Annotated in this window: 35 protein-coding genes and 1 pseudogene (1 of these 36 running past the window's edge); 20 read left to right on the top strand and 16 right to left on the bottom strand. The window is 60.2% G+C overall.

What is annotated here, in order from left to right:
- The 4 genes from FSO04_RS09710 to sctQ form a co-directional block, all read right to left on the bottom strand.
- A protein-coding gene (locus tag FSO04_RS09710) for an LWXIA domain-containing protein (protein ID WP_166618165.1) crosses the window boundary here: on the bottom strand, positions 1-10,453 show its 5' portion. 3,827 nt of this gene lie to the left of the window's left edge; 10,453 of the gene's 14,280 nt are visible here — the first part of the coding sequence; the start codon lies at positions 10,451-10,453; the stop codon falls past the left edge of the window.
- Positions 10,454-10,674: 221 nt separating this feature from the next.
- On the bottom strand, positions 10,675-11,481 hold the full coding sequence (locus FSO04_RS09705) for a lytic transglycosylase domain-containing protein (protein WP_154559482.1): 807 nt from the start codon (positions 11,479-11,481) through the stop codon (positions 10,675-10,677).
- Positions 11,478-12,146, bottom strand: coding sequence for a type III secretion system export apparatus subunit SctR (gene sctR, locus FSO04_RS09700; protein WP_154559481.1), 669 nt, complete (start codon positions 12,144-12,146; stop codon positions 11,478-11,480). Before sctR ends, FSO04_RS09705 begins: the two co-directional genes overlap by 4 nt.
- A 3-nt stretch (positions 12,147-12,149) precedes the next feature.
- Positions 12,150-13,340, bottom strand: a complete 1,191-nt coding sequence (gene sctQ / locus FSO04_RS09695; protein WP_233464795.1) for a type III secretion system cytoplasmic ring protein SctQ — start codon at positions 13,338-13,340, stop codon at positions 12,150-12,152.
- 514 nt (positions 13,341-13,854) lie between these two features.
- On the opposite strand from sctQ, the gene FSO04_RS09690 reads away from it, so the two are divergent.
- Positions 13,855-15,741 carry an alpha/beta hydrolase family protein gene (locus tag FSO04_RS09690; RefSeq protein WP_154559479.1) on the top strand — a complete coding sequence of 629 codons (1,887 nt, stop codon included), beginning with the start codon at positions 13,855-13,857 and terminating at the stop codon, positions 15,739-15,741.
- A 16-nt stretch (positions 15,742-15,757) separates the two neighbouring features.
- On the opposite strand, the gene FSO04_RS09685 is transcribed toward FSO04_RS09690, so the two are convergent.
- Positions 15,758-16,315 (bottom strand): phosphatase PAP2 family protein, encoded by a 558-nt coding sequence (locus FSO04_RS09685; protein ID WP_154559478.1) that lies wholly within the window; start codon positions 16,313-16,315, stop codon positions 15,758-15,760.
- 756 nt (positions 16,316-17,071) lie between these two features.
- Here FSO04_RS09685 and FSO04_RS09680 point away from each other — a divergent pair.
- The gene (locus tag FSO04_RS09680) at positions 17,072-18,517 is read left to right on the top strand and encodes a sigma-54 dependent transcriptional regulator (protein WP_154559530.1); all 1,446 of its coding nucleotides are present in this window, start codon (positions 17,072-17,074) and stop codon (positions 18,515-18,517) included.
- Positions 18,518-18,522: 5 nt separating this feature from the next.
- On the opposite strand, the gene FSO04_RS09675 is transcribed toward FSO04_RS09680, so the two are convergent.
- Positions 18,523-20,031, bottom strand: a complete 1,509-nt coding sequence (locus FSO04_RS09675) for a mannose-1-phosphate guanylyltransferase/mannose-6-phosphate isomerase (protein ID WP_325063517.1) — start codon at positions 20,029-20,031, stop codon at positions 18,523-18,525.
- A gap of 714 nt (positions 20,032-20,745) precedes the next feature.
- Here FSO04_RS09675 and FSO04_RS09670 point away from each other — a divergent pair.
- Positions 20,746-21,555: a Crp/Fnr family transcriptional regulator gene (locus FSO04_RS09670; RefSeq protein WP_154559477.1), complete on the top strand. Its 810-nt coding sequence runs from the start codon at positions 20,746-20,748 to the stop codon at positions 21,553-21,555.
- A gap of 35 nt (positions 21,556-21,590) precedes the next feature.
- Here FSO04_RS09670 and FSO04_RS09665 read toward each other — a convergent pair whose 3' ends face one another.
- Positions 21,591-21,848: a hypothetical protein gene (locus tag FSO04_RS09665; protein WP_154559475.1), complete on the bottom strand. Its 258-nt coding sequence runs from the start codon at positions 21,846-21,848 to the stop codon at positions 21,591-21,593.
- Between the two features lie 283 nt (positions 21,849-22,131).
- On the opposite strand from FSO04_RS09665, the gene FSO04_RS09660 reads away from it, so the two are divergent.
- The 3 genes from FSO04_RS09660 (at position 22,132) to wbaP (ending at position 26,551) form a co-directional block, all read left to right on the top strand.
- Positions 22,132-23,619, top strand: coding sequence for a lipopolysaccharide biosynthesis protein (locus tag FSO04_RS09660; RefSeq protein WP_154559474.1), 1,488 nt, complete (start codon positions 22,132-22,134; stop codon positions 23,617-23,619).
- A 184-nt stretch (positions 23,620-23,803) separates the two neighbouring features.
- Positions 23,804-25,024, top strand: coding sequence for a glycosyltransferase family 4 protein (locus FSO04_RS09655; protein ID WP_154559472.1), 1,221 nt, complete (start codon positions 23,804-23,806; stop codon positions 25,022-25,024).
- Between the two features lie 45 nt (positions 25,025-25,069).
- Positions 25,070-26,551, top strand: a complete 1,482-nt coding sequence (gene wbaP / locus FSO04_RS09650; protein WP_266239599.1) for an undecaprenyl-phosphate galactose phosphotransferase WbaP — start codon at positions 25,070-25,072, stop codon at positions 26,549-26,551.
- A gap of 52 nt (positions 26,552-26,603) precedes the next feature.
- On the opposite strand, the gene FSO04_RS09645 is transcribed toward wbaP, so the two are convergent.
- On the bottom strand, positions 26,604-28,265 hold the full coding sequence (locus FSO04_RS09645) for a glycoside hydrolase 5 family protein (RefSeq protein ID WP_154559471.1): 1,662 nt from the start codon (positions 28,263-28,265) through the stop codon (positions 26,604-26,606).
- A 480-nt stretch (positions 28,266-28,745) separates the two neighbouring features.
- Between FSO04_RS09645 and FSO04_RS09640 the strand changes: the two genes are divergently transcribed.
- The 4 genes from FSO04_RS09640 (at position 28,746) to FSO04_RS09625 (ending at position 33,844) form a co-directional block, all read left to right on the top strand.
- Entirely contained in the window at positions 28,746-29,903 is a 1,158-nt protein-coding gene (locus FSO04_RS09640; RefSeq protein WP_233464794.1) for a glycosyltransferase family 4 protein, read from the top strand.
- 136 nt (positions 29,904-30,039) lie between these two features.
- A complete protein-coding gene (locus FSO04_RS09635) occupies positions 30,040-31,212 on the top strand; it encodes a glycosyltransferase family 4 protein (RefSeq protein WP_154559469.1) in 1,173 nt (390 codons plus the stop codon).
- 214 nt (positions 31,213-31,426) lie between these two features.
- Positions 31,427-32,662: a flippase gene (locus tag FSO04_RS09630; protein WP_233464793.1), complete on the top strand. Its 1,236-nt coding sequence runs from the start codon at positions 31,427-31,429 to the stop codon at positions 32,660-32,662.
- A 36-nt stretch (positions 32,663-32,698) separates the two neighbouring features.
- A complete protein-coding gene (locus FSO04_RS09625; protein ID WP_154559466.1) occupies positions 32,699-33,844 on the top strand; it encodes a hypothetical protein in 1,146 nt (381 codons plus the stop codon).
- Positions 33,845-34,002: 158 nt separating this feature from the next.
- Here the strand turns inward: FSO04_RS09625 and FSO04_RS09620 are convergent, their stop codons facing one another.
- From FSO04_RS09620 to glf, 3 genes are all read right to left on the bottom strand, one after another.
- Positions 34,003-35,793 (bottom strand): PQQ-binding-like beta-propeller repeat protein, encoded by a 1,791-nt coding sequence (locus FSO04_RS09620; protein ID WP_154559465.1) that lies wholly within the window; start codon positions 35,791-35,793, stop codon positions 34,003-34,005.
- Between the two features lie 305 nt (positions 35,794-36,098).
- Entirely contained in the window at positions 36,099-37,070 is a 972-nt protein-coding gene (locus tag FSO04_RS09615) for a glycosyltransferase family 2 protein (protein ID WP_154559463.1), read from the bottom strand.
- Positions 37,067-38,158, bottom strand: coding sequence for a UDP-galactopyranose mutase (gene glf, locus FSO04_RS09610; RefSeq protein WP_154559527.1), 1,092 nt, complete (start codon positions 38,156-38,158; stop codon positions 37,067-37,069). Before glf ends, FSO04_RS09615 begins: the two co-directional genes overlap by 4 nt.
- A 1,171-nt stretch (positions 38,159-39,329) precedes the next feature.
- Here glf and FSO04_RS09605 point away from each other — a divergent pair.
- The 7 genes from FSO04_RS09605 (at position 39,330) to FSO04_RS09575 (ending at position 49,642) form a co-directional block, all read left to right on the top strand.
- Positions 39,330-40,547 (top strand): glycosyl hydrolase, encoded by a 1,218-nt coding sequence (locus FSO04_RS09605; protein WP_233464792.1) that lies wholly within the window; start codon positions 39,330-39,332, stop codon positions 40,545-40,547.
- A 307-nt stretch (positions 40,548-40,854) separates the two neighbouring features.
- Positions 40,855-43,200: a polysaccharide biosynthesis tyrosine autokinase gene (locus tag FSO04_RS09600; RefSeq protein ID WP_154559461.1), complete on the top strand. Its 2,346-nt coding sequence runs from the start codon at positions 40,855-40,857 to the stop codon at positions 43,198-43,200.
- A 114-nt stretch (positions 43,201-43,314) separates the two neighbouring features.
- The gene (locus tag FSO04_RS09595) at positions 43,315-44,478 is read left to right on the top strand and encodes a hypothetical protein (RefSeq protein WP_154559460.1); all 1,164 of its coding nucleotides are present in this window, start codon (positions 43,315-43,317) and stop codon (positions 44,476-44,478) included.
- A 238-nt stretch (positions 44,479-44,716) separates the two neighbouring features.
- Positions 44,717-45,907, top strand: a complete 1,191-nt coding sequence (locus tag FSO04_RS09590) for a carboxylate--amine ligase (protein ID WP_308112585.1) — start codon at positions 44,717-44,719, stop codon at positions 45,905-45,907.
- Positions 45,908-46,005: 98 nt separating this feature from the next.
- Positions 46,006-47,259: an NAD(P)-binding domain-containing protein gene (locus tag FSO04_RS09585; protein WP_154559458.1), complete on the top strand. Its 1,254-nt coding sequence runs from the start codon at positions 46,006-46,008 to the stop codon at positions 47,257-47,259.
- Positions 47,260-47,368: 109 nt separating this feature from the next.
- Positions 47,369-48,253: a polysaccharide deacetylase family protein gene (locus FSO04_RS09580; protein WP_154559457.1), complete on the top strand. Its 885-nt coding sequence runs from the start codon at positions 47,369-47,371 to the stop codon at positions 48,251-48,253.
- A 147-nt stretch (positions 48,254-48,400) separates the two neighbouring features.
- Positions 48,401-49,642 carry a glycosyltransferase gene (locus tag FSO04_RS09575; protein ID WP_154559456.1) on the top strand — a complete coding sequence of 414 codons (1,242 nt, stop codon included), beginning with the start codon at positions 48,401-48,403 and terminating at the stop codon, positions 49,640-49,642.
- 65 nt (positions 49,643-49,707) lie between these two features.
- Here the strand turns inward: FSO04_RS09575 and FSO04_RS09570 are convergent, their stop codons facing one another.
- On the bottom strand, positions 49,708-51,315 hold the full coding sequence (locus tag FSO04_RS09570; protein WP_154559454.1) for a methyl-accepting chemotaxis protein: 1,608 nt from the start codon (positions 51,313-51,315) through the stop codon (positions 49,708-49,710).
- A 215-nt stretch (positions 51,316-51,530) separates the two neighbouring features.
- Between FSO04_RS09570 and FSO04_RS09565 the strand changes: the two genes are divergently transcribed.
- Positions 51,531-51,806, top strand: coding sequence for a type 2 periplasmic-binding domain-containing protein (locus FSO04_RS09565; RefSeq protein WP_154559452.1), 276 nt, complete (start codon positions 51,531-51,533; stop codon positions 51,804-51,806).
- A 57-nt stretch (positions 51,807-51,863) separates the two neighbouring features.
- Here the strand turns inward: FSO04_RS09565 and FSO04_RS09560 are convergent, their stop codons facing one another.
- On the bottom strand, positions 51,864-52,268 hold the full coding sequence (locus FSO04_RS09560; protein WP_154559451.1) for a DUF2471 domain-containing protein: 405 nt from the start codon (positions 52,266-52,268) through the stop codon (positions 51,864-51,866).
- Between the two features lie 38 nt (positions 52,269-52,306).
- Positions 52,307-52,588: a CppA family protein gene (locus tag FSO04_RS09555; protein WP_154559450.1), complete on the bottom strand. Its 282-nt coding sequence runs from the start codon at positions 52,586-52,588 to the stop codon at positions 52,307-52,309.
- Between the two features lie 301 nt (positions 52,589-52,889).
- Between FSO04_RS09555 and FSO04_RS09550 the strand changes: the two are divergent.
- Positions 52,890-53,669, top strand: a pseudogene (locus FSO04_RS09550) (transposase); the annotation flags it as partial.
- 429 nt (positions 53,670-54,098) lie between these two features.
- Here the strand turns inward: FSO04_RS09550 and FSO04_RS09545 are convergent.
- Entirely contained in the window at positions 54,099-55,019 is a 921-nt protein-coding gene (locus FSO04_RS09545; RefSeq protein WP_154559449.1) for a LysR family transcriptional regulator, read from the bottom strand.
- Between the two features lie 267 nt (positions 55,020-55,286).
- Here FSO04_RS09545 and FSO04_RS09540 point away from each other — a divergent pair, with 267 nt between their 5' ends.
- On the top strand, positions 55,287-56,855 hold the full coding sequence (locus tag FSO04_RS09540; protein WP_154559448.1) for an ATP-binding protein: 1,569 nt from the start codon (positions 55,287-55,289) through the stop codon (positions 56,853-56,855).
- 442 nt (positions 56,856-57,297) lie between these two features.
- Here FSO04_RS09540 and FSO04_RS09535 read toward each other — a convergent pair.
- The coding region (locus FSO04_RS09535) for a transposase (protein WP_154559447.1) at positions 57,298-57,671 on the bottom strand (374 nt) is incomplete at its 5' end.

The raw sequence follows: 57,671 nt of genomic DNA, 5'->3' as shown, positions 1-57,671 counted from the left end.
GCGCGTGGCCTAACGGGACACCGGTCTTCGCGTCGACCGCATAGATCGTGTCGGTATCGTGGACGGCATGGTTTGCGGCCTGCCTGGCGCTGGCGAAATGCTGGACGCCAGCCAGCTTGCCGATGGTTTCCGCGACTTGCTGGCTGACGCCTGTCGCGGCGACCGGCAGCTTCTCCGTCTCCGGCACGCCCGTTTCGGCGATCTCGGCTGCGCCGCCGAACGCGTTCAGCGTCTCGAGCGGCACCGGTGAGAGATAGAAATCGAGCTTGCCGCGCGCCTTGACGCTCTTGTTCGACGTGTCCAGGTGGCTGAGGGCGCGCTTCACCACCGGCGGCAACTTGCCGCCGGGCGCTGTTGGGTGGATTTCGCCGGGTACGCCGTGTTCGTCGAGCTGCGTGTGCGCGATGAACGTCGGCTGCTCGCCGGCGCGGCGTGCGCTGCGCTCCGCGATCAGCACATGGGCGCCGGGGCCTGCTTCTACCGCGAGGTCCGCGAGGTTCGACACGCGTGCGCCTTCCACCCGCTGCAGCTTGCGCAACCCGCGTGCGTCGAGCCACCGCGCCGCGCGTTCCGCGGGCGCCGAGCCGCCCGGCACAGCCGGTGGATTCGGCGTGGTCGGAGCAGGCATCTCAATGCCGTCCGCGGTGTGCCAGCGCATCCGCTGCTTCGCCCATGCCGCTTCGTAGTGCTGCCGATACGTGCGGTTGCCTTTGAGCGAAGTCGGCGCATCGGCGAAGGCGGCAGCGAGCCGTTCGAGCGAGGCGGGGTCGTCGGCGCGGGCGCGGCCGGCTTCACGTTCGATTGCATCCGGCAGGCGGACGTGTTCGGCGATATCGATCTCTTTGGCCGCCTTGATTTCGTCGCGCACCCGGAAGGCGAGCGCCTGCGCGCGCGCCTCGGCCTCGAGCGCGCTCTCGACGAACGCCTCCTTGCCACTGCCGTCGAGTCCGAGTGTGCCGTTGATGGCATCGACCGCGTGACCGACCTCGTGCGCGAGCGAATAGACAATGCTGCCGGTGCGACGCAGGCCGCCGTCGATCACGATCTGCTTCCTGCGCTCGTTGATCTTGCTGCCGCCGCCTACGCGGCCCATCTTGACCTGCCAGCCATGATCGCTCAGCAGGCGCATGTGTTCGGAAAGCAGGCTCGAGTGCTGCGCGAGCGCGCTGACATCGCCTGAGACCGGCACGCCCCGAAAGCGCATCAGGATGCGCGTTATCAGCGAGGGGCGGGGGGCATAGTCGCCGCCCGCGAACGGCGACTCCGGTCGCGCGTGGGCGAGGCTGTAGGCGACGCGTTCATCGAAGCTCGACGGCAAGCGTTCCGAGCTATCGGCGGGCACGGGGGTCGTGCCGGCGTGGCGCACGCCGCCAGCGAGCCACGTGCGCACCGGCGTCGGGTTGGTGTCGGGGGCGCGCTCCAGACGTTTGTTCAGCTTGTCCTGATCGGGCTCGAAAGACGCGTCGACCTCGGTCGGGATGTTGCGCTCGCGCGCTTCGGCCAATTCGGCGACGGTCACGTCGCCGCCGCCGAAGGCGTAGTAGATGCCGTTGTCCTGCGCGATCGAAAGCATGTACGAGCGGCCGTCGGGCGCCATCACCTGCCAGTTTTCATGCGGGTCCGGCACGTAGATGACCTGGTCGCAATACGGCGAGGCGCCGAATTCGCGTGCCGCTTCCGAGACGATGCCGGCCGTCGCCAGGCCGTGGCTCTTCGCGACTTCGTACGCAACGCCTATGCCGTCACTCGTTGCGCCCGCAACCACCAGCAGGTTCTCCGCGCCGTGCGCGGCCACTTCAGCGTCCAGCGTCGACGCGATGTGCGCCTTGAGCGCATCGACGTCCCGGTAGCCGAGCCCGGAATAGCCACCGAATACGACCACGCGCTTGCCCTCGGCGAGGGCCTCTACCTTATCGAGGACAGTGTCAACCGGCCGCACGGACGGCGTCGCGGCGGGCGTGGGCTGCGGCTCGGGACTTTCGGCTGCGCCCATGATGCGCCGGATGATTGCCGGCTCACCCGTCTCGGGATCGTGCAGGAGTTCGAAGGGTTGCCGGCTGTCGGGCTGACCGGGCATGCGAATATCGGCGAGCCGCGTTGGCCGTGCGCCTCTCGCTCCGCCGTACACGCGCACATCGACTGCGTGGCCGTCCACCGTTGTCAGCCTGACCGTTCGCTCGTCCACGGCATGGGCGTCGACGGAAACGTAGTCGGCTGGCGCAAGATTGCGCGCGGGATTGCTCGGGTCCACGCCGAACTGCGCTAGCCGCTGCCCAGTACGTGCGCGCAGATAGGCGGCTGCGTCGAAATTCGGGCCCGCTTCGTTCTGCCGGGCGCGCGTATCGCGCAGCGCGAGCCAGATCGCTTCGGCTCGTTGCTCACCGAAACTGAAGTCGTCCTGTACCTCGGATACGTCGACGCCACGCACACTCGCGATGGCTTCGCGAGCCTTCGTTTTCATGTCTGCGCTGACTTCGGCGGCGGTCGAAACACCGCGCAGCGCGCCCTCCGTCATATGCGGCACGTCGCTGCGGAAGTGGTCCGGATGAGCTTGCTGATACGCTGCCAGTGCGTCGACGACCGGTTGACGGTCGTGCGCGTCCTTGGTGTAGACGACGATATTTTCCGAGCGTCCGGGCGCCGATTTCGGGCCCGCGATCTTCGCGCTATAGACGCCCGGAAAATCCTCCGGCCGGTCCATGATGTCCTTGACCAGGAATCGCATCACGTCGGGCGCATGTTCCGGCGTAGCGTTGATGTACACCCGCTCCTGAACATCGTCGTATTCCGGGCCGACGCCTTCAGGCGGCATGAAGTGGTAATAGCCCCCGCCGAAACCGGGATTTTTCGCGAGGAAATCCGCGATGGAGTCATGGACTCCCGCGCTGGTCTGCACGGCTTCTGCCGATCCGTCAGGTCGTTCCCCGGCCAGTTGCCGGAGCTGATCGAGATATCGGCCTTGCTGGTCGGCACTTAGCGAGAACCGGGCAGCCTCTTGCGCTGGGACTTTGTTGTAGAGCCCGTAAACATCGTCTGCCGACCCGACACCTTGCGCCAGCGCCTGTGCGAGCAGTTTGCGGAGACCGTCATGCGCATTCGCTGGTTCGGCGCGCACGTCACCGCTAAAGCGCAAATAGCCGGCCTCGGGATCGAGCGAACCTGGGTCGTTGGACAGGTTGCCCAGATCGACCGTCGAGCCATCGCCCGTGACGAACTCCGTGCGCACATTCACGAAGCCGGCTGCTTCGAGTTCACGCGCTGTCGCGTCGATCGCCGCGCGGGGATCCGGCTCCTCGAGCAAGCCGCTCGGGCGCTCGAGAGTCACTCTACCGCCAGGACGCATCACGCGTGCGACGTCACCCAGCACGCCGGGCCGGTTCGTCAACGCGTCGGCGAAGCCGGGTCTGAGCGTGACCGACTCGTAGGTGTTCTCCGGAGTCGATGAGAAATCGAACGCGGGATGGCCGACCGAAAGCTTGCGCACGCCATGCTCTGCAAGCGGCGGCGCGCTCGTGATCCTGTCTGCTGGATGGATGACCTTCGGTATCCCCGTCAGATCGTCGTGCGTCTCGCTGGCATAGAGGGGCGGCTGATCGAGGGCCGGGGAGGATCTGGGCACGCCGTCCGCGTCGCTAGCACCGGCAGCGGCGCCCTGTGTCTGGCCGTCAGGGTGGGGTATGCCATCCGGGCTCGTCATCGCGCTCGGCGTGTGGGTCTTCTGACGCGCCCATACTTCGTCGTAGAACGTCTGATAGGTCTTGCCGCCCTTGACGGAAACCGGCGCCTCGGCAAAGGCTTCGGACAGGCGCTGCGTGAGTTCGGCGCGATCGCCCGTCGCCCAGTTGCCGTATTCCCGTTCGATCGCCTCAGGCAGGCTCGTGCGCGCGGCGATATCGACGCCGCTCGCAAGCGAGATCTGGTAGCGTGCCTCGAAGGCATTCAATTGCGCGCGGGCTTCCGCCTGCAGCGCACTGCGCGTGAAGCGGCCCTGTCCGCCGTAGTCGAGGCCGAGCGTGCCGGTCGCCGCTTCTACCGCGTGCCGGGCTTCATGCGCGAGCACATAGGTCATGCTGCCGGCGTCGCGCAATCCGCCGTCGATCGTCACGGTTTTCGTCTTCGTACTGATCCGGCTACCGCTGCCCGGCTTGCCGCGGACAACCTTCCAGCCCTTGCTGTCGAGCATTCGCAACTGGTTCGACAGCGTGCTCGACTGGGACACGAGAGCGCTCACTTCGTCAGGCAGTGGCGCGCCGAAGAGACGCATCCGAATGCGGTCGATGAGCCCTGGCTTGCTGCTGTACGGGCCTTTTTCGGCCATCGCCGGATGCGGCATTTCGAGCGGTGCGCCGTCGACCAGAATCTTGCGTTCGGCAATGCCGCGTGCGATCGCGTTGATCTGCTCGTCGATCTTTTGCAGCACCGCGTCGTGATATTCGTCGGCCCCGTATTCGATCCGGTTCGGATCGCTCAAATAGAAATGGGCGTCGCGGTAGATACCCTGGAAGTCGAACGCGAGCTTCTCTTGCGTGACGATCCTGCGGATCGTATCGAACTGATCCAGCGTTGTGCGGCGGATGTTCGCAGGCAGCTTGCCGGCCGCGACTTCGCGACTGGTGAACTGGTTGCGCAGATGCGCGTAAGCGGCCTCCACCTCGTGGCTGTGCACTTCGCCGCGCGGCTGGTACAGCACCGCGACGCGGTTGGCCACGCTGAACACGCCGTCCATGGTCAGTGTCCTGAGCCCCAGGAAGCGGAGCCTCTCAAGGCTCTCGAATTCGGTCGTTGCCGCTTGCACATGATCCGCTGCGGTCGTCCCCCCTTGCGAATACACGCCGACCACCGCGTTCGCGCCCAGTTCGAAGCCGCCTTTCTGGACGCCGAAGCCGATCAGCGCGCCCAGGTGCTCGGCGAGGTCGACGGGGCTGTGGGCCTCGCCGTCGAAGAAGATGCCGTTGGTGTTGGCGGTCAGCGGGCCGAGGTCGCGCAACTGATACGGCGCGGGGTCGATGCGCAGGTAACCATTTGTTGCGCGCAATTGGCCGTCGCTGCCGATCGCGCCCTCAGGCGCGACGAAAATCGATTTTTGCCAGACGTTCGCGAGTTCCGGCGCGAATTTCAGTTCTGCGTTTGCCACCGACAGGATGACTGGCTCGCGCATCTCGTACGGCTCGGGAAACGTATAGCGTGAGCGCACCGTGAACTCATGGCCCGAGAGCAGCGGCCCATCGCCGATGTGAAGCTCGCCTTGGGCTGTGCCGGAGCCGCGCACCACGTAGAGATTCTGCCCTTCGTACTGATGCATCGTGACCGGGCCCATCTGCAACGAGTGGTCGGGGTGCTTGCCGGAGAGCAGCGAGCCCTCGAACGGCGAGTCCTCCTGCGCGTTCTCGCGCGACCAGTCGGTGCGCTCCCGGAACGTAGCCGGCAAGCGCGCTTCGGTGGCGTTGGGAGCGGGCATCGTGCGGGCGTTCTGGCTTGCCCAGACCTCATCGTAAAACGCTTGGTAGGTCTTGCCGTCCTGGATGGAAACCGGCGCCTCGGCAAACGCCGCGGACAGGCGCTGCGCGAGCCCGGCGCGATCGCCCGCCTGCCAGTTGCTGTATTCGCGTTCGATGGACTCGGGCAACCCCGCATGTTCGCCGATGTCGCCACCGCCCGAGAGCGAGATTTCGTAGCGTGACTCGAAGGCGTTCAACTGCGCGCGCGCTTCTGCTTCCAGCGCGCTGCGGGTGAATTGCCGCTTGCCGCTGTAGTCGAGACCGAGCGTGCCGGTTGCGGCTTCAACCGCGTGCTGGGTTTCGTGCGCGAGCACATAGGTCGCAGCGCCAGGATCGCGCACGCGGCCGTCGATCGTCACGCGGCGCCGTTTCATGTCGATCCGGCTGCCGTTGCCGGGCTTGCCGCGCCGCACTTTCCAGCCGTTCTCGTTGAGCAGGCGCAGTTGTTGTGAGAGCGTGCCCGATTGCTGGACAAGCGCGCTCACCTCGTTGGGCAGCGGCGCGCCGCCCATGCGCATCTGGATGCGTTCGATCAGTCTGGGCTTTGGCGCATCCGCGGCGCCGGCACCGTCAGCCATGGCGGGGTGCGGCATCTGAAGGCCGGCGCGCGACCCCGCGCCCGCGGCGACGAGCGTGCCGGCGTGGCGCTCGGGTTCGGATGTCGCGGCGTTCCCAGGCTCGCTCGACACGCTGGGCGCCGCGAGGTTCGTTTCGTTCGGCGTGACCTCGTCAGCGAGGCTTAAGCCCTGCGTTTCCAAAGCGGTTTCGCGGTTGACGCGTATTTCGTTGGGCACCGTCAGGCGCGCGACAATCCGGTTGGACGGGCTCAGCAAGCCGTTCGCCGTCCGCGTTTGCAATGACAGGAGGCGCCATTGCTCAAGGCTGTTGAATTCGGCCTGCGTCGCCGGTCCACGCTGCTGGACCTTAGGGGCGGACGCCTTGGAGACCATGAAGCTTGCGGTGGATGCCGGCTTGATGACGGCACCTTTCTGCACCGTGTAACCGGCCAGTTCGCCGACATGATCGGAGAGATCGATCGGTCCCGACGCGTTGGGCGCGCTGCCGGAGAGCGCTTTGCTGTTTGCAACCGGCGGCTCCGCTTCCGGGGAACTGGAGAGATTGCGCGGCGGCACGGCGGCAGTGCGAGGCGCGCTTTCCGGCATGCCCGCCGCACGAACGACATAGATACTGTGACTGCTGTCGAAGGGCAGAGCGGTCGGATCTGCTTGCGGCGGCTCACCCGTGGGTATGCTGTCAATCAGGCTGCGCTGAACGGGCATGGGTTCGTCCGCGTTCAGCACGGACGCTACGATGCGCGCCTTGAAGCTGACCGGTGACGCTTCGCTGGGTGCACCGGCTCCGGCGCTGCTGCTCGGGTCGACGATGCGGCGAAACTGCACCTGCTGTTGATCGCTGCGACGCTGGTCGGCACGGGTGTCGTCGTTACGGCTGATCGCGCTTTCCTGTTGCTGCTCGAGAATCTGCGCTGAGCCCTGATTCACGCGGCTCTCTACGGTCTGCGCAGTGGTCGCGGTTTCGGCTGCGGTGGTGGCGGAAGCCTCGATCGCCTGCGTGTCGGATGTGCTGTTGCCGCCGTTCTGGGTTGGGTTCGAACTCTGACTAGCGTTCTGATTCTGGTTTTGCCTGGATGCGGGCGGCTTGGGAGCGGGCGCGCTCGGCAGCAGGGTATTTTTCGTGCTGGCGAGCGAGAGGTTGTCGGAGAGGGTAAGCGAGCCGTCGGTGCCGAACGTGATCTTCTCCCCCGTCGCCTCGGTCTTCGATGGGCCGAAGCGGTTGTAGGTGTATTTCGATATGTTGCCGTCCTGGTCGACAAATAAAGTGTCCTGCTTGACCTGGTCCGGATTGCCTGGGCTGCGCACACGCACCGGCATCCCGTCATAGGAGATCGCCTTGTGGCCGACCATCAACGTGCCGTCTCGGGCAACGCCGACGGTCCGTCCGTCAAGGGTCGCAGCCGTGCGATCGAGCGTCAGGTAGTTGTGCGCCGCAATGGCCTTGGGACCTGCATACACACCAAGTTTCTGTCCGTCCACCCTGACGGCGCCCCCATCGCCTTTCAGCCCGTACGGCACGTTGCGGCGGATGAGGCCTTGCGACCATCCCTCCAGCTTTTCATGGCCCTTGAGCAAGACGACGTTTTCCAGGACCGACCCGACATCACCGGCGACGCGGTCAGTGTGACCGGTCACCGCATCGGTGATGGTCTGGCGGCCGGCGTCGATTGCGCCTCCCCATGCGGACACCTTGGCAGCCCCTTCGGCGAGCTTCGCGATCCTGCTCCCTTCCGCGAGAACCTTGATCCCCTTCGCCGCGCCCGCCGCGCCGAGCGGCAGCAGGTTGATGTAGTCCGAGCGCGCGCCTGGATCGGTGATGCTCATGCTCTGGTCGTGCTGGGCGCGTTGGTAGAGGTCATTTCCCGCGTTCAAGGCGGAGGCGCCCACTGATCCCCAGATCATGCCTGTCCCGACGACATCGAGCGTGACGCCCAGCGGCGCGAGCACGACGGACGCGTCCAGCAGCCCGCCGACGAGGTCGAGCGCCATCCCTCCGGCGAGTGTCAGGAGGTTCAGATTGCTGGCGCCGAGCTTCTCCAGCCAACCCTCGTGATGGGCCTCGCTTTGTTTTATCTGCAGCACGCCGTTCGCGTCGTAACCGGTCGCGATATCGAGCGTGCCGCTTGCCGACAGATGGTTGTTGTCGACGTAGTCGTTGGTGCTCGTGTACTTCGCGCCTTCCTGGTCTATGTAATACGTGGAGCCACTCGGGTTGGTCACCTTGAAGAGCGAGGTCGTTGCCATCCCGCTGTCTTGCGACGCATAGACAACTGGCATCACGCTAACCTGGGCATTCGCGCCGCCGACCTTCATGATTTCATCGCGCACCTTGTTGATCGCCGAAAGTGCGTCGCCACTGTAGTGGAGCGTCTTGTCGATCGGTGCCGGGCTGTTGGGGTCACTGGACTGCGCGCTGTTGTCCACAGGTGGCCCGTCCGGCTGCAGGCCGAGCGCGGTGCCGATCAGGTTGCGCTCCTGGTCTGCGGTGAGCGGGTTCGCACCTGTGTCGCCGAAGCTGGCGGATTGTCCTTTCAGCGTGCTCTGACTGACCGAGTCGAGCAGCGATTGGGACATGTCGCTGCGATGCTGCTCGTAGAAGTCGTGGATTCTCTTCTGATAATCGGCCTGGTCGCTTTCCGACTTGGGGTTCAGCAGATTGTCCGGCAGGCTGGCCCGGAACTGATCCATCAACACTTGTTGATGCATCAGTTCCGAGGTGATCTTCGCTTGCCCGAGCACGGTATCCGCTTGGGTGGAGGCGTTTTGAGCATCCGCAAGCGCCTGCCCATAGGGATTGACGGGAGTTCCCGGGCGGGGCGGCCGGTCGGTGTTGTCGGACTGCGTCGTGCGGCCGTGCTGCTGGTTCCAGTCGTCGTACTGGCCCTGGACCAGCGAGAGCGAGAACTTCTTGCTGTCAGAGTCCGATTGCGCGGCGCTGACCGCGTTCTGTGCGGACCGCTCGTTGACGGAATCGGCCAGCCGGCCGTCCGCCGCGCGCAACGCCGACACGACGGACTGCATCGTTTTCGGATCAACGTTGAGCGGGTTGTTTGCCGTCTTGTCGGTGATGGCCTGGGTGGTGTCGGCATACTGAAGCGCGAGCGAACCGCCGAACGTCGCGACGAAGTTGTCGTGTGCGAGTTGCGCCTGTTGTTGCGCCGTGCTGAGATCGGCGCCTGCCTCCGACTTGAGGTACCTGCCTTGCACATTGCTGACAGCGGCGCGCGCGGTGTCGACATTGCCGTCGGCGACCAGCATCTGCAGGTAACTGCCGCTTGTCGCCGCGGCGGCCTGCGCGTGAGTCAGCGCGCTCTGATCATATTCGAATATGTGTTCGCTCGCGATGACCGGGCCGCCGAATTTTCCGGTGTCGCCATCGCTCGCCGCTTGTGCGTTCGCGAGCGTGAGCGCGTCGGCCGCTGCGTTGGTCCATGCGTTCGCGAGATTGGCGACCTTCGCGACGTCGTTCACGTTCGCGCTGGCCTGCTGCTGATCGTCGAGCGCTGCCGGCGCATTCAGTTGCAGGCCGAGTGGCGCGAGTGCGTCGTTCAACCGGCCGACGCCGGCAACCATGGCGTCCTTGTAATCCGGGTTCGATGCATACGACTGGAGCTGCGCATAGGCGAGATTTGAATTCGCTATGTCCGCGCTGCTTGCGCTCAGGGCGGCGGTCTCCTTGGCGTCGGCGATCTGCCATGCGTCGTAGGCAGCCTGGGCGGCGGGCTTGTCGGCTGCGGTCTTGATGTCTTGCGGGTTGGGAACGTAGTTATCGTTGGTGCTCGCTCCGGGAATGAGTGCCTTCAGCGCTTTCAGCTTGTCGGCGACATCGCCTTTCGCTGCGTCGGCCGTCGCCTGATCGGCGTCGGCCTGCTTTCCGTACGCAAGCATGTAGCCCGCATCGGCTGTCACGTTCAGCTCGCGCTGAGCCTTTTGCGTCGCGTCGCGGGCGCTCGTGTAGTCGGCTTCCGCCTGTTTCAGGTCGGCGGACGTCGTCTCCGGGTCGTGATGCATCATCATCAGCACGCCTTGCTTCGCTTTCTCGTTCGCGAACGCATTGTCGTACTGGGTCTGCGCGCCCTGTATGGCCTGCTGGGCGGCCTTGGTCTGATCGTCGTCGACGGTGATGTCGGGCGGCTTTGGGCGGTACTGGTCAGCGAGGCTCTGGATCAGATTGCTGGCGGCGCTGATTTCCTCGTTAGTCGGCTGGTTCGGGTCGACGTTCGGGCCGGCCGGTACCGGGATCGGCGCTACGACCGGGTTTTGCGAGCCGCTGCTGTTGTTCGCGGGGGGCACCGGTTGCGGCTTGTCGAGCGTGTCGAGCGCGTTGGCCAGGAAGTTCTGCCAGTTCGCGCCCATACCGATGCCGTCTATGTACAACATAAAAGCCTCCGATCGACCATGTGCCACCGCGCGTCGCATACAGGCGTGCGCGTCCAGGCGCCGCGCGTGCAGTGCTCATTCGAGTGTAAGGAGGCGCCGCGCGGCCGGCCGTATCGTGTTTCGTAGCGTGATGCGGGGTGCGGGCGGCGCAGTGAGCTTGATTTACGAAATGTGCCGAATTGCCGGCAAGATAGCCGCCGGCGTGTGGGAGGCCGGGGCTGTCAGCGTGCGTCGAGGCAGCGCACGCACATCGCCCGCGCTTGCACGACGGACAGGCCGCGGCAAGTCATCACGACCGGTGCGCGGGAACGGCAGGTGGAGGTGCTGTTGCGGTTCGTGCGCAAGCCGGTTTCGCCGGCGGGACGCTGCGCTGCGTTTTGCATTGCAAGCGGCGCGCTTCGCAGGCCCGGGCTACGCGGCGCAGCGGGAGCGTCCCGCACCACGGGTATCGGTTGAACGGCGCCGCCCTCCGATTGGACCCGTGCGTTCGAGACGACGCGGCTCACGTAACCCGTTTCGAACCCGGTCGTGAAATTGCCGCTGTAGTAACACGACAGCGCCGCGCGCAGCGCCTGCTGCGGGTCCGGCGTCGTTCCACGCGAGCGGGCAAAGCATTCGGTGAGGACGGCGGCGCCGGCGTGCAGGTTGCGGCACGGCTCGAAGATCGACTCGACGGTCTCGCCCGCGCGCGCGAAATTGCGGTTGTTCACTTGCGTGAGACCGACGCTGTAGCTAAAGCCTTGCGCATCGAGTTCGCGTGCGGTGGCGAGCGCCACGGCGAGCGTCGCCGGCCGGCGCTGCAGATGCCCGCCCACGACGCCGATCGCATACGGATTGAAGCCCGATTCGGTGCGCACGAGCGCGGCAAGCGTTTCACGATCGACGTTCGGCGCACATTCGCGGGCGAGGGTCGAGAATGTGTCGCCAGCGTTGGTCACGCTCTGCGCGGGTGCGGAACCCGAAGCGGCCAGCGCGCACAGGAGGGCGAGCAGCGCGTGCCATAGCCATGCGCCGGGCGCCGTTTTCATCCCGCCACCCGATACGACAACACCAGGCCGTGCACCAGCAGCGACCAGCCGTCGAGCGCGACGAACAGCAGCAGCTTGAACGGCACGGAGATCGTGGTCGGCGAGATCATCTGCATGCCGAGCGCGAGCAGGATGTTGGCGACCAGCAGATCGACGACGATAAATACGATGTAGATCACGAAGCCAATCTGGAATGCCTTCGTCAGTTCGGCGAGCGTGAAGCTCGGCACGAGCACCAGCAGATCGTCGTCTTTCAGGCCGTCGGCGCGGTTTTTCGGCCAGACGCTCGTCGCCGTCTTGACGAAGAACTCGCGGTCGCGCAGCCGCGTGTGCGAGACGAGGAAGTCCTTGATCGGCGGCAGCGCGGAATCGGCCAGCGTCGTCACGTCGGCGACCGACAGTTGCCCCGACGCATCGAAATGCTGCTGTTGCAGACCGTCGCGGATCGTCATGCCGACGGGCGCCATGATGAAGAGCGAGAGGATCAACGCGATGCCGTTGAGCACCATGTTCGGCGGCACCTGCTGGATGCCGAGCGCGGAGCGCAACAGTCCGAGCACGACGACGAGCTTGGTGTAGCTCGTCACCATCAGCGCCGCGAACGGCGCAATGCCGAGCGCGGCGATGACCGCGACCAGCGCGACGGGATTTGGCAGATTGCCCATCGCCTAGCGCTCGCGTGCGTTGTGCGGCGCCGGCGGATTGATCGCGGTGACCCGCACGCCGAGCTTCTGCCCGACCGCGATCAGGGTGCCCGTGCCGATCAGCATGCCGTTCGCGACAAGATGGATGACGCTCTGGTTGATGCCCTGTTCCATCTCGATCACGGCGCCGGGCTGCAGCGCGCCGAGTTCCGCGAGCGGCATCGAGCGGGACGGCAGCTCGAAGCCCAGGTCGATGGCGAGCGTGTCGAGCTGGCGCGCGCCGGCTTGCTGCGGCGCGTCGTCGGCCGCACCGGCCGCCGACGTGGCCGGCGCGGGCGAGTTGTCAGGCGATTGTGACTGTTCCAACGGCATCTCCTTGATTCGTTCGACGACGATTCGGTTGCCTGTCGGGCGCCCCTCGATTTCCCATCCGGGTGTACCAGGTACGCGCGCCGAGCAGAGCAGGTTCTGACCTTTCGCGCGCCATCGCTCGATCGCGATGATGTCGCCGCGCACGACGTCCGAGAGTTCCGCCACCGTCAGTTCGGTGCGGCCGATTTCAAACTTGAGCGGCACCGGCAGTTGCGCGAAGGTCGTACTCGCGCCGGCAGCCGGCGCCGGTGCGCCGCCGAAAAACACGCCGAGCGCATCCGGCGTGTCGAACGTGAGGGCGCCGTGACAGCGCCAGCCGTCTTGCGCGCGGCTCAACTCGAAGCAAAGCGCGGCCGGGTCCGTCCGCCAGCCGCGCGCGGCAAACGGTTCGGACTCGTGGCCGGCGGCCGCAGCGGGCGCGTTAAAGGGCTGGCCGACGGGCGGTGGCAGTAGTTCGACGTGCTGCCGCGTGAGTGCCTGCAAGCCTGCGATCATGCCGGCGCACAGGTCCGCCAGCAGCGCGCAGCGCAGCACGGGGGGCACGGCTTCGTGCGCGGCGTCGCCAAGCCATGTGTGTTCCGCGAGCGTGTCGATCCATAGCGTGCCGTGCGCCGGCCCGACAGCAAAACGATACGCGCGCGCGTCGTCAGCGGGCGCGGCATGTGCGCGCCATGCGAGCTGATACGGCGTCGTGCCGATCGTCACAGCAAGCGGCGCTTGCGCGGTGTAAGCGCGCGTGAGCCCACGTGCCGCCGCCGCGGCGAGGCGCGGCAGGAGAGGCGAAGCGTCGAGCGCGGAGGGTGTCGCGAGTCCGGCGGGCGGCATGACCGCGTCGCGTCGCATCAGCGAACCCATTCACCAGGGGTGGTCGGCTCACCGGAAAGACCGCGTGCGCGCGGCAGGATCGAGTTGTTCATCGCGGAAGCCGGCGGAAGGAGAACGGATCGTCAGTAGCGGATCAGCAGGTTCGACAGTCGATTGTATTGACGGTGCATGGCGTCTGCGGCGCGGCAATTCGTAGTTTCAGGACGCTGCGGTGCGCGGGTGTGGATTGTGTCTACGAAGTTGTGTCTCCGAATATAAAAACAGCACTGTGCATTTATACAGTATTTGATCGGGATGCAAGTCAATCGTCGGATGTCGTCTCGGGCGCGGGCGCCGCGGAGCCGGCGGCGGAGCAGCCGATGCCGGGACAGGAGGCAATCGCTCGGGCGCCGGATCGTGTGTGTGAGAGCGCACTTAACTTTGGCGGGGAACGGCGCTTACTGGGCGCGTTAGTACTGTCTGAGAAAACGAGCATGCCATTCGGTAATCCAACCCTGACGCGAGACGTTAACCGCTATCAGCGCTTAGAACAATGAAACCTGTCATTTTCAATGGGCATTTTGGCTGGCTGCATCCGGCCGACGGTAACAAGGGTGTGGTGCTTTGTAACCCCTTCGGGCACGAGGCAATGTGGCTGCATCAAGCGCTGCGCGAACTCGCGCAGCGTCTGGCCGCACGCGGCGTTCCGGTTTTGCGTTTCGATTATCGGGGGACAGGCGATTCCATTGATGGCGAAGGTCTGGTGTGTCCCTCCGATTGGGCGGACGAAGTTATCGAGGCAATCGACTATTTGAGGAGCATCACCGGCATAGAGCGGGTTTCCCTCGCGGGGTTTCGCTTGGGCGCAACGGTCGCTGCATGGGCGGCGCGCAAGCGCGAAATCGAATCGATCGCCATGCTCGCACCGGTTCGGTCGACGCGTCTTTTTTGGCGCGAAATGAACATCCTGAATCAGACCTGGAAACAGACCGCAGGTGTTGGCGCAGACCATGAGCAGACGCAGCCTGGGGCGCGGGACATCCTGGGCCATAGGGTCAGTGTGCAGGCGCTTGAAACAATCGGCGACCTCGACCTGTGCAACGAGGCACAGGTACCCGCGCAGCGGATCCTGATCGCTCACAGCGGCCAGCGCGACGGCAGTCACCAGCTCGTTGCCCACTATGAACGCAATGGCGCCTGCGTGGAGTCTGTAGCCTTCGAGAACTACACACAGGTACTCCAGACCGCATGGCTGACCGAGCTCCCGGAATTACTGCTGAACAGGGTGGCGGACTGGTTGTCGGAGGGGGTTGAGCGGTGCATCCGGGCGCCGGCAGTGTCGGTTGATGCGAGCCCGGTTCTCGTCAGCACGTCCGCCATGGAATACCCGGTGCACGTGGCGGGCGGGCGTGTTTTCTGCATCCTGTGTGAACCTGCCATGCGGCGCACAGCGCGTGAGCACACGCCCGTGCTTCTAATCGCCAATACGGCCGCCACGCATCACGTCGGCGACGGACGTTTTGGTGTGGAGCTCGGACGGGAACTCGCGAAGCGCGGTTTCGCGTCGCTGCGAATCGACGCCGAAGGGCTTGGCGACAGTTGTTCTGCGGCACGCACCGGCGGTCCTGGCCAAACGGTCCTCGATGCGATGGGGGGGGATCTGTCCCGCGCGGCGGATTGGCTTGCCGGACGCGGTTACCGAGACGTCGTAGTGTTCGGCATCTGCGCGGGGGCATACGCGGCGTTGCAGGCGACGAGACTGAACCGCGCGGTGCGTGGACTCATTATGGTCAATCCGGTCGCCTTTGTCCTGCCGGACGGATGCACGATGCAAGGCGCGGCCGAGCGTAGGCCGGGGTCGCCGCGAGTCTATCTGCGCTCCATGATGCGCGCCGGGAAGTGGCTCGAGGTGATCCGCGGCCACGCGCGGCTTGGACCCGCCCTGCGCACGATGTGGCGACACGCAATTGCGTATGTACAGGACATGGTGGCGGCCTGGAGTGGCGAAGTGCTGTGCCCGGCGACGGAAAGCCACGAGGTCCGCAAACTGTTTCAGCGACTGGACGCGGACGGTGTTCACGTTCGCCTGCTCTTTAGCCCGCGGGACCATAGCCTCGGCGAACTTCATATGCACTTTGGTGTGAATGGTCGCCGTTTGAAAAAGCTCTCGCGTGCGCATGCACTCATTGTTCGCACCATGGATCATGAGGTGCTGAGTCGAATTGCACGGGAAGATGTGATAGCCGTATGTGAGGAGCTGCTACGCGCAGTATTCCATAGCGCCGCCACAGACGACAAAGTCTCCCCTGCAACGAAAGCGGTCGGCGCCGCAGTTGCATCGCGCCCAGCTCATGCCGGCATCGGCGCTGGAAAAAATAGAAGCGCGAGTCGCGAATCGGACGTCCCAGCAAGTTCTCCCCGGGCCAAAAACTCGGCATGACGCGACACAGTTCTGTCTAGCGCGGTTCAACCGCTTGCGCTTTGCTCCATTGCGTCACTTCGGACGCGTTGCTGTCGAGCCAGCTGGAAACGGGCACGACCTTGCCGTGACAAATCACGATGAGCGCCATAGCGACCGCGGCGAACGGCGTGGAGTCGTGCATCGAGAATTTCCCGACTGAAAAGGTGCGGACACGTGACTGAGCCATCAGGCTGCACGTCATGCCGGCGATAAGCGTGCCGAGCAGCCATCCGGTCACGACTTCGGCGGTTGAATGCAAGCCCATGAGGACCCGCGATACGCCGATCGCTAATGCGCAAGCGAGGCCGAAAAGATAAGCCAGCGCAATAGTGCGTGGTTTCGCCTGAGTCGCGCAGAGGCCAAAAGTCGTTGGATAGACCGCGCTGGCCAGCATGGAATGACCGCTGATGACCGCAAAGTTCAGCGCGGGTATTTCGACCCCCCAGGCTGCGTGGGCAATCCGGCTTGCTGCGACGGCCAATACTCCCAAACTAAAACAGCACGTCCAGGCAAGCAATGGTCGCCACGCCCGCGTCGCTGCAAGCCACAGCATGACGACACCCGCGAGGAGCGACGTCAGGTAAGGATCGCCGAAGTTGGTGACATAAGATAGCAGCCGCACAGTAACTCCTTATGTCAGACAGATCATTTGTCTAGTTAGAAACTAATTGCGCGATTTGGTGCGACCTGGCGCAATGGCATTCCGCGCAATCCGGCGCTACGCAAGCGGGTAAATGCTGCGCTCAGCGGCCACACTACCCAGAGCGTTCGCGCCTGTCACACGCCGTTCAATTTTTTTCCATATAACATGGCTGCGTGACTCGCAACGCGCGGCACGCAACCCACAGGGACCGACCCGCTATGTCGACTCGCTCGGTGCGCCTGGTCATCATCGCAGCGCTGCCAACTGCATATCGCGATCTCCAGTGCGACCCCGGCGTTTCCTGTTGATTGATTAGGAATGCGGTGATTCGCGCCCAGTTGGTCAGGCGCACGGCGCCAATAAGAGCGATAGTTTGGCGGATGTTGATGCGCATAATGGACAACCCTAAGTGGCGTGAAAAAGGTGTAATTCGTCTTATTTTATTAAAGCTTCCTACGGAGTCTGGAAGCTGCGTGTTTTGTCTGATAGTTAGCACCTGAGTTGGTGACGTACAACCTACCCGACCAGTCGACAAGAATTGCTGTTGCGTGGAAGTCGATTTTATTTACGGATCCGCATACGACAATTTCAACAATCCGCATACCAAATGGGGTGATAGTCCTGGCAGTCCTGGGTAAAGGATCATCAACAGGAAAAGGTTCCGATTTGGACAACCAATCTTATCGATCGTTAGTTTATGTGTCCCGTTCACCCGAGCGGAGTCTGTGCGACAAACTCGGACAACGTGGCTGGGAGGTTGCGCCGCTGAGATCCGGTCGGGCGGCCAGGGCTTATCTCGCCGCGCACCATCCAACCGTAGGCGTGTTCGACTTCGCGAGCGGCTTCTCGTCACGCGAACTTGCCAGTTTCCAATCCTGCTTCGCCACGGGGGGGATAGGCTGGGTCGGCATCCTCGCCGTGCCTCAGCTAACGAACGAACTTCAGCGCAGTGTGATCCGACGGTATTTCTCACGGTTTGTCACCGTTCCTTATGAGCTCGACAGCCTTGTCGATACCATTGGGCATGAGCATGGCATGATGGTACTCAGCACGGAACCAGATCCGCTCACGGTTGACAATGAAATGGTCGGTACCTGTCGTACGATGAAAGAGCTGTTTCGCGCCATAACCAAAGTTGCGAACAGCGACGCACCCGTGCTGATTTCCGGCGAGTCGGGCACGGGTAAAGAATTGACGGCCGTGGCTATCCACAAGCGTTCGGTGCGGCGCAATGGCCCCTTGGTAGCAATCAATTGCGGGGCGCTTCCCTATCATCTCGTGCAATCCGAGTTGTTCGGGTATGAACGTGGAGCCTTCACGGGTGCGTTCCAACGCAAAATTGGCCGCATCGAGGCCGCGCACGGCGGGACGCTGTTCCTCGACGAGATCAGTGATTTGCCGTTCGAAAGTCAGTCTATCGTGCTGCGTTTTCTGCAGGACAGGAAGATTCAGCGGCTCGGTAGTACGGAGTCCATCGATGTGGACGTGCGGATCATTTCCGCAACTAATGTCGCGCTCGAAAAGGCCGTCGCCGAGCAAACGTTTCGCGAAGATCTCTATCACCGGCTGTGTGTGCTGCGCATAGCGGAGCCACCGCTCAGGGAGCGTGGCGAGGACATCGAGGTACTCGCATATCACATACTGGAAAAATACCGCGCCGACGCCGCTCATCGGATCCGCGGATTCTCCGGTGAAGCGATTAAGGCGATGTACGCGCATAGCTGGCCCGGTAATGTTCGCGAACTCGTGAACCGCGTCCGTCGTGCGATCGTGATGTCGGATAGGCGCGTGCTTGGCCCGGCCGAGCTGGAACTGGACTATCTGTTGAGCGAAGGCGACAACACGCTGACCCAGGTGCGCGAAGCCGCGGAACGAAATGCCATTGCAGCGGCCCTGCGTCGTCATCGCGGCCGGTCACTTCACGCAGCACGCGAGCTCGACATCTCGCGTGCGACACTCTACCGGCTAATGGCGAACCACGACGGCCGTGCGCATCGGGACGGCATTGCCGCTTCCACGCGATGCCCGGATGTCCCCGCCGCATGCGACGCGGAACAGGAAGCGTGGGAGGATCGCTACGCCAAAGTGGGCAACACCCGGCGCAAAGATTGAGCGCGTCAGGAATGCATGCGTCCATAGTTGTCCTCGAACCTGACAATGTCATCTTCGCCCAGATACGTACCGGACTGCACCTCGATCATCTCAAGCGCTGTCTTGCCCGGGTTGCTCAGGCGATGCACCGTGCCGAGCGGAATATAGGTGGACTGATTTTCACTGAGCAGGAAGGTCTTTTCGCCGCACGTCACCTGCGCTGTCCCGCGAACGACAACCCAATGCTCTGCCCGGTGGTGATGCATCTGCAGAGACAGGCTGCCGCCCGGCTTGACGACGATACGCTTCACCTGAAAGCGATCGCCCGAGTCCAGCGAATCGTAAAAACCCCACGGCCTATGCACCATGCGATGGTGATCCGCTTCTGAACCGTGCTCAGCACGAATACGTGACACGACGGACTTGATCTGCTGGGCGCTCTGCTTGTCCGCGACGAGGATCGCATCCGCTGTTTCGACGACTACTACGCCGTTCAAACCAACGCACGCAATGAGACGACCTTGGGAGTGCACAAAGGTGTTGACGGTGTCTTCGAAGATGACCCGGCCGCGCGCCACGTTTCCACTCGAATCCTTCGGCATCATCTGCCAGACGGCATCCCATGAGCCGACATCGGACCACGACGAATCCATCGGCACAACAACGCCGCAGGTGCCCTTACATTCGCCGAGTCGTTCCATGACACCGTAATCGATCGATTCGTCAGGACAACCGTCGAAGTCTCTCGCAGCGAGATGCACGAACTTGCCGACCAGTGAACGGTTGCGGTGTGCGGCCTCGCAGGCGGCGTAAATCGCCGGGTGCAGCTCATGGATAACCGATAGCCAGACCGAAGCCCGGACAACGAAGATGCCGCTGTTCCACCAATATTCGCCGGACCGAACGTACTGCTCCGCAAGCTCACGGTGTGGTTTTTCGACGAACCGGTCGATGACGAAGCCGTCATCGCTTCCCAACGGCACGCCTACCCGAATGTATCCGTAGCCCGGCTCGGCGTGGCGGGGCACGATGCCGATGGCGACGACGGCGCCGTCGGCGGCATAGTGCGCGGCGCGCGACACGGCGCCCTGGAATGCGGGTGCGTCGGGGACAACGTGATCTGCAGGCATCACAACGAGCACGGCATCCTTGTCCCCGGCGACCGCCTCCAGCGCCGCCGCAGTAAGCGCAGGCGCTGTGTTGTGTGCTGAAGGTTCAAGGAGAATGCGAGACGGTTTGCCGCACTCGCCTAGCTGTTCCGCACTGATGTGGCAATGATTCTCGCCACACACTAAAAGCAGGGTGCTGGAAATCGGCCACAACGTTTCAAGGCCATCAAGGCGTCGTGCGGTCGTGGCCAGCAGGGACTCCTCACCAATCAGCTCGATGAGTTCTTTCGGATATTGCTCGCGGGAGAGGGGCCACAGTCGCGTGCCGGCCCCGCCCGCCAGAATCACCGGCTGGATCGATAGTCGCTCGTCAGTCATGGACGTGAACTGCAGCAGTTTCGATTGAGGCGCAAATGCGATAGTCATCCGGCGGCTCCGTTTTAGGTGGGCAAGCCTTCGTCATTGCGAAGGGTCTCGCCCTGATTCAGACAACGAAGTGGTAACGGGGACACCATATGTCGGTAACAGGAGCCTCTCTGTGCGGATTCGAACTTAACGGTTTGCGACGTGGTTATGTAATACGCGAAGCATGGTTAGCCACGCTAATCCGCGCGTCGTTTAAAGTGATGATTCGTATGATTAGAAAGAGGAACGCAGGATAGCGAATTAATCATCAAGACGTGATGTCTGGAGTTTAAGCATGGTTCAGAACTGAGACACTTTTGGTTCGAACTCGGCAGTTCGGCGCTGCCCTCTCTCGCGCTCGCGGGGCGTATTGCGAACCCTATCTTCCGCCATAGCCCGCAGGGCGTACGTCTATCTCGAAACGCACCGCGTCGCAGCAATTATTGCGCCGCGCCACAGAAATTCGCTGAGCCCGCAAAGTTGTTCAGATATGAGACGGTTCGCGGACCGAATCCGGCGCCCGATCGACATCTATTAATAAAGTCCTTTAAAAACAGTCGTTTGAAACGTATGGCACGCCTCTGGCTAAAGAAGGAATGCCCATGGGGTAATGCCTTCGGGCATTTCTACCGGGCACTTCAGTGGACTATCGCAGTGCAGTAATTTTTAGGCGGTAAACCGTTGCCCTCACACTCTGCATGCCTTTTGGTGTGCTAAGACCGGCAGGAAACGACCATGCTCGACTTTACGAACTATCCATTCGCGAATCACCTGCTAGCCGTCGTACCGGAGCCCGAGATGGCATTGATGGCTCCTCACCTCAAGCTTCAGCGACTACGCGCTGGTGAATTACTCTCGGACTCAGGCGAAACCGTCAAACACGTGTATTTCCCGACTACGGCGATTGTGTCGATGCTCTTTCTGATGGCGGACGGCGCGACTGCGGAGGTGGCCGCTGTCGGTAACGAAGGCGTGATCGGCGTTCCGGTGTTGATGGGCGGCGCGACCATGCCCAACCGTATCGAAGTGCGCAGCGGCGGCTATGCCTACTCCATGAGCGCCCAGATATTCAAGCGCGAGTTCGAGCAGCATGGCCCCGTGCATAAGCTGATGCTGCTTTACATCCAGGCGTTACTCACCCAGATCGCTCAGAATGCGCTTTGCAACAGGCACCATCACATCGTCAAGCAGGTGAGCTCCTGGCTCCTGCTCACCCATGATCGGCTGAAGTCGGACGAACTGGTCGTCACCCAGCAACTGATCGCGACCATGCTCGGCGTCCGTCGCGAGGGCGTGACGGAAGCGGCGGGCAAGCTCCAGGACGCCGGACTCATCAGCATGCGTCGTGGTCACATTACCGTACTCGACCGCGAAGGTCTGGAAGAGCATGCCTGCGAGTGCTATGGGATCGTCAAACGGGAATTCCGCCGGCTGCTGCTCGCTAGTGCGGCAGAGAAAGAAGGGGCCACACCGATTGCCTCGCCACCGCCCGTGTACCGCAGAGACAGGGAGCGCGAACGCCAGGTGGTCTGTAGCGGACGTTGACGTCTGAAAGTCACGTGGCGGCGCAGCACCCAGAGTCAGTTGCCGCTTTTGTCATGATCGCGCGTTCGCAGCACGGCCGCCAGCCAGCGCCACGTCATGCGCTTGCGGAACGGGGCCCGCCGCACGTGCCGACGCACGTCGGCAACCTGCCGTCGGGCCTCGACTTCGTCGTGCGATAGCGCGCGTTCCGTTCGTTCATCGGTGCGCCGCGCCGCCACGCATAACGATACGGCAAAAATTACCGCAACGATTTCGAGTATGGCAAGGATGGTCAAAAGGCGCATGGCGTCCACGAAAAGTCGCGCTGTGTCGCGCGGAATAATGGGTTGACAGTCATAGTGTGACATACGGCTCGGGCCGGGCATTTTTGAAAGAACTGCCAATATTCGCCGCTATTCGACGAATAGCCCGTGGTCTGCGATCGGGCGGTGGCCGGTTACGATTCGGCATCCGAACCACTTTGTAGTGATCCTGATGCGGAGTCGCCGGAAGGGGCTGTGTTCGCATTCGCACATTGCTCATGATTTGGGGCGGCTACAGTCACTGCGCAATGTATTCCCTCCTCCTCTTACGACGATGCTTAGACGCAGCCTGCTCGCCAACTATGCTGGCCAGATTGCTACCGTTGCGCTCGGCATCGTCATGGTGCCGGCGTACGTTCGATATCTTGGCGTCGAAGCGTATGGTCTGATCGCGCTCAATGCCGCGTTGCAAGCGTGGGTGCAGATATTGGATCTTGGACTTTCGCCCACATTGTGTCGCGAACTTGCGCGCGCGCAGGATGAAGCATCAAGGAAGGAGGCGAGTGTCCTCCTGCAGTCACTCGAAAAATTCGTGGCGGCCATGTGCACGCTGCTCTTCGTGCTTTCTTTGCTGGTGGCACCGTTCTTTGCGAAAGACTGGTTGCACGCGGCGGGGTTGCCTGCGCACGAAATCGAAAGCGCGTTTGTCTTGATGGTTTTAACCGCTTCGTCGCGTTGGCTTTCTTCGGTCTATCGAGCAGGCATGGTGGGCATAGACAGGCAAGCCACGCTCAACGGAGTGGTTGTGGGCTTTGCCGTCATCCGGGCTGCGCTCGTTGTTCCCGTCATCGCGAGGTGGCCGCAAATCGACGTTTTTTTCCTGTGGCAACTGGGCGCAATTGCCGGCGAAAGTCTGGTCATGCGATTGCTGCTTGCCCGCGTGATAAAAGCGCCGCTACTCACGCGAACGTTTTCGCGCGCCGCATTATCGGCGCGCGCAAGATTGTCACTGTCCATCGCGTTCTCCGCGCTCGTGTGGGCGACCACCACGCAGATCGACAAGGTCATTCTGTCGAAGGTTCTGTCTCTGCAAGCATTCGGCGTATTTAGCATGGCCACGCTTCTCGCCAGCGGTATCCTGCTGCTGGCCAATCCGGTCCAGCAGGCGTTTATTCCGCGCTTTGCCGCCAACGGCGTGGGCGATAGCCGGAACATCATACCGAGCTATCTGCTCGCGAGCGAGATCACGATGATCGTGGTCATTCCTGCTGCAATGATCTTTGCGATAGCGCCTGACCTCGTTCTCAGGCTGTGGTCAGCGAGCGCGCCCTCGACGCCGGAAGCCTGGCGTGTCCTGCAGTGCTATGCGATCGGTAACGCATGTTCCGCTATTGCGGAGTTGGCTTTCCTCGTGCAATGCGCGCAAGGAAATCTGTCCCTGCAGATCAAGGGTAACGTCGCATTCCTGGTGATTCTCGTACCGGCCGTTTTCCTGGGTTCGCTCAACAATGGGGCAGTCGGCGTGGCTTACGCGTGGCTTGCGTTAGGTCTGTTCCGGGTGCTCGTCTGGGTCAGTATCGTGCACCGCAAATTCCTGCCAGGTATCAACGTGAGGTGGTACAGGGATATGGTCGCGCGCACTGTGGCGACGGGATTAGTAGGCTTCGCATTTCACTACACAACCCTGCTTCGCGCATCTAGAACTCAGATTTTCGTTTTCCTTCTCCTCATGTGGCTGTCAATGATGGTGGCCGCCGTGGCTGTCTCACCGATCTCGCAACGCAAAGCGCGCAGTCTCGCCGGGCGTCTCGTCTTCAACTGAACGCGTTGCATGTTCTCTTCGACGCGATCGTCGGTGACGTCGCAAATTCATCGTTCAGCCGGAAGGCCTTCTGTGCGAATCCGAACCGAAGGGTAGCAAGGTGCCGCCTAGGATCGGCAGTAATGGCGCACTGCGGCATGACCGTGCCACGGTTGCTGAACCGTTCAATCATGGAGGTATCGCGATGCGGGTTGCAATTGTTCATGAATGGTTAGTGACATTTGGCGGGTCCGAACGCGTGGTTGAACAGATGCTCGAATGCTTTCCTGAAGCCGATGTCTTTAGCTTGATCGACTTCATGGATGATCGTGCTTTTTTGAAAGGGAAGAGGGCGACGACCTCGTTCGTGCAAAAGCTGCCGTTCGCCAAACGCAAGTACCGTAATTATTTGCCGCTCTTTCCGCTAGCGATCGAGCAGTTTGACCTGTCTGCTTACGATCTCGTTCTTTCAAGTTCGCATGCCGTTGCGAAGGGCGTGTTGGTAGGACCCGATCAACTTCATATCAGCTATGTTCATTCGCCCATCCGCTATGCGTGGGATCTGCAGCATCAGTACCTGACGGAAGCGAATCTGCTGAAGGGCTTTCGTTCGTTGTTCGCGCGCGTCGCGCTGCACTACATACGCACGTGGGACGTGCGTACGGCGAACGGAGTCGATACGTTCGTTGCCAATTCGGACTTTATTGCGCGCCGTGTCAATCGTGTTTACCGCCGCGATGCGACAGTCGTTTACCCCCCGGTAGACACCGAAGCGTTCGAGTTAGGCACGCACAAGGAGTCGTTTTACGTCACGGTCTCCAGAATGGTGCCGTACAAAAAGGTGGATCTGGTAGTGGAGGCCTTTTCGGCCATGCCTGAACGTTCGCTGGTGGTGATCGGGGACGGTCCCGATATGGAAAAGATCCGTTCCAAGGCGGGACCCAACGTCGTAATCCTGGGGCATCAGCCCTTCCCCGTCCTCAGGGACTACCTGCAGCGTGCGCGGGCATTTGTATTCGCTGCAGAGGAAGACTTCGGCATCTCGATTGTGGAGGCACAGGCATGCGGCACCCCTGTGATTGCGTTCGGTAAGGGCGGGGCGTGTGAAACGGTGATCGACGACACACAGCCGCAGCCGACGGGTGTGTTCTTCGACGAGCAGACAGTCGAATCAGTGCAAGCTGCGGTACGCAGATTTGAAGCGAGCGCCGATCAATTTTTGCCCGACAGTTGTCGCGCCAATGCGGAGCGGTTTTCCGAGGCGGCTTTTCGTCGGGGGTTCCTCGCAGTCGTCCTGAAGGCCATGGAATCGCACCGGAATTCTCGCGTCTGGCGCAAGCTCCGTGCGTCAATTCGACCGCCGGTGTGCGCCATGGCAGTCGAAGAAGAACCGGCGGAGTTTGGCGTGACTTCGCTTCCATCCTAATCGGTCTGGAAGGTCTGCCGGCTGCTCAACACGAGGAAATGCCAAGTGAACTCAACCATCAGAATCGAATACGCATCACTGCCTGAACTGGGCGTCACTCCATTTCCTGCCCTGACGAATAAAGTCGCACTGGCGGCCGCGGACATTGTTGGCTTTACTGTGGCACTCCTGGTGACGAATCGCGTGCTGGGCAGCTTTGTCGCCGAGTCGCAGAAGAGCGTGTGGTCGATCTTTTCACATCAGCCCATGCTGATCTACCTGGCGCTAGCCTGTATTGGAACCGTGTGGTTCTGGGCGAGGTTGCGGCACTACTCCTGTCGCAGGCCCATGTGGCGTGAGCTCCAGGAGATTTTCCGGATGTTGATCGTGCTCGCGGTCATTCATCTGGCGCTTACCGCGCTGGCCAAAGGTACGTTTTCGCGCGGATGGTGGGCCTTGACCTGGAGCGGCGCCCTGATCTGCGTGCCCGTGTTCCGATCGGTGACAAAGCGCGCACTCGACTGGGCAAACCTGTGGAAAAGGCCGACGCTCATTGTCGGGTGTGGGGAAAGCGCGTTGGAAGCCAGGCGGGCACTGTCGAACCAGTCGTTTCTGGGTGTGGACGTGATCGCCTATGTCGCGCCGGACGCCCAGGCTGCTGTGGACAAAGAGGCGATCTTTGTCTCGGACGCCCCCATTCTGCAGGGCATTACCCCCGCGACGTTCAGATCGTTGCCTGGCATACAGGTTGTGATAGCGCTGGAGCACGATCACCGCGCTTTGCGCGATATGTGGGTTCGTGGACTCACGAAGTACGGCATTCGCGACGTCACTGTGATGGCGTCAATGCGTGGCGTGCCGTTATGCGGTACCGACATATCGTACTTCTTCGGCCATGAAGTGATGATGTTGCGCGTGCAAAACAACCTCGCGCGTTTTTCGGCCAGAGTTCTCAAGCGGAGCTTCGACGTCGTGGTGGGAGGATTTCTGTTACTCATGCTGCTGCCCATCTTCGCGATCATTGCGGCCCTGGTGGCCAAGGATGGTAGTTCTGCGTTTTTTGGGCACACGCGTATCGGACAAAACGGCAAAAAATTCAACTGCTACAAATTCCGTTCGATGGTGCCTGACGCCGAGAAGGTGCTGAAGGAATTGCTCGAACGCGATCCAGTCGCAAGGGCCGAATGGGAGAAGGATTTCAAACTGAAGGACGATGTCCGGATCACGTCAATTGGTGCGCTACTGCGCAAAACAAGCCTCGACGAATTGCCGCAGTTGTGGAACGTGCTGCGCGGGGATATGAGCCTTGTGGGACCGCGCCCGGTAATCGAAAAGGAGATCGTCCGGTACGGTGAGGAATCCGCTTACTATTTTTTGGCAAAGCCGGGCATGACGGGTCTCTGGCAGGTGAGCGGTCGCAATGATACGGATTACGCGCGGCGCGTTTTCCTGGATGCGTGGTATGTGAAAAACTGGTCGCTTTGGTACGACATCATGATCATGTTGAAGACGGTCGCCGTGGTGATCCGGCGCGACGGCGCATACTGATCTACGGGGTGCGGATACCGGCGCCGGCTACTCGGACCGACGACATCGTAGGTTACTGTCGATCCGCAATGAGGTAACGGGGCATCGGGCCCACTCGCCAGTCGAAGCTTTGTGCGGTGATCGTTACAGGCGTATCGACACCTTGCCAGTCGCGCTGAACATATCTTCCGGCCGGCAGGTGTAAGGAGGCCGTACTTTCCTTGCCATCGGTGGTCCAGCCGACGACGACTGGATCATCGGTTCCGTACTGATACGCCTTGACGCTCTCCGCGTCGACTAGCGCCTTTGCCCAGTTACGCTCGCCGACCGTGCTGCTCAATACGGAAGCAGCGACGAACGCCGGTTTGGGCGTCAAATCGTGGTGCAGCAAGCCAAAGTTGTGCTCGATGTTGTTGACGTCGGTGCCATCGTCGACAAAGTCGTACCAAAACACCACCTTGACCGTGCCATAGCGCCGCGACAGCAAATAGGTGCGCACGAGATTGGACGCCTGCGTTGCTTCATCTTGCCCCGGGTCTTTAGGATTCACAGGCCAGCCTAACTCCGTCACCCAAATCTGTAGTGGTCGCCCATCTGCTTTCACATTGTCTGCAGTCAGTCGTTTCAGGTAGGGCCACACCGTTGGAATGCTCACGAAATCGATCGGCGCGCCCGTGGCTCGATAGCCTCTCTCTGGCGTATTGGGCGGCATATAGGGATGTACGCTAAAGCCGTCCTGGTCGTTCAGCCCTCCGCCCTTCATCAATCCAACAATGCAATCACCCCCCGGGCCGCCGCCCGAGCCGCCGCCGCCGCAGGAAATCACGGATGCGTCCGGACTGCGTTGCTTGATGGCGCCGAACGTGTCCTTCAAAAGGGCAAGGTAGGTGGGGTAGTTGATCTTGCCGAAATCCGGCTCGTTCCAAACCTCCCAATGCTTAACCGTCCTACCGTACCGGGCGACCACAGCATCAACGTATCGGGCAAACCGCGCCCGGGCCTCGGGTGACTGCGGAAAGTTCGATTGCGAAAAGAGCGCCGGGTATGCAACCGGGTTACCGTAGTCGAGAACGACTAAAGGCGAAATACCGAACTGGGCACATGCGGCAAGGTACGTATCGAAACGCGCGGGAAAGTTAAAGCGTCCTGGCGTTCGTTCGATTGCCTCCCAATAGAGTTCGTCTCGAATCCACGAGAACCCGGCCTGCTTGACGAGCGGCAACAGTACCGAAGGCGGCGGTGTGCCGCCCTGAGCAAAATGGGTGACGACACCGAAGTCGGAAGGCCCCACGTCGTCGCGTTTCGTGACGACGGCCAGCGTGGTCGCTGTCTTGTCGAGCGTTTCTCCATCCGGCGATTTGAAGGTCGCGTCGACGCGGAACAAACCAGAGCGCGGTACGGCTATGCCGACGTCGATCGCCTTGCCTCCCGGTATGTCGCTGATGGCTTTCTGGTACGTGGTGAGCGCAGCCGGCATCAATTTGCCGTTGCTGTCATAGGGGAACACGCTGACCGTTAACTTTGCCTGGCGCATATCGTCCGGCGTCGCGACGACGAACCGGACGATCTTCTTTCCGTTTATCGGCATGACTAGTGAGCCCGGCGGACTAGCGAGGCGTATCTGAAACTGAGCATATGAGGCGCTCGAGAAAGCCAGAAAAAAGAATGCGGACAGCGTAGTGCGCCGGAGTAGGGATGGTTTTAAAAGGCTTCGATGGAGGTGAATCGTCAGCATGGGATCATCCTCGTTGGATCGCTCGTGGAAATAGCCCGTTCGGTTCGACGAGCAAAGATGCAGGTGCTGAGAGGCCACGCGGGACGCCGCTTTTTCTGGGCGACAGGCCAGACCAAAATAGGGTGCGCGGCTCCACTCATCAGTACGGAATCGAACTTTCAAAGCGGTCGGCTGCGCGCTTACGTTTGCCGCCGGGCCTTGTGTGTGAAACCGTACTGAGGGAGCTTCCCGCAAGATTGCTTAATGCAGCCTTGGGATGGCTGGCGACCGGCTTCGGCACCCGCACCGTCTGGCACGCCGGAATGGTGCGACAAATCGGCAGGCGACGTAATTCGAACGTCGCGGGCGAAACCTGGGCGCACGGCGCTGCGGTCTCAGGATCATCTGGGGAGATATCTGATGGACGAGTTTGCGGAGCGATCCAACACTCATCGGAAAGTTGTTTCCGTTCAGACGGCGACGCCAACCGACGCTGGCGCGATGCAAAGTCGCAACTGGCCGGTACCCTTTGCGGGGTTTGCAATTAACGGCAAATTCGCATCGCAGCGGATCACTGGCGTGCAACGCGTTGGCTATGAACTGGCGATGGCGTTTCAGCGACTGTTTCCCGAGGACACCGACCTCCCGTTGCTACTTCCCGTTGACGCGCGCACGGACGTCGCGCTGCCGAAAGCAAAAACGGTCGGGCGCTGGTTGAAGGGTTCTTCGTGGGAGCAACTTGCGCTGCCGTTCGCGACCGGCGGGCGAACACTGCTTAGCCTCTGCAACATGGGGCCGTTGTTCGCACGTCGTCAGGTGGTCATGATGCATGACGTGGCGGTCTACGATTTGCCGGAAAACTATTCCTGGAAGTTCAGACTCTGGTATCGCTTCGCGTTTTCAATCTTGAAGCACAGCGCCAGTCACATCGTGACGGTGTCGGAATTCTCGAAGAAAAGAATCATGGCGCGTCTCGGGATAGACGCGTCGCGTATTTCGGTCGTCTGGAATGGCGTGGACCATTTCGACAGAATCGCGGCGGACAAGTTGATTTTGTCACGGCTGAATCTACAGCACGACGGTTATGTCCTCGTGGTCGGCAATCTGTCAGTAGGAAAAAACCTTGCCCGTGTGCTTGCCGCAATCGAGCACCTGAGTGAGCGTCACGACTGGAAGTTTGTGGTTGTCGGCGGGTGCGATTTGCGGATCTTCAATCCTAAAGCCAAGGTGGGCTACGACCTCTCGGAGAACATCGTCGCCGCCGGCTTCGTATCGGACGGTGAGTTGCGTGCGCTGTATGAAAATGCGGCCTGTTTTGTGTTTCCCTCGCTTTATGAAGGCTTCGGCTTGCCGCCGCTCGAGGCGATGTTGTGCGGTTGTCCGGTGGTTGTATCGCGAGAAGCCTCGCTGCCGGAAATATGCGGCGATGCCGCGGTCTATTGCGACGCGCGCTCTGTCGAAGACATCGCCGACAAAGTGGCGCAGTTGATGGGCGACGCAGCGCTGCGCGACGTCTGGCGCGCACGCGGCAGAGAGCATGCGCGCCAGTTCCGGTGGGAGCGCTCCGCACGTCAGTTGCTGGATGTTCTCGAGCAACAGCTCGGGGCGGGCGGGGCCGCTCGCCCGGTTTGCGCACCTCCCGTCGCATCAAGGTTTTGACTTGTTACGCTTGCCTGGTAGCCAGGGATCAGGACCGCAACCTGAGCCTCGGTGCGATTCCGAACATAGCGTTTCATATGCCACCAAGTACTCTTGCTTGGTGGAGCGCACCGCGCTTGCTTGACAAGAGGCAGGCATGCAGCAATACAGAGTCTTGGTTATCAACGATTTCGAGCAAAAGGGCGGGGCGGAGGTCGTCTATCGGCAGTCCGCTGACCTTCTACGCGCAATGTCCGGCGTGGAAGTGGAATGCTTTGACGTCAGTCGATTCCAGGGGAGTTTGTCGTTGCTATCCAGATCGTGGAACCTGGCGGCCGCGCGCGCGCTCAAGCAAACCCTTGGCACCTTCCGGCCGGATAGGATTCTTGTCCACAACTACCACAATGCTTTATCAGCATCGGTACTCGGCGTGATCGCTCGATACAAGCGAGAGTTAGGTTACGCTGCGTATATGACATGTCACGATTTTCATCTTATCTATTACAACCCGACGCTGCACTACATGGTGAACGGCAATATCGAGCATTTGACGCTCGACGCGTTGCAAACGGGGCATGTCTTGATGTTGCGCGTCAGCGCAAAAGGCGCAATCCATGACATCTTTTCGAAAGCCTACTGGCATACAGTGCGCGCGGTGTACAAGCCAGAGCGCATCTTCGATCGGATAATTTGTCCAAGTGATTTCATGCAGGAGGCTTTGCATCGCAGAGGGATCGACAACACGGTGGTCCTTTACAACCCCTCGGTCGTCGGTGTGACGAACAAGCCGGTGAGCGTGCGCGATCGGGAGCGCTTCAGCCTTGCATTTGTCGGACGCGTTGTACGCGAGAAGGGTCTCGCGGAATTTATCGCGCTCGCGAGCTCGATCGATTTTGCGCGTATCGAGCGCATAGGTGTTTTCGGCGACGGTGCCGACCGCGAAGAGATCGAGCGACGATATGCGCCGCTGGTCGAGTCGGGAAAGCTTGTTTTCTTCGGCAGCCTGCCGCAGGACCGGTTGTTCTCGGAACTGCGACGTTTTGCCGATGCGATCGTCCTGCCGTCAATGGGGATGGAAGTCGCACCGCTTGTCATTGTCGAGGCGGCAATGCTGGGGTTGCCCACGCTGATCCGGGAGGGTGCTCATCGGTTGGATTTTGGCAATGCCGTCGGCAGCAAGATAACGTATCGCGATGACCCTGAAAGTCTTCGAGCGGCGCTTGATGGGCTTGCCGCGCATCTCGCTACGCCGGAGCGGCGTTACGACGTTAGCCCATTTTTGCCTCAGTGCTATGCGGAGCGGCTGGCACATATCATGCGGATGACATAGACCCAGACACGGACCGCCGGCAGCACGCATGGCAGGCAGTTCCATAGGTGACGGTGGTCGAAAACTATTTAGCATATCCAAGCGTAGAAAAGTCGATCGGGCAACTGCTCTGTGGTGGATGCGCGCGTAACTCGCACACCATCTCCTCCTGCATTCAGAGAATCGGTGAATAACCACGGACTGACCCACTATGGCGCACGGAATATTGCGGAACATGCTGGCACTGTCGGTCTTGCAAGTGGCGAATATGGTGCTGCCGCTCGCGACGTTACCGTATCTGTTCCGCGTGCTGGGTCCCAACCATTTTGGCGCCTACGTTTTTGCTCAGGCGGTGGTGACCTATCTGGTCCTGCTCGCCGACTACGGCTTTAACTGGTCAGCTACGGGTGAGATTGCAAGGGTGCAGAACGACCGCGACGCTGTTTCGAGAATTTTCTGGAAAACGCAGGTGGCCAAAACGCTGGTAGCGTGCGTTGGCCTTGCGCTTCTGGTACTTGGCGTTTTGCTGGTGCCGAAGTTCATTGAGATTCGGCCCATCATATTTGCGACCTTTCCGTTGGTGATCGGCACCGTGTTATTTCCGCAATGGCTCTTCCAGGGTTTGGAGCGGATGTCCTTTGTCACCATATCAACGTTGAGCGCACGCTTGCTTGTCATACCCGCTACCTACCTCCTCGTCCACTCGCCCGACGACACGTGGCGAGCGGCGCTCATCGCATCAATGAGCACCGTCGTCGCCGGGCTGATCTCACTGACGCTGATCGCGCGCATGAGATTGATCTCGTTCTGGCTGCCGGGCGTAAGCGATGTTATCGGAGCCTTCAGGGACGGATGGCACGTGTTCATGGCGACCGCTGCAATCAGTCTTTATACGACGACGAACAGCGTGTTGCTCGGATTTCTGGCGGGCAACGTAACGCTAGGTTACTTTGGTGCCGCCGACAAGATTCGCAACGTGGCGCAGTCCCTGATCGCGCCGCTCAGCAACGCCATGTATCCGCGCGTCAATGCACTGTTTGCCGAGGACACCGTGAAGGCCTATGCGCTCGTGCGCAAGGCACTTTACGCGATGAGCACAATCATGTTCGCCGTATCGGTGATGCTCTGGGCGCTTGCTCCATGGATCGTTCGCATCGGTATGGGACCTCAATATGCGCCGGTGGTCGACGTTTTACGGTGGATGGCGTTTGTGCCGTGGATGGTGGCGCTAAACAATGTGCTTGGGCTCCAGATGATGCTACCGCTCGGCATGAAGAAAAAATTCAGCGAGATCCTGCTGGGATCCGGTGTGTTCAACGTCGCGCTGTTGGTGCCGCTTTCGATTCGTTTTGGGGCGCAAGGCGCAGCGATGTCGATACTTGCGACAGAAGCGCTTGTCACCGGCTGCATGGCGCTTTACCTGGTTAAGAAAAGAGTTCCGATTTTCCTGGCAAGGGCATCGACTGACTAATGCCAAATGCACGAGTTTGTTAAAAGGAGTTGACGCATGAACACATCGCATCCAGACGTTGAGGCAAGGAGAATGGCTGTAGTGATACTTGCGTGTCGTGACTATGCGGCGCTCGAGTTGGCGCTCGCGAGTCAAATGGCCTACCGACCGCCGGGTGTGCCGTTCTACGTGCTGCAGAATTGCCGCGGCGGGTACGACGCCGAGCGCACCCTCGGTGTGGCCCGGCGCTACGAAAGGCTGTTTCCCGGTGTCGTCAACGTCGTCGACGACATCGTGCCAGGGGACCCCTATCGGTCGATCAGGAAGTTACTGTCCAAACCGGAGTTCGAAAACATCGACCTGGTTTGCAAGGTCGACGACGATGCATTCCCGATTGCGCATCAATGGCTCGACCAAATGGTCGAGGCCTATGACAGCGCTGAGCGAGGAAATGGCCGGAAGCTGGCGTACGTCACGCCGCTCATCAATAACAACGCATGGGGTTTTCCTCAGCTGCTGAAGGCGATGAATCTGGAGCAGGAGTACTTTGCCACGCAGGCGCATCCGCATTTCGTCGGGTCGGGCAGTAGCGGGCGTTTTCCGCTGCGGATCATTCCGGCGGAGCAGATCGAGACCGGTACGAACGGCACCATATGGGGCTATCCGCACATCGCGCGCTGGCTGCACGAGCGCACCACCCTTCAGCCTGACGCATTCATCGCTGCGACGCAATCGCTGGAGCAGTGCGATGTGCCATCGCAATCTCGCTATTCGATCGGCTGCATCCTGTTTCGCAAGTCGCTGTGGAATGCGATCGACGACGGGGGCCGCGATGACGAGCATATGATGCACATGCATTGCGAACGCAACGATCTCCGTATCGTCTGCGTGCGCCGCGTACCGTTTGTTCATCTTGCGTACTTCACGCAGCGCGAGGAGAACCGCGACATCGTGGACACGGCGCTCGCGCTCTATGGCCCGCGGCTTGCGCACCCGTTTCCTCTAGTGCTCTACGCTGATCGTGAGCGGGAAAATGAGGCGCGATTGCGCTGGCTTGAAGATCGATTGAATGCACCGGCCGCGCCGAGGCCGGAGTGGCTTGGGAAGCTTACGCCGAAACGGATAAAAGGTGCCGTGCGGCGGCGCCTGGTTTGGCTTTGGCCGGCGCGCAGCGCGCGTGGCGTGCCAGGGGAGCTGAGATAATCGGGCGCGAAGGCATTTTTGAAATTGGGAGGCCGAGTAGATCCGGCTTTAGCGATAGCGGGAGAGACGCAAGGGAAAGAAGACGGGTGGATGACGAGGGCTGCCCGAGACGCGCGCGTGAGTTGACGTGCACGGCTTGCCCCGGGCAGCTTGATCAGTTAAAGGCCATAGGCATGAACCACATGGTCGCTGCCCGCGACGAAGACCTGCCCATTCACGACCGACGGCGACGAGAAGTTACCCTCGCCGGATTGAACTGGCGTGTAGTGGTCGTGGAAAAGTATGGCTCCGGTTGTCGCGTCGAACGCATACACATCGTTGCCCATCCCGTCGGCGTAGTAGACCACACCGTTTGCGGCGACCGGCGGAATAGCCGGATTGAAGTTGGGGCTGTTGATGCCGACTTGCGTCTGCCACACAGGTTTGGGGTTGACGGAACAGGTGCTACCGATGGACAGTGCAATGAGCCCGTGCTTATATAAAGTCCCCGAATCGGAGGGAGACACGACGTAAAGCTGATTGAGCACCGGGTCGAACGCAGGCATGCCTATGTTGCTGCCGTCGTTCGAACTCTGAGCAATCGTCATCGTTTGAATGGGACCCGCCTGCTGAATGGTGGCCCGGTTATAAATGAACAGAGGGCCTGACTTGTTGTAGGCAGCGAGCATCGTCGGGCAGTTGGGACGCTGGAACAGCAATGCCGTAGCGCCGAAGTCGATGTCTGCGTTGGGCGAGGGAGTAAGTGGTGAGTTCGACGCGGCCACCGCCAGGGTTGGGGTGAGCTTCACGACGTGTTCGGCGAACCCTGCGTTTTCGGGGGTGGCGAATGCGTTGCCCGTCAGTGCATAGACGACTGTACCGTCAGGTGGAATCGATACGCCCCCAAAGCCCCATATGCCGCCCCCGTTCGGTCCGGTTGCCCCGGTGGGGAACCAGCGTTGCAGAATGGCGGCTGGGTTGGTGGTCGAGGCGCGGATAACCTGTCCGTGGTACGGCTGCGTATCGCAGGGGTCACCGGCCGTCGCAACGTATATTGAGGAACCGTCGGGACTGAGCGTCAAACCGCCGTACACCATCGTTAGCGGAGAAGCATTCGCCGCGTCGAGGAGAGGCAAGTTGAAGCCCGGGAGATCGACGCCGGTCGCCATATCGTACGCATGCAAGTAACCTTTCCCGCTCGCGACGAACAGGCGGTTGTTGGCATGGTCGATTACGGGCGTCCCCTGCACACCAATCTTGCCTTTGAATAGCCCGCTACAGCCCTGCGACAGAGTTGCCTGAGGGATGGGGGCACTCTTCCAAATGGTGGCCCCCGTCGTGGCATTCAGCGCCCATGTTGTGTTTCCCTCCGTCGCAACATAGACGATATCGGTCGGAACGTTGTTGATCAACACGCCGGTAGCCAAAACCGGCTGAGTCAGGATGGCGCCGTCAAGAACAGGGGACGCCCAGTGTTGTTTCAGCGTGCTCACGTTGGTCGCGTTCAGCACCGTCTCGACAGGGTTATACCCGGTCCGCTGCCTGTTCATGCCATACGTCGGCCAGTCGGTTGCTGTAAAGGTCGCGGCGGTGGAGGCTCCCGGTATCCGGGCCAACGTAGCAGCGGTTGCTAGTTCGGGAGCCTGGAATGGCGTATCGGCGGCCGGCCCGCTATCGTCGCGGAATCGATTCGGATTGACCGTGTTTCCGCCGTTCTGTTTGTCTATCTGCGATCCGTCGAGCGCGCTGGCGGGCGCGACGTGCGGTCCGTTGCCGAACGGGTGGAGGCCATGAGGGAACGGGAACGGTACCTTTGCTGCCGCCGCTGCGGCTGCCCCAAGATCCGGCGCGAGCGTCGCTGCTGGTGCTGCGTTCGAGCTTTGCGCCTGTACGCCTGAACCGGCCATGCCGGTGAGCATCAAAGCGGCAACAAATCGAGCAGCGTTGATTCTGCTTAGTGCGTTAGCCATAAATCCACCTCCTGAACATCAAGTTATTGCAATGTTGAGAAGTCCGCAAACAGGCGACTTCTAACCACGATTTACGACAAGGACGCGCGTTGCAATCGTGAAATCAATCCTAGGAGGCGATCAGAACCGAAGCGCGAGAAAAGGCGTTATTTGACTAAGCTTTGTCGAAACGACAGTTCTCCTTACGAATGATAAATATTAATAGCGCGCTCCATGCGAGGAGGAAATGACGCTTCAACTGTAATGTGCGGGTATGCGGCGGTGGGCCTATCAAGGGAGGTCGCTTGCTGCGGGCCCCGTCGGGCTCAGGAATCGCCAAGAGATCTCTTCCAGTCGGTCGGTCTGACTGTATCGAACTGCCTTCGACCCACTGCCTGTTCAAAGTAGCGGACATAGAGCACGATGACGCTAAAACGGCGATCACCGAAGACGAGAATACGAACAAGCCTTCTTGCAAAAATCGATGCGGCCCAAAACGGCGCGGGACCGCGATGCCTGAACACCATATCGACATAGTTGCGCAGCCCGCACGCGTACTTCCACTGCGTCGCTGCGGGCATGCGCCTGGTCTCGATCCACGCGCGCAAAGAGCGCGGACGCTGGATCATATCGCGGTTTTCTCCGTCCTTGTGTGTCATCTGGGAGGCGGTTACGCAACGCAGTTCACCAATGCGGCTCAGGCGCGCGGTATATTCGACGTCGTCGTTCCACACAAAGTACTCGTGGGCGGGGAACCCTACGCGTTGAATCGCATCGTGCCGAATGCACGCTCCAACGAACGACATATAGTCGGTCTTGAAGGAAGCGGCCGCGTGGTGCTCGGGCATTGACACAATGAGTCGCATCCGTTCGTCGAACGTTCCCTGATGCCAGAACTGCACACGCCGATCGATGCCAAATACCGTGCCGCACAGTGCAACAACGTCAGTGCGTGCGGCGTCCTTGGACACCAGCAGCTTTTCGAGCGCATCGGGCATAGGCTCTGCGTCGTCGTCCATGAGCCAGTACCAATCGAAGCCTTTGGCAAAGGCAGTGCTGATGCCCCTTGCGAAACCGCCGGCCCCGCCGGTGTTGCTCTCCGACAGAACGACGAAAACCCTGTCGTGCTTTGCCTCAACGGCAGCCAGATACTCGCGCGAACCGTCGTTGCTGCCGTTGTCGACTACGTAAATCGCATCGACGGGCCACGTTTGAGCAAGCAGCGCTTCGACGCATTCTTCCAGCAAGGCTCGCCGGTTGTACGAAACAACGATTGCGGCAGCGCTTACGGGGTTCATTCGATCAGCTCCTCGGCGGCTTTCAGCGCAGCGCCCACAACCTGGTCCATGTTGTAATAACGATATTGCGCGAGCCTTCCGACAAACGTGACGTCGGGCGTGGCCTCCGCGAGTTCGTGGTAGCGCTTGAAAAGCGCCTCGTTCTCGGGACGAGGAATGGGATAGTACGGATCACCTTCGGCTCGCGGATACTCCCTCACAATCGACGTGCCGCTATGCTGCTGGCCGGTCAGATGCTTGAATTCCGTTATCCGCGTGTATTCCTGGTCGTTAGGGTAGTTGATCGTCCCGGTCTGCTGGAAGCGTTCTACTTCGCCCAGATGTTCATGCTGAAAGAACAGGCTGCGGTAGGGGAGCTTGCCGAAGCGAAAGTCGAAATAGGCATCAATGGGCCCCGTATAGATTGTGTGCTCGCGTTCCACGATCGACCTGATGGCGCGAAAATCCTCTGACAGGCGCACCTCGATGTTCGGATGTTCGAGCATCTTCTCGAACATCGATGTGTAACCCTGGGCGGGCATGAACTGGAACGCATCGGTAAAGTAGCGGTCGTCGTCGTTTGCGCGGGTCGGTATGCGTGCAGCGACCCCCGCTGACAGTTCAGAGAGGTCGAGTCCCCACTGCTTTTGCGTATAGCCGCGGAAGAATTTCTCGCAGAGATCATGGCCGACGCTGCTTAACACCACGTCTTCGCTCGTCGCGACAGAGTCCCGGGGCTCGCGAACGGATTCGAGGTACGCCGTCACGCCCTGCTCGTCCAGATCAAGGTCGTATAGCCTGTTGATCGTCGTCCGGTTGATAGGGATGGGATAAAGCTCTCCGTCCACATGAGCTAGTACACGGTGCTCGTAGGGCCGCCAGTCGGTGAAATTCGACAGATACTCGAAAATTCGCTTGCCGGATGTGTGAAAAATGTGCGGACCGTATGGATGGATCAGCACGCCGTTCTCATCATGACAATCGAACGCGTTTCCGCCGATGTGACTCCGCTTATCGATGATCAGCACTCGCTTGCCGGCAGCGGCAAGGCGCTCAGCACACACTGCGCCCGCAAAGCCGGCCCCCACGATCAAGGCATCATATTTCATCTCTCGAAGTCCTTTAGAGAAACGCGCAACGGTGGCGGCCATTCAAGTCATCAGCAGCACATGAACGGCCGTGGAGAGCTCGGGCACCCAACGGCATCGCGGTGGAACGGGCACGCGCCGGATCCGGCACTGGTCACCTTCGAAAAACGCGGCCGCGCTGCAAATCAAAAGCAGGCATGAGCAGGACGGGGCCGGGAATGCGGTGTCTTGCACGCGACCGTGCAGACAACGTCACCGAGGAGAAGGGTGCCCACTTGATATTTCGCCTTCGGTACGTTTGCGCACACAGCGCAAATCCCGTCGTGTACCGCGCGTTCGGGTGTCGCGAGCTAATTTCTTGCGGTTGACTACTTCGGCGGTGGTCGATGTTTTTGTATGGAGAGCGAATCACATGGACCGCCTCACCTTCAGTCTGCCGAACGGATATTTATAGTCGGTTTGATTGGGGTCGCATGGGATTTTGATGAGTCCACTGCACCTTTGATTATTTAATGTGAAGAAAGCGTAAATTTGATTCGCTGAATGAGGGAAATTACCTACTTAATCAATTTGTCTGAATGCCGGATTTATTAATCATACAAATTGGAGGGGGCGATCTGCTTGCATATTCGTATGAATAAATCCATTGCCGAGTGGTTTTTTATAAGGGGCGGATAGCGTGGTAAACCGGGGAATCGCCCGGCGGCAAGCCGCGAGCACAAAATTAAACTTCTGTGAATAGATAATTAACGGAACTAATTCTTTTTTTTCACCGCGTGAATGCAACAAAGATATGTGCGCGCGCACACACTCGTTCTCATTTTGCGTATCAGTAATGCAGATATTTACCTTTTGTATTAGGTATGGAGAATGATCGCCTTTTCGTCGGATTTTTACATCCAGTTACAACATCGGAAAAAGTGTGACGCATATACTGCGATCCCCAAACAGAAATGCGTAAGTTGTACTCATGACCTTATCTAAACGATCAAGGAATCAGACACATCTTCTGGATTCCGTCCCCGCTTTAATTCCCACTGCATCTGTCCCTCGAAGGAAATTTCTCGCCGGCCTGGTTGCGGGCGCAGGGTCCTTCGCCCTTTCGGCATGCGGTGGCGGTGGCGCAGACTCGCCCGGCGCGGTAGCCAATAGCGCGAAGGTGGCTAACACGGCAACCCCAAGCAGTTTTACGGTGACCGCCCCGACAGCCAACGCGACTGTATCCGGTTCTGTCATGGTGACAGGCACCGCGGGCAGCAATTGGGTCAACGTATGCGTATTCGACCACGCGAGCGGCGCCAAGATTGGCGCCGACACGAAACCGAGCAACGGTACGTTCGCTATCAAGGTTGACACGACCAAACTGTCCACAGGCTCGCATCAGTTCGACGTGATGGGATTTACCGTCGCGGCCGGACAGCCGGGCGGCACCAAGACCACGACGTCTGTTTCAGTCACCGTCGCCGCACCGAGTTCCGGCGCGCTGTTCTACGGCATGAACGGCCATCTTGCCTACCCCAGCGGCATCTACCACACCATGTCGGCGGCCGCGCAACTGGCATTGCTCAAGGATCTCGGCGTCACGAATTATCGCGTTGACGTCGCCGATGGCGGAATGGCTCAAACGGTCGCCAACGCACTGACCGGTGCGTTTGCCGGCAGCGGCGTCGCCATCATGCCGGTGCTCAATCCTATTTCGGCTGGCTGGAATAAGTACGGCTCCGAATCGGCGGCGTACACCTTGGGCTACAACCTGGCGGTCGCATGCACCAAGCCGCTCAAGGGGCTCGTCAAGTACATCGAGTGTGGTAACGAACTCGACGCGACTGGCCTGATCACCACGGGCAACGGCAGCCTGACGAGCAACTACAGCCCCGCCATCTGGCCGGCGTTCCGCGGCGTTATCCGTGGCATGATCGACGGAGTCAAGGCGATCGACTCGTCGATTCAGTGTGGCGTGAATGTCGGTATCCCGCTTGCATACCGCGGCTTGCAGATGCTGTGGTCCGGCATCCAGCCTGATGGCAGTGCCAACGGCGTTTCGGGTCAGCAGCAAGTCCGCTGGGACTACACGACGTACCACTGGTACCAAAGCTCAGGCGATATCACCTGTGGATGGCAAAACAACGCGTGCCTGAACGTACTGCAGGTTCTGAAGGACTCCTTTAACGTGCCGATCTGGTTGACGGAATGGGGTTGGTCGGGCAGCCAGGACAGCGCAGCGCAAGCGGCCAGCTACACGACCGCGGCGCTGAAGGAGTATCGTGCGCTCAAGGATCAATACAACATCCAGTCGATCATGATGTATTGCCTGATCGATCCGGCTTATGGCCTCGTGCAAGAAGATGGTGTCACGAAGAACCCGGCTTACACGAGCTTCAAACAATTCGTTGCCGCGAATCCCGTCTGATCCGCCATTTCGCTAGCCTGCTAGCGTAACAAGCCTCTACCCGTGCAGCCTACGTGCTTTCTGCAAGCCGTAGGCTGTTCTTTTTTCGGAAACACCATGGGTGGCGCGATTTTGGAGTCGTGTGCGGTAAAGCACAGACCGCGTTGCTGCGACGCCACAATCTGCGAAGCGAGACACCACCCGCATGCGAGCTCGCCGGACCCATAGATCCAGTCTTTTGCGCACTACAGTCGGCGCAGCGCTTTCGAGGAAAGCGGTTCGCGAGCCAGCGATTCGTTCCGGTCCCAACACACAAGGAGTCCGACGTATGAATACGAGTGTTTCCGGTAATCCGCCGGTTGTGCTGCGGAATAACGTGGACGCGTTCTCCGGCGGCGAACTATGGCGGCTGATAGTCGACAATCTTGGGCTGGTCATCTGCATTGTTCTCCTGGTGACGGGCGCGTCTGCGCTGTACGCTTTTATCGCGACGCCTATGTATTCCGCGGATGCATTGGTCAAGGTCGATTTCCCTCAGCCCAACGCGCTCGGTGAGGCTTCGAAGGCGCTGGACCACGTCGTCCCGTCCACGCTGCCTACCGAGGCGGAGATTCAGATCATCCAAAGCCGGAGCGTGCTTGTGCCGGTGATCAGTAAATTCAAGCGGGACACCTCAATTACGGCGAACGACATCCCGGTTATCAGCGCGATCACCCGCCAATTCGCCACGCCGGGCACGCCTATGCCGGCACTCGGCGGTTTGAGAAGCTATGCATGGGGCGGAGAGGACGCGTCCGTCGGTTCACTGACCGTTCCCGCCATGCTTGAAGACAAACCGCTAACGTTGACCGTCCTTAACGGCGGCCGCTACCGGCTCGCCGTTGCCGGACGCACGCTCCTCGAGGGCGCCCCCGGCATACCGGCTGAGGCCAACGGCGTGGCACTCACCATGGAGCGGCTCGTAGCGCGCCCTGGAACCCAATTCACGCTCGTGCGCTTTAGCGACGTCAAGGCAATCGAACGTCTCTTGCACCAGTTGAAGGTCAGCGAGTCGGGCAAGGAGACGGGCGTCGTACAGATCGTTTATGAAAACCCCGATCCAGAACTGGCCCAGGCCATTGCCAACGGCATCGCCCAAGGCTACATCGCTTCCCACATCGCACAGCATCGCGCAGAGGCGCTCCAGACCCGCGAGTTCATCGTCGGAGAATTGCCGCAGCTTCACGCGAACCTGACCCATGCAGAGGCCGAACTGAGCCAGTACAGAACCGCGTCGAGTTCGATGCAAGCGGGTACGGAAGCGTCGTCGTACCTTCAGGGCAGCATTGAATTCGACCGCCAGATCGCGATGCTCAAAGTACAAAGAGCGGCGTTGGCCAGTCACTTCACACCGACCTCACGTGACGTGCAGACCGTCGATAGCCAGATCGAGCTTCTGCAAAAGGCTAAAAGCGCGTTCGAAGCGCGCTTCGACCAGTTGCCCGCCTCCGAGCGCCGGGCTGCCGATCTCACACGCGACGTAAAGGTCGCTGAGGACATTTACGTCGCGATGGTCAACAAGTCCAACGAGCTGGCTGTGACGCAGGCTGGCACGCTCGGGAATGTGCACATCATCGACACCGCGCTGTTGCCGGTGGATCCCGTGAAGCCGAAGCGGGCCCTGGTGATAGGCGTGGGTGCCGTCGGCGGTTTGATGGCGGCGGTTCTGTTTGTCTTTGTCCGGCGCCTATGGTCGTCCACACTTGAGCACTCGACGATGGCCGGGCGCCATCTGAACCTGGCGGTCTTTGGTCAGGTGCTGTTCAGTGACGAGCAAGCCCGACGGGATCGTGCGCTGAATTCGAACTCGCAGTCAACGAAGGGTCGCCTCACTGGTGGAGCGCAACAGAAAGTAGCCGGAGGCGCAACCGGATCGCCTCCCAGATTGGCCTATAGTGGCGCTGCTTTGCGAGACGCAGAGTGGGCCACCGGCCGCTTCCTGCTCGCGACCGACGGGCACGATGACATACCGATTGAGGCGTTGCGGGGCATATGTGCGTCGTTGCAGCGGCAAATTCAGGACGCGACGAATAACGTGCTCGTCGTGACGGGTGCGACACCCGGCACGGGGAAAAGCTTTGTATCGTCAAATCTGGCGGTCATCAATGCGCAGGCCGGCAAGCGCGTATTGCTGATCGACGGCGATATGCGCCGGGGCCAGTTGGCCTCCAATTTCAAGCAGACCGGTGCCGGCGGCCTCGCCGAAGTCCTGAACGGTCATGTCAACGTTGATCACGTGATTCGGAACACCGATGTTTATGGCCTTTCGTTTATTGCCGCAGGCCGGTTCCCACACAATCCGTCGCAGTTGCTCTCGACACCTCGCATGCAGCAACTCGTCGGCCATCTTGGCAAGCTGTATGACTTGATCATTATCGATACACCGCCGGTACTAGCAGTCAGCGATGCAAATCTGATCGCCTCTGTCGCGGGATCGACGCTGCTCGTGGTACGTCCGAACGCTCAGAGCGAACGGGAACTGGAAGAAACCGCGCAGCGTCTCGATCGCGCCGGCGCGCGTCTGGTCGGCATGATCTTCAATGCAATGCCGCGACGGCGCAGCGAGAAACGCAGCTACGGCTATGCGGCAGCCTATTCTGCAGCGGGTGTCCCGCAAGAGCATGCCGAATCGTGATCGTCGCCGGCGGGGCGTGTAGAGTTGCCGGATGAGCCGGCTAGGACCATTCCGCGCGACTGGAGGAGTCAAGAGTAAGCGTCTTGCCCCGCGCGTTTTTGCATTGAGAAAACAATGTACTCCAGACTGATATCCGCGCTGTTCTACATGTTTTTTACCTGCGTTATTCTGAATCCGCAGGTGAACGGGATCACGTTATATTTTTATCTCTTGATCCCGTTTCTCGATCCGGAGTTCGCGCGCTTCCTGAGCGGCACGGCTCGTCGTTGGGCCGGCCCGTTGCTCATCGCGGTCGTGGCAAGCGCGTTGACTTCGCCTTCGGCTGCAGTACGGGTCCTCTCGATTGCCATCTGCATAGGCTACCTGATGTACACGGCTGAACGCCGCATCAGCTATCTTCATCCATGGATGGTCATCAACATCCTGTTCGCAATCGTGCAGTTCGCGATGTACTACATCGACCGTGATTTCGCGATGCAACTCGGACCGACGAATCTCGCGAAACTGATCTGGGGGAACTATGCGACCAGTACCTATACGAACTTCTTCGAGGTGTTTTACTTTGCTCGCGTCTCGGGATTTTCGCGTGAGGCGGGATTCTTCTCTTCGCTGCTGGTGACGTCTTTTATCGTGTACCTGCTTAGCGATTCACCGAATAAGAAAATCATTGCTATTTACCTTATCGGCCTCTTCATTAGCTTCTCGAAATCGTCGATGACGCTGTTCCTCTTTGCCGCGCTCTATCCCGCGCGTGCAAGATTGCGGTCGGTCCACCCACTGATGACAATGGTTGCGTACTTTGCGGTGACCGCGGCCATTTCGGTGTACCTTGCATCGAACGATTTCTTCGACTCAGAAACGTTTGGCCACCGGCTGGCCGGCTACGCGTTCCTGTTCGATGCGCGGCTGGGGGATATCGTCAGCGGCATCACCGCACACGACATCATCACGCACTACAAGTACCTTCCCTACATCCGTTTGATCCAGGGCGAAATGGAGGACGCCGGTGTGCCATTTGCCGGTCTGGCTGCCACGGTCGCTGAAATGGGGATCTTCAGTGCGCTGATTCTTTTTGGCGTCATCGCGTTTACCGCGAGCGACGGCTTCGTCATGCTGATTTTCCTGCTCATCAGCGCCACCGTGAGCGTGACCACGGTCACATCCTTTATTCCGCTTGCGTACGTGATTTGCTACTGGCCTCGGTTTTCGGCATACAGCGCTCACCGCGTGGAGCTTTCGCGGCAGTTCGAGCCACTGCCACGGTACGGCAAGACTTAGTCTTGCTGTCTCGTGCGACGCGTTGCCGCTGGAGGCCGGCTGTGACGCGTTATCGTCTCGATTCGTCCTCCCATTTTTTTCGGCGATTGTGCGCCCGCGCATCGAGCGGGACTGCGGCGCGCCCCTCGAGTTATCGAGCAGAAGGCCCGAGCCGCGGAACGGCGAGACTGTCGACAGCGCGACTTCCTGCGATGCTTTCGAAGGCTCACGTTCGTCCGATGATCAAGGAATCGATAGTATGGTGAGCCGATACGGTTCTGATCAAATAGCAGGGGTCGTCGTGGGTGCCTCGCTGAACGGTCTCGGCGTGGCGAGGTCTCTCGCGTGTGCACGCGTTCCGCTCGTCGTAGTCGATACAAAAATCACGCGCTCAGGCATGTGGTGCCGCTACGTACGCGCGCACTACATCAAAAGCCTGATCGGAAAAGCCTTCGCGGACGACATGATCGAACTCGGCAAGAAATTCAAGCAGCCCCCGGTTCTTATATTGACCGAAGAAGAGGCGGTGCACGCGGTGTCGGAAAATCGCGAAGCGCTTGCGAACTGGTTTCGCTTCCGCCTTCCGGCGGACTCGACCGTCAAGATGTTGTGCAGCAAGGCAGGATTTCACGACTTCGCGCTGAAGCACGACTTTCCGGTTCCACGGTCCGTGACTATCGAGAGACTGTCCGACCTGGAATATCTATCGGAATTACGCTATCCGTGCGTACTGAAGCCGGACGACAAACGCAATGTATTGAGGGGCGAGAGGGAGCGGGCGGTTCGGGTCGACTCTCTCAGCGCTGCGCGCGCGCGAGCTATCGCCATGCTTGCCACGCCCGGCGGCATCATTGCGCAGGAGTGGATCGAGGGGCCCGACAGCAACATCTATTTCACGCTTTTCTATCGGGGGAGCGGCGGGAGTGTGATCAGCATCTTTACTGGGCGCAAGGTCCTCAGTTCCCCGCCGGGTATCGGCAATACCGCCATATGCGTTGCCGCACCCGAAGCGCGCGAAGTGCTCGAGTCGTTGACATTGTCGTTCGCCGAGCGGGCCGGCTTCGAGGGCATGGGGAGCATCGAATACAAGTGGGACGACAACCGCAGGCGGTTCGTAATGGTCGAGCCGACGGTCGGCCGTACGGACTGGCAGGAAGAAATCGCCACGCTGTGCGGCGTCAATATTCCGCTTGCCGCTTACCGGCATGAACTCGGTCTGCCGCCCATACCTGACCAATCGTGCCGGGTACCGGTCGCGTGGCGCGCGACGTTTGCCGACCGGGTGCCGCCTCATCTGCTGGGCGAGCACACGAAGATCGTTGACGGATATTTTCGCTGGAGCGATCCCGTTCCGGCGCTGCAGTTTTATGGCCTGCTCAGTCCGCTGCGGCGCTTGAAGCGCGCGTGGAACGTGACTATGGCACTCAAGCTGCTGCAGGTGAAAGTTTAGCGTGGGCTGGTATTTGACAACGTGTCGCGCTTCGCGACGCTGGCCTCGAGCGTGGGCGCCTGGAAGCCCTGAGTGCCGTCCCTGGATGGAGATGAGCAATGTCCTTCACCGACACCGCAATAATTGGCGCAGGGCCGTATGGGTTGTCTTTGTCCGCACACCTGAGCGCCGCAGGTGTGGTCCATCAGATTCTCGGGCAGCCGATGCGCACCTGGATCAATTTCATGCCACCAGGCATGCTCCTACGTTCCGAGGCGTTCGCTTCGAACCTCCATGCGCCGCTGTCCGGATTCACGCTCGAGGATTACTACCGCCAGAAGGGTATGCGCTATCAGCCGATGGGTATGGAGCTGCCGCTCGAGACGTTTGTGGATTACGCGCGTTGGTTTCAGTCGAATCTCGTCGAAGATGTCCAGGCAGTCGACGTTGTCAACCTGCGACGCGTCGACGGGCATTTTCAACTGGCGCTGAGCGACGGCCGCTCCCTCCTCGCGCGCAAGGTGGTGATCGCTTTGGGACTCAAGGGGTTCGCGCAAACCCCTGTCGCACTGGGAGGCCTGCCTGAACGCTATGCATCTCATTCGGCGCTTTATGGGGACCTCGCGTGGGCGCAAGGCAAAGACGTCGCGATAGTCGGCGGCGGACAGTCGGCGCTGGGGCTCGCCGCGCTGCTGTATGAGCAAGGATCGCGTGTTCACGTGCTCATGCGCGAAGCGGGCGTGATATGGCATCCACGGCCTCAAGCTTCTCGCGGCATCCTATCCAGACTGGCGCGTCCTGACGCTGGCTTGGGACGAGGCTGGCGCTCACTCTTCCTGTCTGAGTATCCGGGCCTTTTCCACATGCTCGATCAAGGGCGGCGCAAGCAGATCATGGAGCGGTCGTACGGAGCGTCCGGCGCCTGGTGGCTGCGTGATCGCGTCGTCGGCAAGGTGAAGATCTCGTTTCGGACCGAGGTTCGCTCCGCCGCTATCGACAACGATCAGGTCATGCTGCGCGTGATAAGCGAGGACAAGGAATCGGCCGTTGCCGCCGACCATGTCATCGCCGCGACGGGCTTCAAGACCGATATGAGGCAGCACGCGTTTCTATCGAAAGAAATCGTAGACGCGATTTCGATCAATAGTGGGCTGCCCGAACTCACCTCCAACTTCGAAACACAGGTTCGTGGCCTCTATGTGATCGGGCCGGCTTCCGCTCACAGCTTTGGGCCCGTCATGCGTTTTGTCTACGGGGCGAGGCATGCAGCGCCCGGTGTGGCGCGGCATATAGCCCATTCGTTGAAAGCGGACGCGAGAGATGGCGTGTGGTCCTCTGCCGAAGGCCATGTGCTCGAGCGAACGGGCGAGTAGCCGCATGCTTTCCGGCAGTCCGCCCGCTCCTTGATGTCGCGATTCAGCACAAGACAGCGCAATTATCGCGGCACCAGGTTCTTCGAAATGCACAGAGCGGAGAGGTGAAATGAATCGGGGTAAGGCATTACTTAAAGAGATCCTTGCTGCGCTCGTCGTCTTGACGGGCATTGCCCGAGCGACGCGCGCATGGCTATGGCGCGACCGGGTGGCGGTCCTGCTCTATCACGACCCCGACCCGGCGACACTCGACAGGCATCTCACGTATCTTCGAGAAATATGTGATCTGGTGCCGCTGACAGACGTCGCTGCGCCCGGCCGGGGACGTCCACGCGCGGCCATTACGTTCGATGACGGGCATGCGGGCAACGCAGCGTTGCTGCCTATCTTCATCAAGCACAAGGTGCGGCCGACGATCTTCCTCTGCAGCAGCATCGTCGGCCGTCCGCGCAGCCATTGGTGGTTGCATCCCGGCTCGGTGCGGGCGGGCCACGAACGGCTGAAGCGTATGACGAATGCGGAACGCCTGGCCGAACTCGCGGCACATGGTTACCGCCAGGACGCCGACAATCAGGCGACCGGCCTTAGCATCGAGCAGATGGAAACCATGCAGGCGTACGTGGACTTTCAGGCTCACACACGATTCCATCCCGTGTTGACTCGTTGCAGCGATATCGAATGTGCGGACGAAATCGGCAACAGCAAGCATGAGATCGAGGCGCTGCTGCGCAATGTTTGCGAGCACTTTGCCTACCCGAACGGAAACTATGGCGATCGCGAAGTCAGTTTCGTAGAAGCGGCGGGATACAAGAGTGCACGCACATGCGATGTCGGTTGGAACGATCACCAGAGTGACCCGTTTCGACTGCGCGCGATCATTGTCGACGACAGTGCGTCGACGCGGCGATTCGCGGCGCAATTGACCGGTATCCCGCTCTTCTTGCATTACCTGAAGAAAGGTGGCGGTTGGAGCGGACGATTTCCTCAGTTTTGATGGTGCGCTGCACATCCTGTTGCGCTACGTGTCCTGGCAAACACAGCCGTTGGGTACGACACGCTAGCATCTTCCGAGCGAGGAATTCCAGCTATACCGTCCACGTTTTGCGTGATCCCATTTGTGCAGTCAAAGAGGAGCGGGGAGATGCAGCGCTGGAGGGTATTGCTGATCAACGATTTCTTGCATATGGGCGGCGCGGAGATTGTCTATAAACAATCTGCAGGGCTTCTGAGTACTCTATCCGGGGTTGAGGTCGAGCGCTTCGACGATAGTCGATTCGTCGCGCAGACTTCCATGTTGTCGAGAATATGGAATGTTGCTGCCGCTCACGCGCTCGAGAAAGCAATTCTCGCGTTTCGGCCGCATCGGGTGCTGGTGCATAACTACCATAACGCTCTCTCGCCTTCGATCCTGAGCGTTATCGCACGATACAAGCGCGATTTGGGCTACCGCACGTACCATACGTGCCACGACTACCATCTCGTCTATTACAACCCGATGATGCAATACTTCGAGAAGGGCAAGCCCCTGATTCTGCCGCTTGAAATGTTGAGTACGCGCACGGCGTTCAAGCTTCGTTCGTCGCCAAAGGGCCTCATGCATGACCTCATGACAAAGGCGTACTGGCATGCCGTGCGTGCGGCGTGCCATCCGTCGCGCGTATTCGATCAGATTCTTTGCCCCAGTGCCTTCATGCAGGAGGCACTGCACCGCTGCGGAATCCGCAACACGGTGATCCTGCATAATCCGTCCGCTGTGCCGGTTGCGCTGATTCCCTCGGCCGTCCGTAACAAAGACCGTTTCAATCTTGCGTTCGCTGGAAGAATCTCGCAGGAAAAAGGCCTCGCGCAGTTCATCGAGCTCGCGCAAGCGGCGGATTTTGAGCATATCAACGCTATCGGTGTTTATGGCGAGGGTCCCGAGCGCGCGGTTATCGAGCAACGCTTCGCATCACTCATCGAATGTGGCAAGCTGATTTTTTTCGGCAGCTTGCCGCAGGAACGGTTGTTCTCGGACCTGCAGCGCTTCGCCGACGCGGTCATCGTACCGTCGGTGTGCGCGGAAAACGCGCCGCTCATCATCATCGAGGCGGCGATGCTCGGCCTGCCTGCGCTCGTTCGCGATGGCGGAAGCATGGCGACGACCGCGGACGCTGTAGGCAACAAGATCAAATTCCGCACTGATCCGGAGAGTCTGAAGCTGGCGCTTGGGCAACTGGCCACGCATCTTTCGAACCCTGAGAGAAGATACGACGTCGACCAGTATCTTCCTGAGTATTATGCTGAGCGCCTTGCCGAAATCATGTGTATCGGCCAAGGCGTGCCACCTTCCGCATACCCTGCGTTCGCCGCAGATAGCTCCCAATCTTCTGGCGTGTTGCGATAGCCGCGAACGCTGCCTGAGCCTGACTGTCTGCAAGCGCGGCGGATGGGTTGCGTCAGTGCCGCGCGTTAGACAACCTCGCCATGCATGGAGGCGTCCGCTTCTTGTGCATCGCCGATTCTGAAGACAGCCACTGTATCGCGCAGACCGCTTGCCCGGCTGGCCATGGATCGCGCCGCAGTGGAAACTTGCTCGACGAGTGCCGCATTCTGCTGGGTGACCTTATCCATTTCGGCAACGGCGTGGTTGACCTGCTCGATGCCCGCTGTTTGCGTGGTCGATGCATGCGCGATCTTGCCCATGATTCCGGTGAGCTGATGCACCGATCGCATGACCTGGTCAATCGTCGCGCCTGCCTCGGTAACGAGGTGAGCGCCGGCTACGACATGCCCGGCCGACTGTTCAATCAACGCCTTGATTTCCTTGGCCGCTCCCGCGCTGCGCTGCGCCAGCGTGCGGACCTCACTCGCGACAACCGCAAATCCACGTCCTTGATTACCGGCGCGGGCCGCTTCGACAGCGGCGTTCAGTGCAAGGATATTGGTCTGGAACGCGATGCCTTCGATCACACTGATGATCTGCCCAACTTTCGAAGAACTCGTGGAGATGTCCTGCATGGTCGTGACGACGCGTTTGACGACGTGGCCACCCTGGACGGCGGTGTCGGAAGCGATGTTCGCAATCGCGCTTGCTTGCATGGCGTCCTCGCTGTTCTGCCTGACAGTGGTAGTCAGTTCCGCCATGCTGGCAGCCGTCTGCTGCAGCGAGGCGGCTTGCTGCTCGGTACGCTGCGAAAGATCGACATTGCCTTCGGCCGTCTCGACGGCACGTACAGCGATCGACTCTGCTGAAGTCTTGATTTGCGTGACGATGGATGTCAGTTGCACGCGCATCGTGTCGAGCGAGGCCATCAGGCTATGCGCGTCGCCTTTGTGCAGTTTGACTGTCACCGCAAGATTGCCGGCGGCGATCTCCCGTGCGATGCGCTGTGCCTCGGCGGGTTCCGCACCAAGCTGCCTGAGTATGCCGCGCGTAATCAGAAACGCCGCCGTCAAACCGATCAGCAGCGCGGTTGCCACCGAGGCGGCGGTGACCACCTGCAAGGTCGCATAGGTGGAAGTGGCGCGGTTCGCTGCGGCCCGACTGCGGGTTTGTTCCAGTGCAAGCAGTTCGTCGAGGGTGGATAGCCACACGACCTGTTTCGGACGTACTTCACTCACGAGGACCTTCACTGCCGCGTCCTGATCAGTCGACAGCGCCCAACTCCGTGCTTCCTTTTCGACGAGCGGTAAGGTTGCGGCTTCTTCCTGCCTGAGCATGGTGAATAGCCGGCGCTCGTCGTCGGTCGTCAGGGGGGACGCGTTGAACAGGCGCCCAAGCGCCTGATAGTTCTCTGTATAAACCGTTTCCTGCTTCGCAATGGACGCCTGCTCGCTGGCTACGTCTTTCTCGTCAGTCAACAAGGCCATATTGCGGATCGCAATGGCAATGCCGCTCACCGCGCCCCGCAGGTTAGTCACACGAGCCGTCTCGACGTCGTGGACCTCGACGATGTCGTCGAGTTTGCCGCGGATACTGGCCACACCGCTCATCCCCACAGCGGAAATGGCCGTGAGCAGTAGGAGGACTGTGCCGAAGCCAAGCGCCAGTCGCGCAGACACATTAATTTGAGCCATGACGGTTCTTTTTTTGGTCGTTAGGCTGCGCGTCGATTGACGTATTTGAATGCGTGCGCTCGCCGGTTTATTGTTAGCCGGGCAATGCTAGTGCGCTTCTCGTAGTGGAAGTAACTGTTTTTTCGAGATTTGCAGTACGTAGATTCGGGCGGTACGGGTTTCACCTGGCCCGATCAATTTCTTCGGCCTGGAGTGTGCCAATCTGGTTTGGCCTGATGGCGATTCCATCCGATGCGGCTCATGCCGACGCTGCTCTTAAATGGATCAACTACATCTTGCAGCCAAAAGTTCATGCTGCGATCACGAATGAGGTGTTCTACCCCAACGGAAATCTGGCGTCCAAGCCCTATATCAAACCTGAACTCGCAGCGAACCCACAGATTTTCCCACGCGAGACTGAGTTGGCCACAATGTATCCGGAACTGCCCTTGCCGGCAGACGTTCTGCGCTTGCGCAACCGGCTCTGGCAGAAATTCAAGACCGGGTATTGAACGTCTGTAGTGCAGGCCGGTGGAGTGATCTCCGCCGATCGATACGGGCTTGGCGCATTAGTCCTGAGTGGCCACATCGGTAGCGTCGGCCTGTACCAGTGCGCGCACGAGCAGGTACACGGCTGGCAAGTTGTCGTCGTCACGCCGCCAGTCGACGGGTTCGTCGAGATCCATGCCGGACAAACGACTGTCCTCAAACCGGACAAACGTCGAGCGCACTGTCTCGTTGTGCCTCGCCAGGAAGCCCCGATTCTCAAAGACCTGTTCGTCGATTGTCAGCAGCGTGCGCCAGGTCGGCAATCGCGCGCCGCTTGAGTAACGGCGACGGCCACTGTCGAGGTGACGACCTGCGACCGTGGCAATGATCTGCTGGAGGTCGAGCGACGCGCTGCGGAGTGCGCGTTCGAGGGCGACAGGATTGATGTCGTGGACATCCCTATCAAGAGCAGAGTCGTTAATCATGCTGTTATCTTCCTGAGGACTCGCGGCAACTCGCAGCATCAAGGTTGATGCTTCAACAACGCCTGGTTTCGCTGTGCCAACAACTGGCGGATCTGGGCAAGATAGTTATCGCCGACCGTGCAGTCTTCAACAGGCCGGCTATGTTGATGAGGCGTTGGTGGACGTACGCCGAGATAGCGGCACACCGCTGACAGATATGGTTTGCCGTTGCCTCCCAGATGCCGTGCAGCGGCAGCCACGCGCACGTCTCCGACATGCTTGCGCAGCCACGCGAGCGTTTCGCGATCACCGTCGTTCAAGATGCGGATAAGCTGGTTCATGACCGATCCTGTATATAAAAACAGTACTGTGAATTTATACAGTATTCGAACAGGATGCAAGTCAATTCGCAGGTCTACTTCACCAACCGAATGGCCGTCGTGTCCAGGTTGGAGCGAAATATTCTCGATTGCCGGCGGGTCAAGGGATTTCCCTGGTCCAGGGATTACGCACATATTTCGCGCACCAGGCTGAGGAATGGCCGTCCGCGAGCGCACAACGCGCAACTTGATGGTGGCGAGCGTGCACGGATAACTTGCTGTATTTAAAGGTGATACGTCTGAGCCAGCAGCGTCTTCGACGCCTCCAAAGAAGATATCCCTGACCGATCCTGCTGCACGATGGACGGCCGCACCGGGTGGTCCCGCGTTCTTTGCCTATTCGACGAATTACCTGATTGATCTGCAGGCAGGGATCATTGTGGATGTTGAAGCGACGCCGGCGAACCGGTCACAAGAGGTCGAATCAACCAGGACAATGATCGATCGTGTTGAACACCAACGGGACCTGAAGCCTCGCCGACTGGTAGGTGACACCGCATACGGCACAGCAGCGCTGCTTGGCTGGATGGTTGAACAGAAGCACATTGAGCCACACGTTTCAGTCTGGGATAAAACAACGCGCAAGGACAATACGTTCTCGCGCAGCGAATTTATCTGGAATGAACAGGCCAACGAGTATCGATGTCCTGCGGGGAACGCGCTACGCAGCGACTGGCGTCCATTCAGGAATCCCCGCACACATGTCACGAAAGCCGACACCATCGTCTACCGAGCGAGCCAGATGGACTGTGACGGCTGTTCGATGAAGGATCGATGCTGTCCGAATACGCAGTTTCGCAAAGTCGTGCGCAGCGTCCATGAAGCTGCACGCGATGAAGCGAGGCGCATCGCGGCAACCCCGGAGTACAAACAGTCGCGCCGGCAACGAAAGAAGGTGGAAATGCTCTTCGCTCACCTCAAGCGCATCCTCAAACTCGATCGCTTGCGACTGCGTGGTCCAAGCGGTGCTCATGATGAGTTTCTGATGGCAGCAACTGCGCAAAATCTGCGAAGAATGGCCAAGTGGCTCACGCCTGAAGGTAAGCAGACTCCCATTGCATCGGGGCACTCCGCGGTTTCCTCCCTTCAGGTTTATTCAACGCCTGCCCGCACGCGCCGTCGCGCGCCCCCGAGCCCGCGGACATGGGCAGGCGTCGAACAAACCTCAAGACGATCGGCCTGACAAACGGGTAAAAGGAACGGCCGTTGTACCTTGCAAGCGGCCATTGCTGGCGCACGGTGACGAACGGCAGTCGAGGGTGGTCGTGAGCGGACGTGCAACTGCTCTGCGGTCACTGAATCGGCAACCCGTTCGTTTTATCAAGTCACCGAAATTGCAGGGCACGACCACGCTCGCGATTGTTGCAGCGGCAGGAGGCTCAACAGAAATGTCGGGCGATTCACTGGGTGCCGGCGAGTCGTGTGAATCGGGTCGCGATTCGAACAGCGCGTACTCGAAATGGCTTTACTCTCATTGCGCCCAAGGCACCGCCTCCCGTGTGGGTGTGCCACCTATGGCGTCGATCAGGTAATCCACGAAGGAAGCGATCCGCGAAGACAGGGCCGTATTGCGGTAATAGACAGCATGGATCGTTTGGCGAACATCACTCGTCTCCCGAGTGAGGATCTGGACGAGCCGTCCGGCCTCACGGTCCCGTGCGGTCATGAAGTCCGAAAGGCAAACTATTCCAACGCCCTGAAGCGCCAGTTGCCGAAGTGTCTCGCCGCTCGACGAATAAGCGACTGGCTCAATACGATAAGGCTCACCATCAGCGCCTAACAGTGGCCAGACATTAAGCGACTCCGGCTGATTGAAGCCCAGAAGCACATGCTTGCCAAGCTCTTCAACGTTGCGCGGCTGACCATGCTTCTCGAGGTAGCCCCGACTCGCGAGAATGCGCATCCGGCTATTTCCAAGGAGCCTGCTGTGCAATGTCGAATCCTTGAGGCGGGCGATTCTGATCGCTATGTCGGTGCGACTTTCGAGCAGATCAATGATGCGGTCGTTGGTGTTGAGCTCCAGAGTGACATGCGGATAGCGCTCTCGGTAGCCCTGCACGAGTGGCACGATCACATGCCGCATGAATGGTGCCGCGGCGTCGATCCGCAGCCGCCCCGAAGGCGTTTCGCGCTGTGCGACCATCAGTTCTTCTGCGGTTTCGACAGAGTCGATGATCGCTCGCGCATGCTGAAGGAATACCCGTCCCTCCTCGGTGAGCTCGAGTTTGCGCGTGTTTCGGCGGAGCAGTGTCGTTTTCAGCTTTTCCTCGAGGCGCCCGAGCAAGCGACTTACCGCCGACACCGTCAGGTTCAGATGGTGCGCTGCGGCCGTCATTGAGCCCGTATCTACAACGGCTGAAAAGGCCTGAAGCTCATCCAAAGTAACATTCATTGTTGAACTATTTTCAAAATACTTTCGTTGATGGGCCAGTTTCTCGAAAAAAGCAAAGCAGGCACACTTGCCACAACATTGTAAGTGCACTTGATCGGGCGATTCTCGCGACGAGAGCGGCCGACGACGGGCAGGACGCGATATTCGGTCCCGATGCACAACGACGGTTGAGCAGGTGCGACATGCGCCAACTACCTGCTCGCGCCTACCTAAAGCGCGATTGTGATCGGCAGACTCCGTTTCACTTCGACCCACGCGAGCATTCACATGGCAGCCTTCGATCGTCCTCTAAACCTCACCACCGGCGTGATGGAACTGGGCCGGTTTCGTGTCGATCTCGGAACGCGGGAACTGCGCCGAGACGGGGTAGCAATACCCGTTGGGTCCCGGGCCTTCGATATCCTGGCCGTGCTTGTTTCGGCTGGCGGCCGCCTTGTCACCAAAGACGAGTTAATGAGCGTGGTGTGGCCGCAAACGATCGTCGAGGAAAACAACATCCATGTCCATCTGTCGGCCTTGCGCAAAATTCTCGGACCCGACCGGAATCTTGTCCTCACGGTGCCTGGGCGCGGGTATCAGCTTTGCGTGCAAAAAACGGACGTGGCCCTCACTTCCTGGATGGGCGGGTCGATGCGAGACGCGAACCAGCTGCCGTCGAACATCGCGTTGGTCGGGCGGGAGACGGCCGTTCAGCGGATCCTCGCGATGCTCGAAAGTTCGCGCCTGATAACGCTCGTGGGCGCTGGGGGGATCGGCAAGACGCGGCTCTCGCTCGAGGTCGCGCGTCGAACTGAAGAAGACTCGGTCGAACCCGCATACTTCGTCGACCTATCTGGCGTGACGACGCGGGAAGGTATGCTCGATGCCATTATGAAAGGCTGCGGTCGGCCGACTGGGGGCGCTGGAGTCCCTGAAAAAGGCGTCGCGTGCGCGCTTTCGGATCTGCGCGGGCTGCTACTTATCGATAATGCTGAACATCTGATCGCGCACGTGGCGGAGATAGTCGACGCCTTGCTCGCTGCAAATAACCACGTGCGCGTCGTCGTGACCAGCAGGGAACGGTTGCGCATATCGCCCGAGCATACATTCAAAGTCGATCCGCTTGAAACGCCACCGGCGTATACCTCGCAAGTCGATATCCGTGGGCATTCGGCGGTCAGGTTGTTCCTCCAGCGTGCAAACGCCATGCAGCTGACCGTGGGCGCCGACGGCCAGCAGCTCCAGCTTGTCGGTGAGATTTGCCGACGGCTGGATGGCATACCCCTCGCGATTGAACTAGCGGCTGCCCGCGTCGCTGCCCTTGGCCTCGACGGTGCACGGCATTGTCTGGACGACCGCATGGCGTTTCTCACCGGTGGATATCGTACCGCACGACCGCGCCACCAGAGCCTGCGTGCGACCTTTGACTGGAGCCATGCGTTGCTCGATCATACAGAGCGGACTCTCTTCCGGCGCACTGCCGTATTCGATGGTCTCTTTACGCTAGAAGCGCTCGGCGTCGTGGCATATGACGCGACGCTTTCCCTAAGCAGTGCGATCGCGGGAATCGACGCGCTCGTCGCAAAATCTCTCCTGAATGTGCAATTTGAGGGGCCACGCGCTCTGTACTGGCTGTACGAATCCACACGTGCGTATGCGCTGCAGAAGCTTCGCGACGAAGGCGAAGTAGAAACAATCACCATGCGACACGAACACCACGCTGTTCGCCTGCCAAGGCGGGCCGGCGCGGACCAGCTTAACCCCGAACCAGGCAGTGTACGTCGATCGTCGCCCACTGCGGGCCACCACGCGTTGAACTGGTCAGCTGCGCAATATGGCGATATTGCCCTCAGGTGAGATGCGTGGGACCGCGATGCCCCCGCTCGTCTGAGTGCTTGACTCCGAATGCGGTCTTATACCGCCCGAGTACGAAAGGCGGCACGGTGTCAGAGCGCGACCGTTCGAGAGGCGCAACTCTGAATTCCTTTCGATCGACATGATCTCGTCTTGCAACCGCAAAACATCGGACAACGTGTGCACGCGAGCGACGGCAAGGCCAACGACTTGCCGGCTGTCACGACTGGTTGAATGACTGTTGTACCTGAGAAACAGCCGTCGCGTGGCAGCGAGTACGTAACACCGCTTCACGCCCTGAGTCATCATCGGGCTGAGTTCGGCCGAGCCTGTGTGGAAACTCAGTTTTGGCTCTGAGGGCGAGGTTGCCGGTCGGTCGATAAAGTTAGATGCGTCTCGCGTGCGCTAATCAAACATCCGCGGGCGCAAGAAGCCCCTTGGGGCTTCAGCTTGCAGTCATCCTCATCGCCTTCATCATCCCGGCAACCCCAAGTATATTCATGACGCGCTTCAGGTTGTAGGCCAATACCTGAAGACTCATTTCCGTGCTCACGTGTCCCAGCGTCCGGGTCAGGAAGTGGGTGGCCCCCATCCAATGCTTCAGCGTGCCGAAGACGTGTTCGACAGTGCTTCTTCGGATGATCATTGCATCAGGCTTCCGGTCGAGTCGACGCTGCATAACTTCCAGTACTTGTTCGTGCTCCCATCGTCGGATGCGGCGATAGTCGCTGGGCGAACATCGCTCCTTGAGATGGCAACGCGGGCATGCGCTGGGCCAGTACACGCGCAGATTCATGTCTTTCTCGACGGTCTTGAATC

Source organism: Paraburkholderia madseniana (assembly GCF_009690905.1).
Lineage (GTDB): Bacteria > Pseudomonadota > Gammaproteobacteria > Burkholderiales > Burkholderiaceae > Paraburkholderia > Paraburkholderia madseniana.
Note: the sequence above shows the minus strand (reverse complement) of the source record. Positions and strands in the feature narration are given on the sequence as shown.

Bases quoted from the DNA above. Each gene is read 5' to 3' on its own strand.
- FSO04_RS09705 (WP_154559482.1), bottom strand. From the start codon at position 11,481: ATGAAAACGGCGCCCGGCGCATGGCTATGGCACGCGCTGCTCGCCCTC.
- sctR (WP_154559481.1), bottom strand. From the start codon at position 12,146: ATGGGCAATCTGCCAAATCCCGTCGCGCTGGTCGCGGTCATCGCCGCG.
- sctQ (WP_233464795.1), bottom strand. From the start codon at position 13,340: ATGCGACGCGACGCGGTCATGCCGCCCGCCGGACTCGCGACACCCTCC.
- FSO04_RS09690 (WP_154559479.1), top strand. From the start codon at position 13,855: ATGAAACCTGTCATTTTCAATGGGCATTTTGGCTGGCTGCATCCGGCC.
- FSO04_RS09685 (WP_154559478.1), bottom strand. From the start codon at position 16,315: ATGCTGTGGCTTGCAGCGACGCGGGCGTGGCGACCATTGCTTGCCTGG.
- FSO04_RS09675 (WP_325063517.1), bottom strand. From the start codon at position 20,031: ATGACTATCGCATTTGCGCCTCAATCGAAACTGCTGCAGTTCACGTCC.
- FSO04_RS09670 (WP_154559477.1), top strand. From the start codon at position 20,746: ATGCTCGACTTTACGAACTATCCATTCGCGAATCACCTGCTAGCCGTC.
- FSO04_RS09660 (WP_154559474.1), top strand. From the start codon at position 22,132: ATGCTTAGACGCAGCCTGCTCGCCAACTATGCTGGCCAGATTGCTACC.
- FSO04_RS09655 (WP_154559472.1), top strand. From the start codon at position 23,804: ATGCGGGTTGCAATTGTTCATGAATGGTTAGTGACATTTGGCGGGTCC.
- FSO04_RS09645 (WP_154559471.1), bottom strand. From the start codon at position 28,265: ATGCTGACGATTCACCTCCATCGAAGCCTTTTAAAACCATCCCTACTC.
- FSO04_RS09640 (WP_233464794.1), top strand. From the start codon at position 28,746: ATGCAAAGTCGCAACTGGCCGGTACCCTTTGCGGGGTTTGCAATTAAC.
- FSO04_RS09635 (WP_154559469.1), top strand. From the start codon at position 30,040: ATGCAGCAATACAGAGTCTTGGTTATCAACGATTTCGAGCAAAAGGGC.
- FSO04_RS09630 (WP_233464793.1), top strand. From the start codon at position 31,427: ATGCTGGCACTGTCGGTCTTGCAAGTGGCGAATATGGTGCTGCCGCTC.
- FSO04_RS09625 (WP_154559466.1), top strand. From the start codon at position 32,699: ATGAACACATCGCATCCAGACGTTGAGGCAAGGAGAATGGCTGTAGTG.
- FSO04_RS09620 (WP_154559465.1), bottom strand. From the start codon at position 35,793: ATGGCTAACGCACTAAGCAGAATCAACGCTGCTCGATTTGTTGCCGCT.
- FSO04_RS09615 (WP_154559463.1), bottom strand. From the start codon at position 37,070: ATGAACCCCGTAAGCGCTGCCGCAATCGTTGTTTCGTACAACCGGCGA.
- glf (WP_154559527.1), bottom strand. From the start codon at position 38,158: ATGAAATATGATGCCTTGATCGTGGGGGCCGGCTTTGCGGGCGCAGTG.
- FSO04_RS09600 (WP_154559461.1), top strand. From the start codon at position 40,855: ATGAATACGAGTGTTTCCGGTAATCCGCCGGTTGTGCTGCGGAATAAC.
- FSO04_RS09595 (WP_154559460.1), top strand. From the start codon at position 43,315: ATGTACTCCAGACTGATATCCGCGCTGTTCTACATGTTTTTTACCTGC.
- FSO04_RS09590 (WP_308112585.1), top strand. From the start codon at position 44,717: ATGGTGAGCCGATACGGTTCTGATCAAATAGCAGGGGTCGTCGTGGGT.
- FSO04_RS09585 (WP_154559458.1), top strand. From the start codon at position 46,006: ATGTCCTTCACCGACACCGCAATAATTGGCGCAGGGCCGTATGGGTTG.
- FSO04_RS09580 (WP_154559457.1), top strand. From the start codon at position 47,369: ATGAATCGGGGTAAGGCATTACTTAAAGAGATCCTTGCTGCGCTCGTC.
- FSO04_RS09575 (WP_154559456.1), top strand. From the start codon at position 48,401: ATGCAGCGCTGGAGGGTATTGCTGATCAACGATTTCTTGCATATGGGC.
- FSO04_RS09570 (WP_154559454.1), bottom strand. From the start codon at position 51,315: ATGGCTCAAATTAATGTGTCTGCGCGACTGGCGCTTGGCTTCGGCACA.
- FSO04_RS09565 (WP_154559452.1), top strand. From the start codon at position 51,531: ATGGCGATTCCATCCGATGCGGCTCATGCCGACGCTGCTCTTAAATGG.
- FSO04_RS09560 (WP_154559451.1), bottom strand. From the start codon at position 52,268: ATGATTAACGACTCTGCTCTTGATAGGGATGTCCACGACATCAATCCT.
- FSO04_RS09555 (WP_154559450.1), bottom strand. From the start codon at position 52,588: ATGAACCAGCTTATCCGCATCTTGAACGACGGTGATCGCGAAACGCTC.
- FSO04_RS09545 (WP_154559449.1), bottom strand. From the start codon at position 55,019: ATGAATGTTACTTTGGATGAGCTTCAGGCCTTTTCAGCCGTTGTAGAT.
- FSO04_RS09540 (WP_154559448.1), top strand. From the start codon at position 55,287: ATGGCAGCCTTCGATCGTCCTCTAAACCTCACCACCGGCGTGATGGAA.